Genomic DNA, 56,196 nt, shown 5'->3' with positions numbered 1-56,196 from the left:
GCAGCCCTCCCCGCAGGAGGGCGCCTCCCCCATCCCGCTCGTGAGGAGGCGCAGGCGCGCCACCCCGACCGCCTCGCCACTGCCGGGGTCGGTCTCCTCCCCCAGCGCGACGATGAGCTCGAGGCCGGAGCCCGGCTCGGGCGCGGGCTCGTAGCGCACGGGCTCGCCGGGGCCATCGGGGCGGACCAGGATGGCGGCGTCGAGCTCGGCCTCATCGACCAGGGCGACGGCGGTATGGGCGCAGCGCATCGCCGGCATGGTGACGCTCAGGCCCGCGCGGGGCCCGTCGATACCGGGGATGAGGACGGAGGTGTCCCAGCCCTGCCAGTCGGAGCCGCCCGGCTCCCCGTCGTCCTCGGGACGCGCGGGCAGGAGCACGGTCCCCATGTCCACGGTCCACAAGTCGCCGGTCCTGGTGACGGCGCGGGCGCCGGCGCGGGTCCCGATGGTCACGGACGCGCCCTCGGGGATCTCGGCGAGGGACTCGGCGAGGAGCACCTGCGCGAAGAGGCGGGCGGCGTCGCCGAGCTCCTCGGCGACGGAGCCATCGGCGTTGTAGTGATCCATGAACCACTCGGCCTCGGGGACCGCCTCGGCGAAACGCTCCGCGCCGGGCAGGCTCTTGGTGCGCGCGACGCGCACGAGGCCGTCCGCGCCGATGCCGGTGCGGCGATCGCAGGCGGCGGCGATGGCCCCGGCGCTCAGGGGGAACTGGCAGTCGGGGTCGATGAGCATGAGGAAGTCACGGGCCGCGGCATGCCCTTTGATGAGCTCACGACCCGTCAGGCCGGTGCCCGTCGAGCTTGTCATAGTGCCACCCTATGCGAGGCGCCCGGGTGCACAGGAATCTGTCCATTCTGGGGACCGCGCTGGCACGGGGGGTCACCCGCGGGCCCCGGTGGCGCCTGGGAGGAGGGAGAGGGCGATGTCGAGCACCCGGCCCCGCTCGCCGTCGGGCGGCGTCCCATCGGGGGCCAGGCGCATGTCGATCCAGTGGATGCGGGGGTCGCGGCGGAACCACTTGAGCTGGCGGCTCGCGAGCTGGCGGGTGGCGGCGGCGGTGGCGTCGATGGCCTCGTCGATGGCCATCGCGCCGTCGATGACGGCCAGGGCCTGGGCGTAGCCGATGGCGCGGCTCGCCGTCGGGCCCTCGCGCAGCCCGGCGCCGATGAGCCCCTGGGTCTCCTCGATGAGGCCCGGCCCGGACGCGGGGCGGAACATGGCGGCGGCGCGGGCGTTGATGCGCGCGTTGAGGGCCTCGCGCGGGGGGCGCAGGGCGAGGTGGATGGTGGGCGCGAGGTCCTCGTAGCGGGGCAGCGTGGCGGAGAAGGGGCGCCCGGTGACGGCGAGGACCTCCAGGGCTCGCACGATCCGGCGGGTGTCGCTCTCGCCGATGCGCTGGGCGGACAGGGGGTCGACGGCGGCCATCTCCTCCCACAGGGCGCGGGTCCCCTCGGCGCGGGCGCGCTCCTCCAGGCCTGCGCGCACGGCCGGGTCGGTGCCGGGGAAGTCGAGGGCATCGGTGACGGCGCGGACGTAGAGGCCCGAGCCGCCGACGATGAGGGCGCGCCGCCCGCGGGCCTCGATGGCGGCGAGGTCGGCGCGGGCGTGGCGCTGGTAGGCGGCGACGGAGGCCTCCTGGGTGACGTCGAGGACGTCGATCTGGTGGTGGGGGTATCCGCGGCGCTCGTCGAGGGGGAGCTTGGCGGTGCCCACGTCCATGCCCCGGTAGAGCTGGGAGGCGTCGGCCCCGACGATCTCGCTGCTGGCGGGCCCATCGCCGAGGGCGTCGGCGAGGTCGAGGGCGAGCTCGGACTTGCCGGTGGCCGTCGGGCCGACGACGGCGATGCGCGTGGGCGGCACGGCGGGCCTCACAGCTCGGGCAGGAGCGGGCCGACGGTGCGCAGCGCCTGGGTGCAGGAGGCCAGGGCGGTGTCGAGGTGGAGGCGCAGCTGGTCGTCGGTGATGCCCGCGCGCAGGTCGGTGATGTAGATGGCGCGGATGAAGGGGCCCTCGGGGCTGTCGACGATGGCGACGGTGGGGAAGAAGCGGTCGCGGTTCCAGTCGTTGACGGCCAAGGCGAGCTCGTCGCGCTGGCCCTCGGAGCCGGGCTCGGCCCAGTCCCCGGAGACGAGGAGCCACCCGTCGTGCTCGGCGGGGATCTCGATGATGAAGGGGAAGCCGTCCCAGTTGCCCATGAGGGAGGCGTGGCCCTCGTCCTCCTCGCGGCGGATCCGGTAGGACATCTCCGAGGCGAGCATGGACTCGACGCGCTCGAGGGTGAGGCGCGAGGTGACCTGCTCGCGCGGGCGCTGGGCGGGGCCCCGCGAGCCCCGGGCACCGCTGCGGGTGCGGGTCGCGCCGCCGCGGCCCGTGGAGACGTTCTCCGCCCCCTGGCGCCGGGGGCTCCCAGTGGGGTGGGCTCGATCCGCTGGGTCGGCGGAGTTCGCCGAGCCGGCGGAGCCGGAGGAGGACGACGGCGCCGAGCCCGCGGAGGCCGGAGAGGCCCCCGTGGAGGGCGAGGGGCCTGGGGCGGTCCGGGCGGCGCCGTCGGCGCGCTGGTCCCAGCCCTTGCCCATGGAACGGGCGATGAGGTCGGCGAGGCGCTCGAGGCGCGTGCGGCGCCGGGGGGCCTCGCTCACGGCTCGAGGCTCCCGCGCAGGGGGTCGGGGAAGAACTCCTCGGCCTCGCGCACGAGGGCGACGATGAGGCGGCACCCGGTGAAGACGAAGTCGTCGATCTGGGCGTCGGTCATGCCGGCGTCCAGCGGGTAGGTGATCTCCCCGTGGAGGCGGACGATCCCGCCGTCGCCGACGGTGAGGAAGGCCTTGGGGCCGATGCGGGTGGCGTTCCACTCCTCGACGAGGGAGCGCAGGGGCGACAGGTGCTCGGTGTCGGCGATGCGGTGCCAGGTGCCGCGCAGCTGGACGGCGCGCGTGTCCTGGAAGATGACGTGGACGACGACGCAGCGCCAGGGGATGCCGACGTCGCCCTCGTCGTCGACGAAGTACCTCAGGCCCAGCCGGTGGGTGGCCTCCAGGACGCGCTCGGCGGTCACCGGCGCAGGGGCTGCGACGACGGTGGTGTCCGTGCGGGGGTCCGAGTCAGAGGGCATGGGACCAGCCTAACCGCCCCACTGCGTCGCGGGGTAACCCGGTCGGCGGGCGATCCGCCCTCGGCGGACGGGAGGACTACCCGCGCCTGCTCAGCGATGGAGACGATCACGCTATCGACGGCGGGAGGGGGCCGCGGGGCCCGGCGCGCCCACGCGCAGGGTGGGCAGGCCCAGGCTCACCGGGGCCGTGTCCGCCTCGGGGGTGGCGCGGGCCTCGGCCTGGCGGCGCTCCCAGGCGTCGCCGGCGCGGGTGCGGCGCACCTCGAACAGGGCGGGGCCGTCGTCGTACCAGACGCGGTCCCCGGCGGCGCGAGCCTCGTTCTCGGCGCGCTCCTGACCGCTCACGGGCCGCCCGCACAGGGCGGAGTCGGCGATGAGGTTGTGGGGAGCTCCGTGGGTGACGCGAACGGTCACCATGTCCCCGGGCCGGGGAGCTCCCCCGGCGTAGTCGTCGGCGGCCAGCCCCGCGGGCAGGGCGGCGTGGACGAGGCGGTTGTCGGCGGCGCGCCCGGAGACGCGCGCGGTGACGGCGTCGCGCCGCCCCTCCCCCTCGGCCACGAGGATCTCGATCCTCCGGCCCTCCTGGGCCATGTTCTCCTCATGGGTGATGCGCCGCACGAGCTCGTCGAGGCGCCGGTAGCGGTTTTTGACCACCTCGGCGGGCACGGGCTCCAGGTCCGCGGCGGGGGTGCCGGGGCGCGGGGAGTACTCGAAGGTGAAGGCGGAGGCGAAGCGCGCCTTCTCGACGACGTCGAGCGTGGCCTGGAAGTCCTCCTCGGTCTCCCCGGGGAAGCCGACGATGATGTCGGTGGTGATGGCAGCCTCGGGCATGGCGGCGCGCACGCGCTGAAGGATCCCCAGGAACCGCTCGGAGCGGTAGGAGCGGCGCATGGCGCGCAGGATCCGGTCCGAGCCGGACTGCAGCGGCATGTGGAGGCTCGGCATGACCGCGGGCGTGGAGGCCATGGCCTCGATGACGTCGTCGGTGAAGGCCGCGGGGTGGGGGCTGGTGAAGCGGACCCGCTCGATGCCCTTGACTCCCCCGGCGGCGCGCAGGAGCTTCGCGAAGGCGCCGCGGTCCCCGAAGCCAACCCCGTAGGAGTTGACGTTCTGGCCCAGCAGGGTGACCTCGATGGCGCCCTGGTCCGCGACGGCCTGGATCTCGGCCAGGACCTCGCCCGGGCGGCGGTCCCGCTGCTTGCCGCGAAGCGAGGGCACGATGCAGAAGGTGCAGGTGTTGTTGCAGCCCACGGCGATGGACACCCAGGCGGCGTAGGCGGACTCGCGGCGCGTGGGCAGGGTGGAGGGGAAGACCTTGAGGGACTCCTCGATCTCGACGGCCGCCGCGGCGTTGTGGCGGGCGCGCTGAAGGAGGGCGGGCAGGACGTCGATGTTGTGGGTGCCGAAGACGACGTCGACCCACGGCGCCTTGTCCACGATGCCCTGACCCATCTGCTGGGCGAGGCACCCGGCGACGGCGATCTGCATGCCCGGGCGCTCGCGCTTGACGGCGGCCAGCTGCCCCAGGTTGCCGAAGAGGCGGGTGGCGGCGTTCTCGCGCACGGAGCAGGTGTTGACGATGACGACGTCCGCGCCGCCATCCCCGGCCTCGGTGGCGCGGGCGGCCGCCGCGGGGACGGCATCGGCGCTGACATAGCCGGCGGCCTCGAGGAGCCCGGCCATGCGCTCGGAGTCGTGGACGTTCATCTGGCAGCCGAGGGTGCGCACGTGGTAGGTGCGCGGGGCGCGAGCGTCAGCGGCGGCGCCCGCCCCGTCGGTGGCGGCACCGGTCACGCCCGCGGCGCTCATCGGATCGGTCGTCATGGCAGTCATCGCCAGGCAGTCTAGGCGCTCGCGCCCCGCAGGCCCGCCTCGACGGCGCGGGTCCAGGGCTCGATGGCAAGGGCGGCCGCGCCCCGTGCCCACTCGCTGAAGGAGAAGGCGCGGGTGACGATGCGCGGTGGCGGCGCGGACCAGTGCCGGGCGCGCTCGACGGCGGCGTCGAAGGCCTCCCGGTGCGCCTCGACGAGCCCCACGGACTCCCCCGAGACGACGACCACCTCGGGATCGATGAGGGCGACGATCGAGCCGACGATCCTCCCGGCGGCGTCGGCGGCGGCCTCGAGGACGCCGGCCAGGCGCTCATCGAGGGCGAGCTCCGTGAGCCCCTCGGGGCCGACGATCTCCTCAGGGGCGACCTCGCGCCCGAGCACCGCTGAGGCCTGGTGGGCCAGGCCGGGCGCGGCGGCGAGCGCCCGGGCGCAGCCCACATGCCCCATCTCGCAGGCGGGGCCCGTCTCGCGCAGGGGCAGGTGGCCGACGCTGCCGGCGGCGCCGTGGGCCCCGGCGATCGTGCGCCCGCCGACGACGAGCCCGCAGCCGATCCCGGCGCCGAGGGTGAGCAGGGCGAAGGGGTCGACGCCGTGGCCGAGCCCGAACCAGGCCTCGGCGTGGGTGAAGGCGCGCACGTCATTGGCCACGAGGACGTCGAGGCCCGTGGCCGAGCGCAGGCGGGCCCCGATGGGCTCGTCGCGCCAGCCGAGGAACGGCGCCACGGTGATCGTGCTGCGGCCCCGCACGCTGGCGCCCAGCGACAGCCCGATCCCGGACGGGGCCATGCCGGCCTCCGGCTCCAGGCGGCGGGCGAGCTCGGCGATCTGCGCGACGACGCCGTCGGGCTCGCGGGAGGCCAGGGGCTCGGAGCGCTCGGCCAGGACCGTGCCGAGCGGGTCGATGACGCTGGCGTAGAGGTGGTCATTGGTCAGCTTGACGCCCAGCAGCCCCGCGGCGCTCGGGGCGAGGCGCAGGCTGCGGGCCGGCCGCCCGGCCTCGGCCGGCGGCGACGGCTTGTCCTCCAGGACCAGTCCGTCCTCGATGAGGGGCCGCACGGCGCGGGTGAGCGTGGGGGCGGACAGGCCGAGGTGATCAGCCAGGTCCGTGCGGGTCTGGGCGCCGGCGGCCGCCAGGCGCAGGAGGACCCTCGACGCCGGTCCCGCGGCAGCGGTGGCCTCCATGCCCTCTCCTCTCCCGCGCGGCTCTCGTGTCGGACGGGAGGAATCCTGCCATATCGCCGCTGGCGCGAGCGGCCATCACTCGGCCGCGGGGTCTTGACACCTCGTCGCCACCGATTTATTTTCATCCTGAAAGGAATGGTTCGCGGCGCCGCGGACCACCAGGCGGCCCTCCTCGGGCCTGGAAGGACGACGATGACCCTCCATCTCCGCTCCGGCGGCACCTCCCTTGTCCTCGACACCCCCTCCGACCGCTTCCCCGTGGTGCGCCACTGGGGGGCCGACCTCGGCGATATCGACGGCGGCGCCCTGTCCGGCGCCGCCCGCGCCCAGGCCACCACCCTGGGCGAGAACTCCGCCTGGATGTGCAACGACCTGCCGATCCTCCCCCACGCGAGCCTGGGGTGGTCGGCCCGCCCCGCCATCGGCCTGCACCGGGTGGACGGCACCGCCTTCTCCTTCCACCCCAGCCGGGTCAGCCACGAGTGGGACTCCGCGGCCGCCCCCGCCGCTGACGGCGCGGGGCAGGAGGGCCAGGCCCTTGCCGTCGTGTCCACCGCCGTCGATGAGGCCCACGGCGTGACCATCGTCAGCGAGATCCGCCTGGAGCCCTCCGGGCTCGTCCGGGCGCGGGCCACGGTGACCAACGAGCCGGGCGGGCGCCCCGAGCTGGCCGGGGGCCTCGTCGTCGACGAGATCACCCTTATGCTGCCCCTGCCCCAGGGCGCCGACGAGATCCTGGACATGTCCGGCCACCACATCAACGAGCGGCGCCTCCAGCGCCACCGCCTCACCGCGGGCACGCACCTGCGCGAGTCCTGGGAGGGCCGTCCCGGCCATGACGCCACCACCTGGCTCGCCGCGGGCCGCTCGGGCTTCGGCTGGCGCTCCGGCACGGTCCATGGCGTCCACCTGGCGTGGTCGGGCTCGACCCGCTCCCTCATCGTCTCCCCCTCGCACGGGCGCTCCCTGCTGGGCGCGGGCGAGCTGCTGGCCCCCGGCGAGGTCCTCCTGGCCCCCGGCGAGTCCTACGCCTCGCCCTGGGCCGTGTTCTCCTGGGGCGAGGGGCTGGACTCGCTGGCGCACCGCTCCCACGCCTTCCTGCGCTCCCGGCCGGCCCACCCCGAGCGCCCGCGCCCGGTGCTGCTCAACACCTGGGAGGCCGTCTACTTCGACCACCGGCTCGACAAGCTCCTGGCCCTGGCCGAGCTCGCCGCGGGCGTGGGCATCGAGCGCTTCGTCCTCGACGACGGCTGGTTCGGCTCCCGCCGCGACGACACCTCGGGCCTGGGCGACTGGCAGGTCTCCGCCGAGGCCTGGCCGGACGGCCTGGGCCCGCTGGTGGAGCGGGTCCACGAGCTCGGCATGGAGTTCGGCCTGTGGTTCGAGCCGGAGATGATCAACGTGGACTCCGAGCTCGCCCGCGCCCACCCCGACTGGATCCTCTCCGACGGCGCTGGCGGCGCCCCCGAGCACCGCCACCAGCGGGTCCTCGACCTGTGCGCCCCCGGCGCCTGGGACTACCTGTATGAGTCGATCAGCGCCCTCGTGGAGCGCTACTCCATCGCCTACATCAAGTGGGACCACAACTCCCCGCTCGTGGCCACCGGCCACGAGGCCCCCTCCCCCACCGCCGGCCACCACGGCGGCGCGGCCGTCCACGACCAGACCCTCGCCCTCTACCGGCTCCTCGACGCCCTCCACGAGAGGTTCCCGGAGCTGGAGATCGAGTCCTGCGCCGGCGGCGGGGGCCGCATCGACATGGGCATCATGGAGCGCGCCCAGCGCGTGTGGGCCTCGGACTCCATCGACGCCCACGACCGCCAGGACATCCAGCGCGGCACCACCCTCCTCCTGCCCCCAGAGCTCGTCGGGACCCACGTGGGGGCGGGCCGCGCCCACACGACCCTGCGCGACCTCGACCTCGACTTCAGCGCCGGCACCGCCCTGTGGGGCCACATGGGCGTGGAGTGGGACCTCACCAGCGCCGACGACGCCGCCCGCGAGCGCCTCGCCTCGATCATCGCCCTGCACAAGGAGCTGCGCCCCCTGCTGCACTCGGGCCTGACCGTCCACGCGGACCTGCCCGAGGACGACTCGCTGCGCATCGAGGGCGTCGTGGCCGCCGACGGCTCCGAGGCGGTTTACGAGATCGCCTGCCTGGGGCAGACGATCTCCTGGCCCACTGACCCGCGCCCCCTGCCCGGCCTGGACGCGGGGCGCCGCTACCGGATCGAGCTCGCGGCGCCGTCGTACCCCGAGCTGCGGCTGCGCCCGGGATGGATGGACGAGCCCGTGACCCTGCCGGGCTCCTACCTGTCCACCACGGGCCTGGCCCTGCCGATCCTCCACCCCGACCACCTCGTGCTCGTGCGCGCCACCGCCGTCGATTGACCGCCCAGCGGCGGCAGGAGGGCCCGTGACCCGCGGACCGCTCGCCGTCGTCCCCAACCACCCTATCCGCCTCGACCATCCCCCTATCCGTTTCGACGATGATCTGGAAGGAACCATGACCACCATCGCCTCATCGGCCCCACGGCTGCGCAAGAAGCCGCGCAGCGACGCCCGCCTGGGCTGGGCCTTCATCGCCCCCGCGGGCATCGGGCTCCTCGCCTTCTACATCTGGCCGCTGCTGCGCGGCATCTGGTTGTCCTTCACCGAGTACAACCTGCTCACCCCGGCCTCCTTCAACGGGCTGGCCAACTACTCGCGCATGGTCCAGGACAAGATCTTCTGGAACGCGGTGTGGGTGACCCTGGAGTACGTGGTCATCAACATCGGCCTGCAGACCATCCTGGCGCTGGTCATCGCCGTGCTCATGCAGCGCCTGACCCAGTCGACGCTCGTGCGCTCCATCGTGCTGACCCCCTACCTCGTGTCCAACGTCGTGGCCGCCATGCTGTGGCTGTGGCTGCTGGACAACACTCTGGGCATCTCCAACCAGATCATCGAGGCCGTCGTCGGGGACCGGGTCGACTTCTTCTCCTCGTCGCTCGCGATCCCCACGATCGCGGTCATCAACGTGTGGCGCCACGTGGGCTACACGGCGCTGCTCATCTTCGCGGGCCTCCAGGCGATCCCCGGCGACGTCTACGAGGCGGGCAAGATGGACGGCGCGAGCGAGTGGACGATGTTCTGGCGCATCACCATGCCGCTGCTGCGCCCGATCCTGGCCCTCGTCCTCATCATGACGATGATCGGCTCCTTCCAGGTCTTCGACACGGTCTCCGTGACCACTGGCGGTGGCCCCGTCAACGCCACCCGCGTGCTGCAGTTCTACCTGTACGACATGGCCTTCGGCCGCTTCCAGTTCGGCTACGCCTCCGCGATGGCCGTCGGGCTGCTCCTCATCCTCGCGGCGATCACCGCCCTGCAGTACCGCATGACCCGTGCGGGCGAGACCGACCTGAACTGAGAGGGAACCGATCATGACCACCACTGTCACCACCCCCTCAGCCACCACCGCCAAGGCCGGGGCGGACAAGGCGCCCAAGAAGCGCGTCTCCGCCGGCCGCATCGCGGCCTGGGTCGCCATGGCCGTCATCATGGCCTTCACGCTCCTGCCCTTCTACTGGGTGCTGCGCACCGCGCTGTCCTCCAACGCCGGCATCTACGCCGACCCCTCCAGCCCGCTGCCCGTGGACCTCAACTTCCGCGGCTTCGCGCGCGTCTTCGGCATGCAGTCCACCGAGGAGGCGATCGCCGACGGCGGCTCCGGCGCGGCGATCAATTTCTGGCTCTACCTGCGCAACTCGATCATCGTGGCCACGCTGGTCACGGTGGGCCAGGTGTTCTTCTCCGCGATGGCCGCCTACTCCTTCTCGCGCCTGAGGTGGAAGGGCCGCGACGCCGTCTTCGCGCTCTTCCTGGCCTCGCTCATGGTCCCGGGCATCTTCACCCTCCTGCCCAACTTCGTCCTCATGAAGCAGCTCCACCTCATCGACTCGCTCCTTGGCGTGGCGCTGCCGACGATGCTCATGACGCCCTTCGCGGTGTTCTTCCTGCGCCAGTTCTTCATGAACATCCCCCGGGAGCTGGAGGAGGCGGCGCTGCTCGACGGCGCCTCGAAGGTCCGGGTGTTCTTCACCCTCATCCTGCCCATGGCCCAGGCGCCCATCACGACGCTGGCGATCCTGACCTACATCGCCGCGTGGAACGACTACTTCTGGCCGTTGCTGGTCTCCTACTCGGACTCCTCCCGGGTGCTCACCGTGGCACTGGCGGTCTTCAAGTCCCAGGCGCCCCAGACCGGCCCGGACTGGTCCGGCCTCATGGCGGCCACGCTCGTGGCGGCCCTCCCGATGCTCCTGCTCTTCATGGCCTTCGCCCGGCGCATCGTCAACTCCATCGGCTTTACCGGCATCAAGTGAGGCACCAGATGACGACCTCTTCACTTCCCCTCCTGCGCTCATCGCTCACGCGGCGCTCCCTCCTGTGCGGCCTGGCCTCCGGCGCCGCCGCCATGACCCTGGCCGCCTGCTCCGGCTCGAAGAAGGGCGATCCCAGCACGGTGGAGTACTGGCTGTGGGACGCCTCGCAGTTGCCCGCCTACCAGGCCTGCGCCGAGGCCTTCAAGGCCAAGACGGGCATCACCGTCAACATTACCCAGATCGGCTGGGGCGACTACTGGACGAAGCTCACCGCGGGCTTCATCGCCGACACCGCCCCGGACGTCTTCACCGACCACATCGCCAAGTTCGCCCAGTTCGTGGACCTGGACGTCCTCCTGCCCCTCGACGAGCAGGCGGCATGGGCGGATGTGGACACCAGCGTCTTCCAGGACGGCCTCATCGACCTGTGGAAGGGCGACGACGGACACCAGTACGGCTGCCCCAAGGACTGGGACACCGAGGCGGTCTTCTACAACAAGACCATGCTCGCCGACGCCGGCCTGAGCGAGAAGGACCTGGAGAACTGGGACTGGAACCTTCAGGACGGCGGAAGCTTCGAGAAGGTCCTGGCGCGCCTGAGCATCGACAAGAACGGCGTGCGCGGCGACGAGCCGGGCTTCGACCCGACGAATGTGGCCGTCTACGGCACGAGCGTCGCCGACGAGGGCTCCTCCGATGGCCAGACCCAGTGGAGCCCCTTCACGGGGAGCGTGGGCGACTGGCACTACACGGACAAGGAGACGTGGGGCACCCACTACCGCTACGACGAGAAGCAGTTCCAGGACACCCTCGACTGGTACTTCGGGCTCATCGACAAGGGCTACATGGCGCCGTCGGGCACCTTCGCCAAGGGCAACGGCACCGACGTGCAGCTCTCCAGCGGCAAGATCGCCCTGTGCATCAACGGCGCCTGGATGTTCAACACCTTCGCCAAGATGGACATCGAGGTCGGCATCGCCGCCCACCCGGTGGGCCCCAATGGCAAGTCCGTCTCCCTCATGAACGGGTTGGGCGACTCGATCGTCAAGAGCTCGAAGAACATCGAGGGCGCCTCGAAGTGGGTGGCCTTCCTGGGCACCCAGGAGGCGCAGGACATCGTGGCCTCCTTCGGCATCGTCTTCCCGGCGATCACGTCCTCCACGAAGAAGGCCATCGAGGTCTTCGAGAAGACGGGCCTGTCCACGAAGCCCTTCACCAGCTACCTGGAGGCGGACAACGGCGGCACGTTCTACTTCCCGCTGACCTACTTCGGCGCGGATGTCAACGCGATCATCAAGCCCGGAGTCGCGGACGTGTACGTCAACCGGGTGCCGGCCTCCACGCTCACGGAGTACAACGAGCAGGTGAACCTCCTGTTCAAGACCTCGAAGAAGAGCTGAGCGGGAAGCGCCCGCGGTTCGTCCCCGATGGCGGTGGCCCCGCCCGCCCGGCTCCCCTGCCGGCGGGCGGGGCCACGATCGTCGTGGTGCCCACTACGATGGGACCAGGCACCCGCGGAGGAGAGCAGCGATGGCACGAGGCACCTGTCTTCATGGCGTTCACGAGGCGCTCGGCGCCTCCTTCACCGTCCGCGACGGCTGGGAGCTCCCGCTGCGCTATGGCTCTGGCTCCACAGAGCTGGGGGCGCTGCGGAGCGCGGCCGGCATCCTCGACCTCTCCCATCTGACGACCCTCAAGGCGCAGGGCCCACTGGCGAGCGCCGCGCTCGACGCCGCGCTCGCCGGCCCCGCCTCTGCCGACCCGGCTGCCACGGGCACTGCCGTCATGGGCCCCGCCTCCCCCCTCCCCGTCGGCCTGGCCATGCGGGCCCGCCTCGCGCCAGGCGGCGGCGACGCCCCCGCCGTCACCGTCCACCGCCTGGGCGACGAGGAGTTCCTCGTGGTCGCGGACGCCGCCGACCGCCACCGCTGCGCCGCTGAGCTGACCCGTCGCGCCCGCCCCCAGCGTGCTGCCATCATCGACGCGACGGAGGCGATCGCCCTCATCGCCGTGGCCGGGCCCCGGGCGGAGGAGGTCCTGCGCGGCGTCATCGAGTCCGGCGCGGGCATGCCCGCGGCCCTCCTCCCCGAGGGCGGCGCTCCTGCCCCCGAGGACTGCGGGCCCGATGTTCTCTGCGGTCCCGGGCTCCTGAGGCGCCTGCGCGATGGGGCGGCGGTGCGGGCCACCGCTTGCGGCCACACGGTGATTGTGGCGCGCGAGAGCGTGGGGGGCCTGAGCGATGTGGACTGCCTGAGGGTGTTCTGCGGGGCCGAGGACGCCGTCGACCTGTGGGAGATGATCGTCGAGCGCGCCGCCTGCCTCGAGCCGGGCGGGGGCAGCAAGCACGCTGACAACCCTGAGAGCGCTGAGAATGCTGCGCGCGCTGAGAGCTCAGGGGGCGCGTTGCCCGTGCTCACGGCCTGCGGCCTGGCCGCCTGGGAGGCCCTGGGCGCCTGATCCCGTGCCGGCGCGGGCTTGTCCGCGCCAGCCTCATCGCAGGCCCAGGATCTCCCCCGTGGCGGTGTCGACGTCGATGCGCTCGGCGGCGGGGCTCTCGGGAAGCCCGGGCATGGTGGGGATCGCGCCGGTGAGCGCGTAGACGTATCCAGCCCCGGCGGCCAGGCGCGCCTCGCGCACGGGCAGGCGCCAGCCGGTGGGGGCTCCGGTGAGCGCGGGGTCGGCGCTGAGCGACAGGGGCGTCTTGGCCACGACGACGGCGAGTCCCCCATAGCCGGCCCCCTGGTAGTCATCGAGGAGCCGGGCGGCGGGGCGCGCGTAGTCGACGCCGTCGGCCCCGTAGAGGGCGGCGACCTTGTCGATCTTGGCGCGCAGGTCGTCGTCGGGGTCGTAGACGGGGGCGAGCGGCGCGGGGCTGGCCTCCGCCTTCTCGCAGGCGGCCGCGACGGCGTCGGCGAGCTCCAGGCAGCCCTCGCCTCCCTCCGTGACGGGGCGCACGGCAGCGGCGGTGGCCCCGGCCTCGGCGGCGATGCGCCGGATCTCCTCGATCTCGCTGGGGTGGTCGGTGGGGAAGACGTGGATGGCGATGATGGGCGCCAGGCCCATGGAGCGCACGATGCGCAGGTGCGCGAGGAGGTTGGGGGCGCCGGCGCGCACGTCGTCGGGGCTCTCGGCGGCCATCTCCTCGGGCAGCTCCTTGCCGCTGGTGAGGCGGTAGCGCCCGGAGTGGGCTTTGAGGGCTCGCGCGGTGGCCACGAGGACGGCGGCTCGCGGCGCCATCCCGGTCACCGCGCATTTGAGGTCGACGAAGCGCTCCAGGCCCATGTCGGAGCCGAAGCCGGCCTCGGTGACGATGTAGCCGCCGCCCGCCATGCCGCGCGCCGCGACGAGGTCGGCGATGACGGAGGAGCAGCCGGTGGCGATGTTGCCGAAGGGGCCGGTGTGGATGAGCGCGGGGACGCCCTCGCCGGTGCGCAGGAGGTTGGGGGCCAGGGCGTCACGCAGGATGGCGGCCATGGCGCCAGCGGCGCCGAGGTCCTCGGCGGTCACCCAGCCGCCGTCGAGGTCGCGGCCGACGACGATCCTGCCGAGCCGCTCGCGCAGGTCGGCGAGCGATGTGGCGAGCGAGAGGATGACCATGACCTCGCTGGCGGGGGTGATGTCGAAGGAGGACTGGCGGGTGACGCCGTCGACGCGGCTCCCGAGCCCGGTGACGATGTGGCGCAGGGCGCGGTCGTTGACGTCGAGGACGCGGGGCCAGGTGAGGGAGCGCTCGTCGATGCGCAGGGCGTTGCCCTGGTGGAGGTGGTTGTCGATGAGGGCGGCGAGGAGGTTGTGGGCGGCGGTCACGGCGTGGAAGTCGCCGGTGAGGTGGAGGTTCATGCGGTCGGCGGGGTGGATGCGCGCCCCGCCCGCGCCGCCGGCCCCGCCCTTGATGCCGAAGGTGGGGCCCATGGCGGACTGGCGCAGGGTGAGCACGGCGCGGCGCTGGCGGCGCGCGAGGGCCTGGGCCAGGCCGATGGCGACGGTCGATTTCCCCTCGCCGAAGGGGGGTGGGGCTCATCGCGGTGACGACGACGCAATGGGCGCCTTTGGCGGGAGCGCTCGGCTCGCCGGGGGTGCGAGGGTCGCCGAGGGCCGTCGGGGCGCCGACAGTAGCGAGGGCGCTGAGCTCGATCTTGGCGACGTCGCGCCCATAGGGGACAGCGTGCTCGGGGGCGATGCCCGCCCGCGCGGCGAGGGCCTCGAGCTCGGCCACCGTCGCGGCCATGCTCGTCCGTCCCGCAGCGCCCGCCGTGAGGGCCTCCTCGCCCCGCGTCTCATCCATGGGCCAAGGGTACCGACGGCGTCCACGCTCCCCGGGAGCCGACCGGACGAGCCTCCCCGTGCGGCTCGACCACGAGCGTCAATTCTGCTGCCGTCGACGTCCTAACCGCCCGAGGCGGCGGCCAGGATCGTTGGAATCCCAACGATCATCGACAGCGCTCCTCAAGCGGCCCCCATCGACGGCAGCAGAATTGACTCCCAGGCCCCCTGCCCCAGGACCGGATCGAGCGCCACTCCACTGCCCCGGGGCAGAAATGCCCCACACCCACAGCATTTTCACAGGATTTCGCATACCCGAAATCTTGTCTATGATGGCGCCGACCCCGGCCGCAGCACCCTGCGCCCCTGCGGCTGTCACCCTCCGACGATTGGAGTTCACATGTCGCATTCATCTGAGGTCCTTGCCCGAGCAGGAGTGTCCAACCCACACGTCCACGAGTTCGTCGCCGAGTGGGCTCGCATCCTGGAGCCGGACCGCATCGAGGTTGTCGACGCCGACGCCGACGAGCGGCTTCTCGCCGAGGCACTGGAGGCGGGTGAGCTCATCGAGGCCGGGAGCGGCCGCTACCTCGCGCACTCCCACCCCAAGGACACCGCGCGCTCCGAGGAGCGCACAGTGGTGGCCACCCACAACCCACCGGACAAAGGCCTGTACAACAACTGGCGAGACGCCAGCGAGACACGCGCTGCGCAGATCGGCCGCATGAGAGGGGCGATGAGGGGCAAGACCATGTACGTGGTCCCCTACCTCATGGCGCCGCCCGGATCCCCTCTTTCCCGCTGGGCCGTTGGGGTGCAGCTCTCCGACAACCGCGTCGTCGTCCTGCAGATGCTGCGCATGGCCCGCGTCGGCGCTGACTACCTCAACAGCCTCCCAGCCCCCGAGTTCTTCGTCCGGGCGGTGCACGCCACGGGCGACCTGGACAGTCTCGGCCAGGGCACGAGCGAGGACAAGAGACTCTTCGCGACGATCGCCGACGATCGCATGATCCTCCACTTCGGATCGGCCTACGGGGGCAACGCCCTCCTGGGCAAGATCGCCCACGGCCTGCGGCAGGGCTCCTACGACGGCTGGGCATCCAAGAGGTTCATGGGCGAGCAGTTCATGCTCATCGGCATTCGGGACAAGAAGACCGGCCGCGCCTACCACATCTGCGGGGGCATGCCCTCGGCCTCCGGCAAGACGAACCTGGCCATGATGCTCCCGCCTGACGCGCTCGGTGAGCGCTACGAGGTCGAGTTCTATGGCGACGACATCGTCTGGCTGCGCGTGGGCGACGATGGCCGCGTCTACGGCATGAACCCCGAGTACGGCACCTTCGGGGTCGCCAAGGACACGAACTGGGAGTCGAACCCGAACGCCATGAAGGCGGTGGCGGAGGGCACTGGCACCATCTTCGTCAACGTCGCCCACCACGAGGGCACCAAGGAGCTGTGGTGGGAGGGCAAGACACCCGACTACCCGGAGGACGTCGCCGGTTGGCGCGACTGGAGGAACGAGCTCATCTCGGATCGCCCGGTGGAGCATCAGCGCTCAGGGGAGGACACCGACCTGTGGTCCCAGAAGAACTCGCGTTTCACGGCCCGCTTGTCCGTGGTTCCCAATATCGCGAAAGACTACGAGCGCGCCGACGGCGTGCCGATCGACGCCATCATCTTCGGCGGGCGCTGCCGCGACCGCGAGCCGCTCATCCGGGCCATCACGGACCTGGCGGAGGGCGTCTACGACGGGCTCACCCTGGGCGCCGAGGCGACTTTCGCCGCAGAGGGAACCGAGGGGCACCTTCGCTACGACCCCATGTCCATGCGCCCCTTCATGTCCTTCCCCGAAGGGGAATACGCGCGCCACTGGCTTGACATCCTGGGCTCAGCCGAGGACAAGCCGATCTTCGCGCATGTCAACTGGTTCCAGAGGGATCCTGAGAATGGCCGCTTCCTGTGGCCGGGCTACGGGGAGAACCTTCGGGCGCTGCTGTGGCTCATCGATGTCAAGGAGGGTCGCGCCGAGGGCACGCGCACCCCGGTCGGCCTGGTGCCTCGCATCGAGGAGCTCAACCTCGACGGCTTCAAGGGCGACCGCGCCGACCTGGAGCGGGTGCTGCGCATCGACACCGAGCGCTGGCGCCAGGAGATGCGCCTGCGCGAGGAGCACCTGTCCCAGTTCGAGGACCTGCCCGAGGAGATCTGGGAGGCCCACCGCCGGGTGAGCGCCGCCTTGGAGGAATCCGCAGGAGATTGAGAGGGGCAGCTTCCCTCCCGCCTCTGAAGCGCGAGAGCCGCGCGCCGTCGATTCGCCCAGTCATTCGAGACCGGTGCGATCGACGGAACGTCCGGCTATTCGGTCAGGCCTCCCGGGACTCCTCGGCGAGGGCGCGCTCGATGGCGCTGAAGGCCACGCCCTGGGAGTGGCCCTTGCGGCCCAGCGCCGCCAGGGCGCGCCGCTTGCGGACCACAGGATCGAGCCCGCGCGTGGCCCGCAACTTCTTGCGCGCCAGGACGAGCGCCGCGCCGGCCTCGTCGTCGCCGCTGATCTGGGCCAGGGCGGCGCTGATGGCCCTCTCCCCCAGGCCCTTGCGCCGCAGCTCGTCGGCGATAGCGCGGCGGGCCGCCCCCTTCTCATGGAAGCGCGTGCGGGCCAAGGTCGCGGCGTAAGAGGCGTCGTCGATGAGGCCCGCGGCCTCGAGGCGGTCGAGCACCTCCTCCGCCACCCGGGGGTCGGTCTCCTTGCGCTCCAGCAGCTCGGCGAGGGCCGCGCGCGGCGCGGGGGCGCGGTCGAGGCGGCGCAGGACGGTCTCCCGCGCCGCCTCGACCTCCTCCTGATGCGTGTCAGGGGTGAGCCAGGGCATCAGAAGCCGCCGGCGTCCTCACCGAAAGCGGCGTCGATGTCCAGGGCCGAGGACTTCTTCGCGCCGCTCTTGGCGCCGCCCTTCCCCGAGCCCTTGCCCGAGCCGCGCCCCGAACTCTTGGCTGGGGCCTTCGTCTCCGCGGCGGCCTGGAGGGCTGCCTCGGCAGCGGCTGCCGCAGCGTCCGCCTCCGCGGCGGCAGCAGCGGCCGCGGCCTCCTCCTGGGCCTTGCGCCCGGCCTCCCCAATGCCCAGGGCGGCGAGGATCTTCTGCTCGATCTCATCGGCGAGGGCGGGGTTGTCCACAAGGAAGGCGCGGGCGTTCTCCTTGCCCTGGCCGAGCTGGTCCGTGCCGTAGGTGAACCAGGCGCCGGACTTGCGCACGATGCCGTTCTCCACGCCCAGGTCCAGCAGGCCGCCCTCGCGGGAGATGCCGCGGCCGTAGAGGATGTCGAACTCGGCCTGCTTGAACGGCGGGGCCATCTTGTTCTTCACCACCTTGGCGCGGGTGCGGTTGCCCACCGGCTGGTCCCCGTCCTTGAGGGTCTGGATGCGGCGGACGTCGATGCGCACGGAGGCGTAGAACTTGAGGGCCTTGCCACCGGTGGTGGTCTCCGGGCTGCCGAAGAAGACGCCGATCTTCTCGCGCAGCTGGTTGATGAAGATGGCCGTGGTGCCCGTGGCGGACAGGGCGCCGGTGATCTTGCGCAGCGCCTGGCTCATGAGGCGGGCCTGGAGGCCAACGTGCGAGTCCCCCATCTCCCCCTCGATCTCCGCCTTGGGAACCAGCGCGGCCACGGAGTCGATGACGATGATGTCCAGCCCGCCGGAGCGGATGAGCATGTCCGCGATCTCGAGGGCCTGCTCACCGGTGTCCGGCTGGGAGACGAGCAGGTTGTCCGTGTCCACCCCCAGGGCCTTGGCGTAGACAGGGTCGAGGGCGTGCTCGGCGTCGATGAAGGCGGCGTTCCCGCCGGCCTTCTGGGCGCTGGCGACGGCGTGGAGGGCGACGGTGGTCTTACCGGAGGACTCGGGGCCGTAGATCTCGATGATGCGCCCGCGGGGCAGGCCGCCGATACCGAGCGCGACGTCGAGCGCGGTGGAGCCGGTGGGGATGACGGCCACGGGCGGGCGGCTGTCATCGCCCAGGCGCATGACGGAGCCCTTGCCGAAGGACTTGTCGATCTGGGCGAGAGCGGTGGCCAGGGCCTTGGACCGATCCTGGTTCTGGGTTGCTGCGGGCATGGTGTCTTCTCCGGCTCGGGCGGCGGTGGGCCGCGGTGGTCAGGGCTGGTCCTTGAGGACGAGATCCCCTCTCCGGGGCTCGTGGACGACGGTATGCCGGACCACTGACATGTATCCGCGCTCCTCCACAGAACGGGGCCTGTGCGGGCTCGCGGCGCGTCCGTGGTGAACTCTAGCCGAACACGTGTTCGAATCCGCAACCGGCGCGTCGGCGTGTCACGATGCCGGCCCGGCGCGCCCCGACGGCGCGCTCGGAGCCCCCGCCCACGTTCTGGCGCCCTACCGCTTGCGGGCGCGCGGATCGTCGCGGTAGACCCAGCGCTCCGCCTCGCTGCGCTCGGTCTCATCGCACAGGGCGTCCCAGACCCGCCGGGGCGACTCACCGGCGTCGAGGGCCTGCAGGGCGGTCATCGACCAGGGCTGCAGGACGAGGTCCTGGGCGAGCGAGCGCCCGTAGGCGGAGCCGAAGACCTCGTCGAGGGCCCGCCAGAACTCGGAGTGCTTCATGAGGGCTCCTGGTCAGGGGAACGGATGCGTTGGGTGGGAGGAGATGTGCGGCGAGGGCGCGAGGCGGGCAGATAGGAAGAGCCCCGGGCGGTCTCGCGGCCCCCGGGGATCGGGTTCGGACGGGCTGGGCCCGCCGGCGTCAGCGCGCGATGGCGCCCTGCTGGCGGATGAGCTCGTCCGGGACGGTGTCGGGCACGACGACGCCCTCGGCCAGGGCGATGCGCTCGGAGACCTCGCGCAGCACGGCGGACAGGGGCGCGTCGAGCGCCTGGCAGATCGAGGCGAGCAGTTCGGAGGAGGCCTCCTTCTGACCGCGCTCGACCTCGGAGAGGTAGCCCAGGGAGACGCGGGCCTGCGAGGAGACCTCGCGCAGCGTGCGACCCTGGTGCTGGCGGACGGAGCGGAGGACCTCGCCGATCTCGCGGCGCAGGAGGACGTTCTCGTGCTTGGTGGTGTCCACGGCAGAACCGTACCCCGTCGAGAGCGCTGGGCGCATCGCCGCGCAGTGCGCCAGTCGGGACGGGCGGGCGGAGCGGGGGCGAGTCATCTCATTCATCACGTGGCACAACCATTCACTGCGGGGGTTCATTCCCGGCGCGGATCGCGGATTCATCACCCGCCTCCCGGCCGTTGCCATGAAGCATGTCGTCGGTGCCTGAGAGGACCCTTGGCGGCGCTCATGAGCGGGCCATGATTGCGCGCGGATCCCGCACAGATCTCGCACAGCACCCCTGCCGGTCCCCGATCCTCCAGGCGCCCGGGCCCGTGGGCGGCGCCGCCTCAGAGCTCCCCGCGCGCGGCGCGCGCGCCCAGGCGCAGGACCTCCAGGGTGGTCGCGGCGCGGATCTCGTCGCGCCCGCCGACCAGGCACAGCTGGCGCTCCACGCTCCCCCAGGGGCCGACTGCGGCGATGTGGACCGTCCCGGCCGGGTGCCCGTCGGCGGGGCCGGGCCCGGCCACACCGGTGGTGGCCAGTCCCACATCCACCCCGAGGAGGCGGGCGGCGCCCCGCGCCATCTGCTGGGCGACGACGCTATCCACCGGCCCTGTGCGGGCGAGGCGGTCGGCGTCGACCTCCAGGAGCTCGGCCTTGATCCTCGTGGCGTAGGAGACGACGGCGCCCACGAGGACGGTGGAGGCCCCGGGCACCCCTCCCAGGGTGGAGGAGACCATGCCAGCGGTCAGCGACTCGGCGACGCCGAGGGTGAGCCCGCGCTCGCCGAGGGCATTCAGGAGGTCGCCCGCCGCCTGGCGCCCCGCGGGCCAGGCGGGGGCTGCGCCGGTCTCCTCACCCATGGCGGGAGCCAGCGCTCGCCGCGCCTCCCGCCCGGCCGGCGGTGGACTGCCCGCGCGAGATGCGGATGGCCTGGAGGACATAGTCGATGCCGGTGACCACGGTGACGACGAGGGCGGCGGCGACCAGCGCGTAGGAGAGCCACAGCAGGCCGGTGGCCAGGGCCGCGGGGAGCACGGCGTGCCAGGGCAGGAGGAGGCCGACGAGCGCGAGGATCTGCAGGACCGTCTTGATCTTGCCGCCCCGCGAGGCGGCCATGACGGCACGCCGGAGCATGGCGAAGCGCATGACGGTGATGCCGAGCTCGCGCACGATGATGAGGATCGTCACCCACCACCACAGGCGCCCGGCGACGCTGAGGAGGATGAAGGCGGACAGGGTGAGGGCCTTGTCCGCGATGGGGTCGGCGATCTTGCCGAAGCTGGTGATGAGGTTGCGCGAGCGCGCGAGCTGCCCGTCGAGCCGGTCGGTCGCGGCGGCAACCATGAAGACGACGGCGGCGGCCAGGCGCATCCCATCGCCCGGCTGGAGCATGAGCCAGACGAAGACCGGCACGAGGATGATGCGCAGGACGGTCAGGGCGTTGGCGATGTTGAGCAGGGGCGCCTCTCCCACGGGGGCGCCCTGGCCACCGGCCTGGGTGGGCGCGGAGGGACCCGGTGGGGATGGGGGCGGGGTGGCGTTCATCGTCCCCAGCCTAGAGGAATCGGGGGAATCCGGTTGGCCCATGGCCTGACAGGAAGGCCTATGGATTCTTATCCTGAATCTATGGACCTGGACTCCCTGAACAGATCCTCCGCGAGCGGCCCTGATCGTCCTGCCCGCCCCGGCGCCGCCCACGGCGGACACCGCGCGAGCCGTCCGGCGCGTCCGGCGCGCGCGGCGCTGCTCCTCGCCGTCGCCGTCGTCGTCGCCCTGGGACTCGCCCTCCTGGGCGCGCGGGGCCTTGGACTCCTCGGCGCCCACGATGCCCCGGAGGGGGCCGCGCCGCCCGCACCCGTCCCCTCCCCCGCCTCGCCCTCGCCCGCCGGGCCGCGGGAGGCGCATGTGACGATCGGCTACGCCGGCGACGTCCTGCCCCATATGCCCGTCATGGACGACACGGCGGGAGGCGGGGGCGATATCGAGCCGCTCATCGCCGCGGCCGCGCCATGGTCGAGCGGGGTGGACCTCGCCCTGTGCGGGATGGAGGTCCCCGTCTCGCCCGACGGCGTCCCCTCGGGCTACCCGGTGTTCGGGACGACCCCGACCCTCGTCCAGGCCCTGGCGCGCTCCGGCTGGGACGGCTGCGCGACGGCGTCGAACCACGCCTGGGACAAGGGCTTCGAGGGCGTGACCACCACGGCCGATGCCCTGGCGGCCTCCGGCATGGGCTACTCGGGCACGAACCGCACCGAGGCGGAGTCGGCCACCCCCTATCAGCTCTACGACCTCACTCGCGACGGCATGACGATCACCGTCGCGCAGCTGTCCTCCACCTACGGGCTCAACGGGTTCAGCGCCGACCCCACCTGGGCGGTCAACCTCAACGATGTCGCCTGGGTGGAGTCCCAGGCGCGGGCGGCGCGCCAGGCCGGGGCCGACGTCGTCGTCCTGCACGCCCAGCTCGGCGAGGAGTACTCCGCCGAGCCCGTGGCGGAGCAGCGGGAATTCGCCCAGGCGGTAGCCGCGACCGGCCAGGTCGATGTCCTCTTCGGGGCGCACCCGCATGTGCCCGAGACCAATGAGCTCGTCCCCGGCGGCCCCGGGGGCCGGGGCATGTGGGCGTCCTACTCCGCGGGGAACTTCATCTCCAACCAGTCCGAGGAGCTGGGGAGCGTGCTCACCGCGATCGGGCTGTTCGTGTGGGTGGATGTGACCGTCACCGAGGATGCCGAGGGGAGGCAAGAGGCGCGCGTGGACGCCCTCCACTGGCACCCCTTCACGGTGGACACCTTCGGCGGGCACGAGCTCATCGACCTGGGGGCCGCGGCCGGCGGCGAGGTGCCGGAGGGCTCGTCACTGGGCGCCGATGAGCTCACCCGCAGGTTCCAGGAGGTGAGCGCCGTCGTCAACGCGCAGACCTACTCGGAGGAGCCACCGGCACCGGCCGCGGGGGCCACGGCGCCGGTGGTGCGGCCGCGAGGCTAGGGGCCCGCGCCTACCAGGACTGGCCGCGACCGGTGAGGCTCCAGGCGTCCTCGGAGTCCTCGGAGGCGGACTCGTCATCCCAGGACTCGCTCACGGGGGCGTCGTCGCCGGCCTCGAGGGGGTCGACGGCGTAGCGGTCGGTCGGCAGGCCCACCTCGCGCGGGGTGCCTGGCTGGAGGCCGGAGGGCACGCGCGCGGCGGTGGCGTCCGAGGCGCCGGGGTCGTCGATCTGCGGGGCCTCGCCCTCGCCTTTGATCCAGGCGAGGGTCTCCTCGAGCTGCTCGGGCTGGACCAGCACGTCGCGGGCCTTGGAGCCCTCGGAGGGGCCGACGACCTCGCGCGACTCCAGCAGGTCCATGAGGCGCCCGGCCTTGGCGAAGCCGACGCGCAGCTTGCGCTGGAGCATGGAGGTCGAGCCGAACTGGCTGGTGATGATGAGCTCGGCGGCCTGCAGGAGCAGGTCCATGTCGTCGCCGATCTCCTCGTCGATCTGCTTCTTGACCTCGGGGACGATGACGTCCTCGCGGTACTCGGGCGTGAGCTGGCCCTTGACGTGCTCGACGACGGCGCGGATCTCGGACTCGGTCACCCACGAGCCCTGCACGCGGATGGGGGTGGAGGCGCCGGGGCCGAGGTAGAGGGCGTCGCCCTGACCGGTGAGGGTCTCGGCGCCGTTCTGGTCGAGGATGACGCGCGAGTCGAGCTGGGAGGCGGTGGCGAAGGCCAGGCGCGAGGGCACGTTGGACTTGATGAGGCCCGTGACGACCTGCGCGACGGGCCTCTGGGTGGCCAGCACGAGGTGGATGCCGGCGGCGCGCGCCAGCTGGGTGATGCGCTGGATGGAGGCCTCGACGTCCTTGGGGGCGGTCATCATGAGGTCGGCGAGCTCGTCGACGACGACGAGGAGGTAGGGGTAGGGGCTGAGGATGCGCTGGCTGCCGGGCAGGGGCTGGACCTCGCCGGCGCGGATCGCCTTGTTGAAGTCGTCGATGTGCTTGAAGCCGAAGGAGGCGAGGTCGTCGTAGCGGGCGTCCATCTCGCGCACCACCCACTCCAGGGCCTCGGCGGCCTTCTTCGGGGAGGTGATGATGGGGGTGATGAGGTGCGGGATGCCCTCGTAGATGGTCAGCTCCACGCGCTTGGGGTCCACGAGCACCATGCGGACCTCCTCGGGGGTGGCGCGCATCATGATCGAGGTGATCATGGAGTTGACGAAGGAGGACTTCCCGGAGCCGGTCTGCCCCGCGACGAGCATGTGCGGGGTCTTGGCGAGGTTGGTGACGATGTAGTCGCCCTCGACGTTCTTGCCCAGGCCCACGACGAGGGGGTGCGCCTGCTTCTTGGCGGCCCCCGAGCGCAGGACGTCCCCGAGCTTGACCATCTCGCGGTCGGAGTTGGGGATCTCGATGCCGATGGCGGACTTGCCGGGGATGGGGGTGAGGAGGCGGATCTCGTCGGAGGCCACCGCGTAGGCGATGTTCTTCTCCAGCCCGGTGATCTTGGAGACGTTGACGCCCCGGCCGCGGTGGACCTCGTAGCGGGTGACCTGGGGGCCGCGGGTGTAGCCCGAGACGGTGGCGTCGATGTTGAACTCGGTGAAGACGTTCTGGAGCGCCTCGACGACGGCGTCATTGGCCTCGGTGTGGGTGGCGTGCCCGGCGCCGGCCTCCAGGAGGGCGGAGTCGGGAAGCGAGTAGGTGGTGCCGTCGGGCAGGGCCATGGCGGCTCCGCCGGCCATCTCGATCTCGTCGGCGAGGTCCGGCTCGATCGCGGGGGTCTCGTCAGTGACGGCCTCGGGGTCCGCGGGCGGGACGGGCCGCTCCCCCGGCGCCGTGGCGGACACGCCGCGCGGGGTGAGGGAGGGCGGGCCCTGGGGGGCGTCGGGCTCGGCGATGATCTCGGTGGTGGGGTCGGCGCCCACGGGGATGTCGACGGCGCCAGCGCCGCTGGCGGCCCCCGTCCCGCGCCCGCGCGCTCCCCGCTGCTTCGGCGCGGCGGGGGAGTCGTCCTCCTCCGGGGTGATCCGGGGGCGCAGGCCGGAGCCGCGCTTGCGCGAGGATCCCTTGGTGGTCCTGGCGCCGCTGGCAGTGTCCTTCGAGGGATCGTCCTCCGTCTCGATGGCGGAGCGGAAGGGCTCATCGCCGTCGTAGGAGTCAAGCGCGGTGGTGGCCGTGAGGTCGGCGTCCGAGCCCTGGGGGCGCGGGCCGAGGGCTTGGCGGACCCTGCCGAGCGCGCGGGTGGACCAGCTGTCCGCCGGGGAGTCGGCGTCGGCCTCGGGTCGGCGGGCGGCGGCGATGTCGCGCAGCTCGGCGACGGTCTTGCCGGAGACCACGAGCGCGGAGAAGGCGATGAGCAGGAGCAGGAGGATGACGGCGCCGACGCCGCCGAAGAGCCCGGCAAGGGGCGCCCCGAAGAGCCAGCCGAGCAGGCCCCCGGCCCCTTCGACGCCGTCGATGCCCGCGGCGAGGACGGGCTGCCCGGAGGCGACGTGGATGATGCCAGTGAGCCCGACGAGGATGCCCAGGCCGCCGACGCTCACGCGGGCGTGGACGTTGGTGAGGCGGTGGACGCGCAGGATGGCGATCCCGAGGGCCGCCAGGAGGATCGGCACGATGATGCTGAGCACGCCGACGGGGCCGGCGGCCAAGTGGTGGAGGAAGCCGCCGGCGGCGCCGGACACACCGAACCACTCGCGCAGGCCGGTGACGGCGGCCAGGGCGAGGAGCCCGAAGGCCCAGGCGGTGCGGGAGTAGCCGTGGGACCCGCCGTACGGTGCGCCCGAGGCGGCAGCGGCGGGCATGGTGGTCGTCGCGCTGGCGCGGCCCGAGCCCTGCTGCGTGCGACGGCGGCGGCCCGAGCCGCGCTGGGGCGGATTCGGGCTCGATGAGGGCTTCGCGTTTCGCGTGGTGCTGCGGGTGGCCATGATGATCAACACGCTAGCGGCCGCGCCTGCCGCGCCGGGTCTGCCACGCCGCCCGGCGGGCGAAGAGTGCGCCACACCTCCCGGGGCGGGAGGGCTCAGGCCTCGCTCAGCAGGGCGTCGATCTCCTCGCGCAGGGGGCAGCGGGCCGGGCCCTGCCGGGAGACGGCCTCGGCGGCGGCCGCGTTGGCCCTCGTGGCGGCGGTGACCTCGTCGAGGCCGTCCATGAGACCGGCCACGAGCACCCCGGTGTGGGTGTCCCCCGCCCCGGTGGTGTCCACGACGTCGCGGGAGAAGCCGGCGACCTCGATGGGGGTACCGCCGGCGGGCCAGAGGACGCAGCCTTGGACGCCGGTGCGGCGCACGATGAGCGCCCCCGGGCAGGCCTCGCGCAGCGCCCCGGGGCTGCCGAGGCGGGCGCTCAGCTGGGTGATCTCCAGGTGGTTGCCGGTCAGCAGGGTGGCGCGGGCGAGCAGGCGGCCCAGCGTCGTCGCGCCGATCTCGGGCTCCACGGGCCCCAGGTCGATGACGAGGCCGACCCCGTCGGGCAGGTCGACGAGCCAGTCGGCCAGGACCCTGTGGCTCAGGGGGTGGACGATGTCGTAGCCGGTGGCGTGGACCCAGTCGCCGGGCAGGAGGTCGAGCTGGCGCAGGTCGTCGAGCTGGGGCTCGGCCTCGATGCCCTCGTTGGTGACGAAGGTGCGCCGCCCGGAGGGCTCGATGAGGGTGATGCACGTGCCGATATCGCCCACGAGCTCCTCGACGACGAGCTCGACGCCGTCGAGCATCATGGCCTCGCGCACGAGCGCGGAGTTGGGGCCGGTGCCCAGGGTGGCCGCGAGCGCGGCGGGCTTGCCCTGCCGGGCGACGGCGGAGACCACCGTGTACCCGCCTCCCACGACCGGCCCGGTGGAGCTGGCGGTGACCGCCCCGCCGGGCGCGGGGATCCTGTTGACCTGGAGGGGCAGGTCGATGAGGACGCTGCCGGTGGAGATGAAGCAGGCGGGCCTGCGGGCGCTCATGGGCCTCAGGCCTCGATGACGACGGGGACGATCATGGGGCGGCGGCGCAGGCGCCGGGCGACCCAGCGGCCCAGGGCCCGGCGCATGGCCTGCTGCAGGGAGTAGGCGTCGGCCCTGCCGCCGTCGAGCCCCTGCTGGAGGGCGGCGGTGACGTCGGGAAGGACCTCGTCGAAGACGGAGTCGTCCTCGGCCATGCCGCGGGCCTGGATGTCCGGGCCGGCCAGGATCGTGCCGGTGGAGGTCTCCACGACGGCGTAGACGGAGACGAAGCCCTCCTCGGCGAGGATGCGGCGGTCCTTGAGCTCGGCCTCGTCGATCTCGCCGACGGAGGCTCCGTCGACGAACACGTAGCCGCAGGGCACCTGGCCGGCGATCCGCGCCTGGCCGTCGAGGAGGTCGACGACGACGCCGTCCTCGCACAGCATGACGTTCTTGGGCGGCACGCCGGTCTTGACGGCCAGGGCGCCGTTGGCCACGAGGTGGCGGATCTCGCCGTGGATGGGCATGACGTTGCGGGGCGCCACGATGTTGTAGACGTGCAGGAGCTCCTCGGAGGAGGCGTGCCCCGAGACGTGGACGCGGGCGTTGTCGCGGTGGACGACGCGGGCGCCGAGCCGCATGAGCTGGTTGATGACCCGGTAGACGGAGTTCTCGTTGCCGGGGATGAGGGAGGAGGCCAGGATGACGGTGTCCCCCGGCTCCACGGTGACGGAGCGGTGCTCCCCGTGGGCCATGCGGCTGAGCGCCGCCATGGGCTCGCCCTGGGAACCGGTGACCATGAGGACCCGCTCGTCGGCCGGCAGGCTGGTGATGTCGCGGGCGTCGATGAGGACGCCGTCGGGGACCTTGAGGAAGCCGCGCTCGGCGGCGATACCCATGTTGCGCACCATGGAGCGCCCGATGAGGGCCACGCGGCGCCCGTGGAGGGCGGCGGCGTCGAGGACCTGCTGGACGCGGTGGACGTGGCTGGAGAAGGAGGCGACGATGATCTGCCCGTCGGACTCGCCGAAGACGGAGTCGAGCACGGGGCCGATCTGGTTCTCGTGGGCGACCATGCCGGGGACCTCGGCGTTGGTGGAGTCCACGCAGAACAGGTCGACGCCCTCGTCTGCGAAGCGGGCGAAGGCGCGCAGGTCGGTGATGCGCCCGTCGATGGGCAGGGAGTCGATCTTGAAGTCGCCGGTGCCCAGGACGGTCCCCGCGTCGGTGCGGATCATGACGGCCATGGCGTCGGGGATGGAGTGGTTGACGGCCACGAACTCCATCTCGAAGGGGCCGTAGGCCACGCGCTCGTGCTCGTGGACCTCGCGCAGGACGGGGCGGATGCGGTGCTCCTTGAGCTTGGCCTCGATGAAGGCCAGGGTGAGCTCGGAGCCCACCAGCGGGATGTCGTCGCGCAGGCGCAGCAGGTAGGGGACACCGCCGATGTGGTCCTCGTGCCCGTGGGTGAGGACGAGGGCGACGACGTCGTCGAGGCGGTCCTCGATGTAGGAGAAGTCGGGCAGGATGAGGTCGACGCCGGGCTGGTCGTCCTCGGGGAAGAGGACGCCGCAGTCGACGATGAGGAGCTTGCCGTCCACCTCGTAGACGGTCATGTTGCGCCCGATCTCGCCGAGGCCTCCCAGTGGCACGATCCTCATCGCGTCCTCCGGGATCGGGCCTGGGGCGCCAAGAGAGGGGAAGTTCGTCACGGCGGCAGTCTAGAGCACCGGTCCGAGCAGCGGCGGGCACCGGCGGGCGGGCGTCAGTGGATGCCGCGGGCCTCCAGGTAGGCGACGATGGCGCGCTTCATCTCGATGAGGTCGGTCCCAGGGTCGCCTGTGAGGGTCGCGCGCGTGACGATGGCGGAGAACATGCCCTCGACGATGCTCGTGGCGGTGGAGATCTCGCGGCGGCCCATCTGCGGGTTGCGCGTGGCCAGGATGGCGACGAGCCGCTCGTGGAGCTGGTCGTCCGCTTGGTCGACGAGGCCGGGGTCCGCCGCGGAGACGCGCGCGTAGAGCTCGGCGAAGACCCGGTCGGAGGTCTTCAGGGCGTGCAGGGGCGTGACGACGCGGTCGACGACCTCGCCGAGGGAGGTCCCGGGCAAGGTCAGCGCGTCGTCGTCGACGTCGGACTGGGCTGCATGGGCATGAGCCTGGTCTACGGGCGCCCGGACACCGATTCGTCCCGGCAGGCCATCGCCCGCGCGATCGACCTGGGCATCACCCTGATCGACACGGCGGAGATGTATGGCCGGGGCTCCAGCGAGCGGCTGGTCGGCCAGGCCCTGGGCGAGCGCCGCGACGCCGTCCTCCTGGCCACGAAGACCGGCATCCGCACCATGCCGGGGCTCGGGCTGCCGATCGGCCTGGATGGCCGGCCCGAGTCGATCAGGCGCGCCATCGACGGATCGCTGGAGCGCCTGGGAACCGACCGCATCGACCTCTACTACCTGCACCGCGTCGATCCGAGGGTGCCGGTCGAGGAGTCCATCGGCGCGATGGCGGAGGCGGTGGCCGCCGGGAAGATCCTCCACCTGGGGGTCAGCGAGGCGACGAGCGAGCAGATCCGGCGGGCCCATGCGACGCATCCGCTCGCCGCCATCCAGATGGAGTGGTCGCTGTTCAGCCGTGAGATCGAGGAGAGGGCCCTCGACACGGCCAGGGAGCTGGGCATCGGCGTCGTCTGCTACAGCCCGCTCGGGCGGGGCATGCTCACCGGGTCGCCGTCGGCGACGACGAATCTCCCCCTCCTGGATTTCCGCCGCTTCCTGCCCAGGTGGCGGCGCCGGAATCTCGCGGAGAACCTGCGCCAGGTGGAGGTGGTGCGCCAGGTCGCCCGCGAGGCGGGGGCGAGCCCGGCCCAGGTGGCCCTCGCCTGGCTCCTGGCCAAGGGCGACGACGTGGTCCCCATCCCCGGGACGACCAGTCCGAACCACCTCGCCTCCAACCTCGCGGCGACCAGGCTCTCGCTCACCGGGGCTCAGATCGCCCGCCTCGATCGGATCACCGCCGCGGGCGAGCGGAATCCCAGGTGGGGGCAGAGAGCGGGCATGGGTCAGGAGTCCGGGAAGAAGGCTGTGTGACAACCGGGGGGCCGGTTCGCGCCTCCCGCCCGGCGGCGCGAATCCCCGCCATGCGGCGGCTCGGCGTAGCCTCAGCCCCATGACCCCCCCGTCCTCGCCCTCACCGGACTCAGCCGACCGCGCGCTGGAGGACGCCGGGACCAGCGAGTCAGGGGCTGGGGCGCGCCCGGTCGCGCGAGCCTCCACGGCGGATCATGACGGAGCCCCCGCGCGCTCCTCGCGCCGTCGGGCCCTGGCAGTGGCGGGCGCGCTCGCCGCGGGCACCATCGGAGCCGCGGCGGGAGCCGGGGCCACCCACTGGTACGACGGGCGCCGCTCCCCCACGTTCCGCGTCGCCCCGCTGCCGAGCGAAGCCTCGGGCCGCAGGGATGCCATGACGACCTTCCGGGCAGCACCGGGCAAGGGGGCGGTGGCCCTCACCTTCGACGACGGCCCCGACCCCCGCTGGACGCCCGTCGTGCTCGACATGCTCTCCCGACTGGGGGCGAAGGCGACGTTCTTCGTTCTGGGCGAGGCGGCACAGGCCCATCCCGAGCTCATCGCCCGCGAGGTGGCCGAGGGGCACGAGGTCGCCGTTCACAACTGGGTCCACACGGATGTCTACGGAGCCTCGCCGGACGAGCTCGGAGCCGGCCTCGATCGCACGATCGACGCGATCACCTCCGCCGGGGCGCCAACGCCGTCGCTCTGGCGCCCGCCGTACGGGCGCGTGGACGCCGTCGCCCTGGCCGCCGCGGCGGACCGGGACCTGGACCTGGTGCTGTGGAGCCTGCACACGCCGGGGGCGGCCGCGGCCAAGGAGGTGGGAGAGTCCGCGCAGGACGGGGCGATCATCCTGTGCCATGACGGCCGGAGCCAGCCGTACACCGAGCTCATGGAGGAAGTGGGCCGCTCGGTGGAGCGCATCCAGTCCCGCGGCCTGCGCGTCGTCAGCGCCGGCCAGCTGCTCGGGACTTGACGACGCTTATAGGACACTTTGTGTTGGTTTGAGGCCTGGTTTTCGTTGGAATCGCGGGGTTTCCTCGGGGCTCGAGTCGGTTCGTCCCCAGTTCATCCCCGGACATTCCGTGTTGGTCGGACACGAGGTTTCCGTTGCAATGGCAGGGCAAACCCGCGTCTTGACTCACTGATCGGGCAGCGGGGACCCCGGACACATCGTGTTGGCCGGACGGCGGGTTTCCGTTGCGATAACGCCAGTATCGGCGTGATGAAGTCAGGGGCCATATGAGCCCCACCCACGCCTCCCGATCCCACCCGCGCCGCCCTCGGGGCGAGGCTCCCCGGCGTCGCGATCGTCGGCGCGCGGGACTCGCCTTGTTGCGGACGTGTCTGAGGGTTGTGGACGTGCCTTGGGGTTGCCGACGCGCCCCGGGGGCACGTCCGCAACCCTGGCGCGCGTCCGCACGTGCGGGGGCGGGGTGTCACCCGTGTGAGCCCAGGTGAAGCCTCCTCCGATAGGCGGCCGTCGTGGCCCTCTGGACGGGGGTTCGGCGCTCTGTCCGGGGTCTTCCCCCACTGGACGGGGGTAGCGACCCCGTCCTGTGCCCCGAACCCCCGTCCTGTGCCCCGAACCCGCGTACAGACAGTCCGCACGGAGCGGGGCGTGGGCGTCGTCGGCCAGCGCCTGGAGTCCGCCGCGGGGTGCCTCCTGCACCGGTGGTTGCCCCCAGCACCGTGGGGTGCGGTGGGAACGCAGCCGAAGGTGCTCGGCGCAACCACCGGGGCTCAGCGCAGCCGCCGGTGCTCCGCGCACCCGCCGAGACCGCCGACCGGGCCATCGACCCCAGCGCCAGGAGAAACCAGGACCAACAGAAAACGTCCTATAAGCCCTTGACGACGAAGGCCCGACCGCCAGTGGCGATCGGGCCTCATGAGCTCATTCGGAGTACCCCGTACCGGATTTGAACCGGTGCTGCCGCCGTGAGAGGGCGGTGTCCTGGGCCGCTAGACGAACGGGGCGTGAGGACGGGCGGCCAGAGGTGGCTGCCTGAGTACCCCGTACCGGATTTGAACCGGTGCTGCCGCCGTGAGAGGGCGGTGTCCTGGGCCGCTAGACGAACGGGGCATGTGGACGGGCGGCCAGAGGTGGCTGCCTGAGTACCCCGTACCGGATTTGAACCGGTGCTGCCGCCGTGAGAGGGCGGTGTCCTGGGCCGCTAGACGAACGGGGCGCAGTTCTTCAACTGTGTGGTGAGCTCGCGCTCTCCGCTGGGGTACCAGGACTCGAACCTAGAATGGATGAACCAGAATCACCTGTGTTGCCAATTACACCATACCCCAAAGCAGGTGACCCCAGACCGGCGAGCCGATCGGGGCAGCGGGAAGAAATCTACACGGGCTCCTCCATCCTGTCGAATCGTGGGCGCGTGAACGCCACCACAGGGCTCGCACGGGAGCGCTGGCGGCGACTCGGAGCCGGGCAGCCCTCACCATCGCGCACGGCGCCTTCCCCGTGCGCGATTCCTTAGAATCGAAGGGATCCTTCCCCCTCGGTCCCGGAGGTACCGATGACTCCCCACACGTCCCCCACCCGCGGCCCCGGCGGCAAGCCACTCCTGGCCCGGGCCATCGTCGCCGCCGCGTGCCTGAGCCTGCCGCTCGCCCTCGCCTCATGCTCCGACTCCGGGAAGAGCTCCCAGGCCGGCCCCGCCCAGGAGCCGACGACGTCGGAGACGCCCGCCGCCCGGCCGACGCTCGCCGAAGTGGATCCTCCCCAGATCCACTCCCAGGAGACGCCTGGAGACCGCCCCACCCTCAACCCGGGCTCCAACCCCGACGCCACATGGACGCCTCCAGCGCTGAAGTTCTACAACGACGACTACTCCGTCTGGTACCAGGACGACTCCATCACCAAGCAGGACAGCGTCTCCGACCAGGGCAACCTCGAGGGCTACCGCACCTATGACGGCTACTGCTCGGGCTACGTCAACAGGGATATCAGCGGCACTTACCACAACGCCCAGTTCGACGACGACACCTACAGCTACAACCGGGCGAGCCGCGCCGAGCCCATCGTCTACAACTTCGAGAGCGACAAGCCGGAGCAGGTCGAGCTGGTCAAGGACGACGGCGGCATCATGGCCGGCTACTCGGCGCATTGGACGGGCACTACCGACTCCACGGTGTGGAGCCAGCGCGAACTCACCGGCTACCACTTCTCACGGGTCGTGGGCGGGGCAGGCCTGCGCTTCGATGTGTGGATCGGCTGCGAGTCGGGCCATGAGATCTCCGTCGACCAGTGGCACACGATCCTGGGCGGCATCCGCATCGAGGGGATGGACTCCCCCGACCTGTGAGGGCCCGCGGCGCCCGGGGCGGCGATGACAACCGCGCCGCCATCCCCTGCGGCGACAGGGGGCGGCGGCGCGGCCGTTCACGGCACTGAGTTCTCCACGTTCTCTGCGCCGTTGCCAGCGCGCTCAGCGCCTCAGGCGAGGCGCGCCCTCAGGGCGCGCAGGCGGGTGAGGGAGGAGTCGGCGCCGAGGATCTCCATGGACTCGAACAGCGGCGGGGAGACCTGGCGGCCGGTGGCGGCCACCCGCAGCGGCCCGAAGGCGAGGCGCGGCTTGATGCCCATGCCATCGACGATGGCGGCGCGCAGCACCTCCTCGAGGCGCGGCGTCGTCCACTCCTCGGGGCCGAGGGCCTCCAGCGCGGCGATGGCGGCGTCGAGCACGGCGGGGGCGGAGTCCTTGAGCTTGGCCACGGCCTTGTCGTCGACGGCGAGGGCGTCGTCGTCCACGAAGAGGAAGCCGAGCATGTCGCGGCTCTCCCGCAGCAGCTGGATGCGGGTCTGGATGAGGGGGGCGGCCGCGGTGAGGATCTCCTGCTCGCGCTCGCCCAGCTCGCCGAAGGAGGGGGCGGACACGAGAGGGCGGGCCTGCCAGGCCGGGTCGGCGGGATCCGGGTAGACGTCGCGCAGGTAGGGCACGAGGCGGTCGCGGAAGTCGGAGGCCTCCAGGCGCCGCACGTGCTCGGCGTTGATCGCCTCGCACTTCTTGGGGTCGAAGCGGGCGGGGTTGGGGTTGACGTCGTGGATGTCGAAGTGCTCGACGAGCTGGGCGGGGGTGAAGACGTCCTCGTCCTTGCTCAGGGACCATCCGAGCAGCGCGAGGTAGTTGAGCAGGCCCTCGGGGATCATGCCGCGGTGGCGGTGGATGAGGAGGTTGGACTCGGGGTCCCGCTTGGAGAGCTTCTTGTTGCCCTCCCCCATGACGTAGGGCAGGTGGCCGAACTCCGGCACGGACTGCGCGCGGCCGATCGCGATGAGGGCCCGGTACAGGACGATCTGGCGGGGCGTGGAGGACAGCAGGTCCTCGCCGCGCAGCACATGGGTGATGCCCATGGCGGCGTCGTCGACGGGGTTGACGAGCGTGTAGAGCGGGTCCCCTCCGGCGCGCACGACGACGTAGTCGGGCACGGACCCGGCCTTGAAGGTGATGGGGCCGCGCACGAGGTCGGTGAAGGTCACGTCCTCGTCGGGCATGCGCATGCGCAGCACGGGCTTGCGGCCCTCGGCGCGGAAGGCGGCCCGCGCCTCCTCGGTCAGGTCCCGGTCGAAGCCGTCGTAGCCGAGCTTGGGGTCGCGCCCAGCGGCGCGATGGCGGGCCTCGATCTCCTCGGGGGTGGAGTAGGACTCGTAGAGGTAGCCGGCCTCGAGCAGCTCGGCGGCCACCTGGCGGTAGAGGTCCATGCGCTGGGACTGCCGGTAGGGCTCGTGGGGGCCGCCCTTGCCCACGCCCTCGTCCCAGTCGAGGCCCAGCCAGGTCAGCGAGTCGAGGATGGCGTTGAAGGACTCCTCGGAGTCGCGCGCGGCGTCGGTGTCCTCGATGCGGAAGACGAAGGTGCCGCCGGTGTGGCGGGCATGAGCCCAGTTGAACAGGCAGGTGCGGACCATGCCGACGTGGGGCGTGCCCGTGGGGGACGGGCAGAAGCGGACGCGGATGGGGCAGGGCGTGGCGGTGTCAGTCATGATGGGCCAAGCCTAGCCCGCGAGCGCCTACAGCGACTCCGAGCGCGACGAGCTCATAGGGGCGACCTGGCTGGGTCGCTCGGGCCCCGCCAGCATGGATGACACTGGCTCTCAGAGCGGCACCACCCCGGCGGCCGGCGGAGCGGGCTGAGGGCGGCCGGGGCGCATCCGCCGCGGCACCGGGAGCCGGCGCGCCCTCCATATGATTCGCTCCATGACTCAGCCATCTTCTCTCCCCTCCCCCGTCCCGTCCTCCACGGACCTCTTCGCCGCCTTCGACGCCCTGACACCGCAGCAGGTGCGCGCCAAGGGCTCGATGAAGTGGACGAGGAGGCCCGGGCCGGCGATCTCGGCGTGGGTGGCGGAGATGGACCTGGGCACCGCCCCGGCGGTGACGGAGGCCCTGCACCGCGCCGTCGACGACGCCCGTTTCGGCTACATGCCCCCGCCCGCCTGGGAGGCCTGCCGCGCGGCGGTCATCGACTTCCACCGCGACGCCTTCGGCTGGGACATCCCGGAGGGTGACATGAGCCTGCTGCCGGACGTGCTCTCCTCGCTGAAGGTGGTCATCGGGCGCCTGACCCGCCCGGGCTCGCCGGTCATCGTCCCCACCCCGGCCTATATTCCGTTCCTCACGATCCCGGGGCTCCTGGACCGCGAGGCCATCGAGGTGCCCGCGATCCGGGGCGACGGCGTCTCGTCCCCCGCCTGGTCCCTGGACCTCGACGGCATCGAGGCCGCGATGGCGGCCGGGGCCGGCCTGCTCATCCTGTGCAACCCGTGGAACCCGGTGGGCCGGGTGCTGAGCGCCGACGAGCTCGACGCCATCGCGGCGCTGTCGAGCAAGTACGGCGTCATCGTCTTCTCCGACGAGATCCACTCCCCGCTCGTACTGCCCGGCGGGGCCCGGCACACCGCCTACGCCTCGCGCCCGGGGGCCGAGGCCGCCCTCACCTTCACGGCGACGGCGGCCTCGAAGGGCTGGAACATCCCGGGCCTGCGCTGCGCCCAGCTCATCGCCTCCGGCGAGGCCCGCGCGCGCTTCGACGCCGACCCGGTCTGCTCCGGCCTGCCCGAGGGCGCCTCGATCCTGGGGGTGCTCGCCACGACGGCGGCCGTCTCGGAGGGTCGGGAGTGGAACGCTGCGGTGCGCGAGTACCTGCGCGGCACGCTGGAGGCCGTCACGGGCCGCCTGAACGGGATCGAGGGCGTGTCGGTCGTCATGCCGGAGGCCACCTACCTGGCATGGGTGGACTTCTCGGGGGCTGTGGCCGATGGCCGGATCACCGGCGCGCCCTTCGACTTCCTCGCGCGCGAGGCGGGTGTGGATATGAACGACGGCGCGACCTTCGGCGCCGACTACGCCGCGTTCTGCCGCCTCAACCTGGCCACCGGCCGCGGCATCGCCGACGAGATCGCCGATCGCATCACCGCCGCCCTCGCCTGACCCGTCGGCCTCGTCGGCCAGGGGGCGGCGGCCTCAGCGGCGCACGACGGGGTTGGTGAAGCCGCCGATGCCCTCGACCTCGACGCCCACGCGCTGGCCGGCGCGGATCTCGCCGACGCCGGCGGGCGTGCCGGTGAGGATGACGTCGCCGGGCAGGAGGGTGAAGATCGTCGAGGCGTAGGCGACGAGCTCCTCGATCCCCAGGATCATGTCCGCCGTGCTGCCCTCCTGGACAGTCTCGCCGTCGAGCCTGGCGCGCACGGTGGCATGCGAGGGGTCGAAGGCGCGCTCGTCGCCGGGCTCGGGGATCTCGAGCCAGGGGCCCAGCGGGCAGGAGGTGTCGAAGGCCTTGGCGCGCACCCACTGCGGCTCGGCGCGCTGGCGGTCCCGGGCGGAGACGTCGTTGGCGACCGTGTATCCCAGGATCACGCGGTGGGCGTCCTGCGGGGAGAGGTCCTTGGCGATGCGCTTGATGACGACGGCGAGCTCGGCCTCGTAGTGAACCTCCTCGCTCCATGCTGGCAGGACGATGGGGGCGTCCGGGCCGATGACGGCCGTGTTCGGCTTGAGGAAGATGATCGGGGTCTCCGGGACGGCGCCGTCCATGCCGCCGACCATCTCGGCGGCATGGGCGGCGTAGTTCTTGCCGATCGCCACCACCTTGGAGCGGGGGATGACGGGGGCGAGGAGCCGTGCCTCGCCGAGCTCAACGACCTCGCCGGTGGCCTCGGGCACGGAGAAGAGGGGGTCGCCCTTGAGGACGAGCAGGTGGCCCTCGGACTCGCCCGTGGGCACGGCCTCGGCGTCGTCCAGGCCCTGGACGATGCCGTAGCGGGGCTCATCACCGGTGGAGAATCGCGCGATCTTCATGCGCCCAGACTACCGGCGGGGGCCGGGGCGCGATCACGGTTCCCCGTGCCGCTCCCCCGGCCCCCGCTCGGCGAGTCCGCGGCTCAGGCCCGCGTGGCGGGCTCCTCCTCGCGCGGGGCCCAGACCTCACCGGGCAGGTCGCCGGGCAGGTAGGGGTTGTTCTCGCCGACGAAGCGGATCTCATCGCGCTGCCCCGCCCGCAGCTCGCGGTTCTGGGCCTCCCAGTCGCGCAGGGCGCCGAAGGCCCATTTGCCGAGCAGGGTGATAGCGACGATGTTGATGACTGCCATCGCGCCCATAGCGAGATCGGACAGGTTCCACACGAAGTCGAGGGAGGCGACGGCCCCGACGAACGTGGCCACGAGGATCATGAGGCGCAGCCAGGTGTGGTTGGAGCGCGAGCCGCGAAGGAAGTCGACGTTGATCTCCGCGTAGGTGTAGTTGCCCAGGAGTGAGGAGTAGGCGAACACGAAGATGATGACGACCATGAGGTACTGGCTCCAGTCACCCAGGACGTGGGCGACGGAGTCGGAGGTGAGGGTCTTCTTCGCGGCGTCGGCGGCTTCGACGGCCTCCGGGCTGGCCAGGTTGGCGGCGGAGTCGTAGAGGCCGGAGAGCATGACGATGAGCGCGGTCGCGGTGCACACGATGATGGTGTCGACGAAGACGCCCATGGACTGGATGAAGCCCTGCTTGACGGGGTGGGAGGTGGTGGCCGTCGCCGCGGCGTTCGGCACGGAGCCCTCACCGGCCTCGTTGGAGAACAGGCCCCGCTTGATGCCGTTGATGGCCGCCGCGTAGAGCCCGCCACTGATGCCGGCGAAGGTGGCGTTGAGGCCGAAGGCGCCCTCGAAGATCGCCTTGAAGGTGCCGGGGATGGCGGTCGCGTGCAGGACGAGGATGACGATGGCCAGCAGCGCGTAGATGAGCGCCATGATCGGCGCCATCCACTCGGCCACGTGGGCCACGCGCTTAATCCCCTTGAAGACGATGGGGGCGGTGAGGGCGACGAGCACCGCGCCGATGATCCAGGGCTCCACCGAGTGCCCGCGGGACTCCAGCAGACCGCCGATCTGGCCGGCGATCGTGTTGGCCTGGGTGGCCTCGTAGGCGAAGCCGAAGACGAAGGTGATGACGACGGCGAAGACGCTGCCCCAGGCGCGCGAGCCGAGGCCGCGGGTGATGTAGTAGGCGGGGCCTCCTCGGAAGGTGCCGTCGGCGGCGGGGACCTTGAACATCTGGGCGAGGGTGGACTCGATGAAGCCGGTGGCCATGCCGACCAGCGCCACCACCCACATCCAGAAAATCGCGCCCGGCCCGCCCAGCGTGATGGCGATGGCGACGCCGACGATGTTGCCGGTGCCCACGCGGCTGGCCAGGCCGATGGTGAAGGCCTGGAAGGAGGAGATACCGCCCTCGGCGTTGCCCCGCGATCCGAAGACTGTGCGAACCATCTCGGGGAAGAGCCTGAACTGCACCGCGCGGCTGCGGATGGTGAAGTAGAGGCCGACGGCGATGAGCGCCCAGGCGAGGAAGCCGGCGTAGAACTGGTCGGAGATGTCTCCGAGGGTCTTGGTGGCGTCGTCGAGCGCGCCCGTGGGCAGCACCGCCGTCAACGCGGGGACAGGGTGGGTCAAGGGAATAACCTCCAGAAGCCGGGGGTGGGACTCGAGGAGCCTAGGCCCGGCGTGTTACCCGGCTGTGTCATGGCTGGGCCGTCGGGGCGGCCTCCCAGACTCCGTCGTTGGTGTCCCCGGGCAGGAGCGGGTTGCCGTGGCCGATGAACACGGGATCGACGCCCTGGCGGCGCTGGGCCTCCCAGTCGCGCAGGGCGCCGAGCACCCAGCGGATGAGCAGCACGAGCGCCACGAGGTTGATGATGGCCCCGAGGCCCAGCAGGATGTCGGCCAGCGTCCATACCGTGGTCAGGGCCTGGAAGGCTCCGAGGGCGGCGCAGGCGACGGCGGCGCACTGGAGGGCCTTGGACACCCACCGGTTCTCGGTGAGGTAGTCGAGGCAGACCTGGGCGTAGGAGAAGGCCCCGATGATCGTCGTGTAGGCCAGGACGACGATGAGGATCGCCATGGGCCAGCGCGTCCACTCCCCCACGAGGAGCGCGATGGCGTCCTGGGTGAGCGAGCCGGCCACGTCCTTGCCGGTGAGGCCGGGGGCGTAGACGGCGTCGCCGGCGATGAGGATCGCCAGGGCGGTGGCCGTGCACACGAAGATCGTGTCGATGACGACGCCGAGCGCCTGGATAAGGCCCTGCTGGACGGGGTGGCGCACGGCGGCGGAGCCGGAGGCGCAGGCGGCGCCTCCCAGGCCGGCCTCGTTGGAGAACAGGCCGCGGCGCACGCCGTTGAGGATCGCCTGGGTGACCCCGCCGGCGAGGCCCGCGAGCCCGGCCCGCAGGCCGAAGGCGCCCTCGATGATCTCCACGAGGGCGTGGCCGGAGGCCGCCGGGTGGGTCACGACGATGCCGAGGACGGCCAGCAGGTAGGCGGCGGCCATGAGCGGGGCGAGGATCTCGGCGACGCGGCCGATGGCCTTGAGGCCGCCGAGCAGCACCGGGGCGGTGAGCGCGACGACGATGAGGGCGCTGCCCCACACGGGGACGTCACCCGCCGCGGCGAGCGCGCCAGCCACCGCGTTGGACTGGACCAGGGGCATCGACAGCCCGTTGGCGGCCAGGAAGAAGACGGCGAAGATCGCGCCGAGCCAGGGCAGGCGCAGTCCCTTGGCGATGTAGTAGGGCGGCCCGCCCCTGAAGCTGCCGTCGTGGTGGCGGATCTTGAGGACCTGCGCGAGGGTGGACTCGGTGAAGGCCGTGGCCGTGCCGAGCAGGGCCACCACCCACATCCAGAAGATAGCGCCCGGGCCCCCGAGGATGAGGGCCAGGGCGACGCCGACGATGTTGCCAGTGCCCACGCGGCAGGCCAGCCCGACGGCGAAGGCCTGGAAGGAGGACAGGGAGCGCCCCCCGCTCGCCCGGGAGCCGATCATGGAGCGGGCGATCGGGACGCTGTGGCGCAGCTGCACGCCGCGGGTGCGGATCGTGAAGTAGAGCCCCGCCCCGATGAGGAGCCAGACGAGGAAGGTGGAGTAGAGGAAGTCGGAGACCTGGCCGAGGATGGTGTTGAGGGTGGTCATGGTGGCTCCTCTCAGCGCCGACCAGCGGCGGGCGCGCCGGGCGTGGGGATTTCAGCGGCAGGGGCGCCGGGCGCCGTCGTGTCCCCATCCCAGACGCCCGCGGGAAGATCGCCGGGCAGGTGGGGGTTGGCGCGGCCGACGAACACCGGGGCGCGGCCCTCGCGCAGTTGGGCGTCGAAGTCCCTCAGGGCTCCCAGGGCCCAGGGGGCGAGGCGGACGATGACCGCGAGGTTGAGCAGGCCGAGCAGCCCGAGGGCGATGTCGGCCAGGGCCCACACCACGGGCAGGTCCAGGATGGTGCCGGCGAAGGCGGCGGCGGTGAGGGTGAGGCCGAAGACCTGCTCGGCGCGGTGCTGCCCACCCAGGTAGTTGACGTTGACCTGCGAGTAGGAGTAGCAGCCGAGCACCGTGGAGAAGACGAGGACGAAGATGAGGACGACCATCGGCCAGGTGGTCCAGGCCCCCAGGTGCTCGGCGACGGCCTCCTGGGTGAGGACGGCCCCGATGCCCTTGGCGTTGTCCGCCGTGTAGGTGCCGGGGGCGTAGGTGTCGGTGGCCAGCAGGATGAGCAGGCCGGTGGCGGTGCACACGAGGATCGTGTCGATGAAGACGCCGAAAGACTGGATGAGGCCCTGGCGCACCGGGTGGGTGGTGGTGGCGGTGCCCGCGGCGTTGGGCACGGTCCCCAGGCCCGCCTCGTTGGAGAACAGGCCTCGGCGCACACCGTTGAGGACCGCGGCGACGATCCCGCCGGCCACGCCGTACAGGGCCTGGTCGGCGCCGAAGGCCCCCCAGACGATGGAGCGCAGGACGCCGGGGATCTCGGTGATGTTCATCGCCAGGACGACGATGGTCGTGAGCACGTAGATGAGCGCCATGACGGGCGCCATCCACTCGGTGATCCGGGCGACGGACTTCAGGCCGCCCAGGACGACGGGCCCGGTGAGCATGATGAGGAAGACGCCGACCATCCAGGGCGCCACGGACGGGACGGTGGCGTTGATGACGCCGGCCAGGGAGTTGGTCTGCACCATGACGACGGTGATGCCCACGGAGATGATGCACAGGATGGCGAAGACACCGCCCCAGGCCCGCGAGCCCAGGCCGTTCTTGATGTAGTAGGCGGGCCCTCCGCGGAAGGTGAAGTCGCGGCCGCGCTCCTTGAAGATCTGCGCGAGGGTCGACTCGATGAAGGCGGTGGCCATGCCGATGAGCGCGACGACCCACATCCACAGCAGCGCCCCGGGCCCGCCCATGAGGACGGCGATGGCGACTCCGGCGATGTTGCCGATGCCCACGCGCGCGGCCAGGCCGACGGCGAAGGCCTGGAAGGAGGAGATCCCGCCCTCGGCGTCGCCGCGCGAGCGGGTGAGCGCGCGCACCATGGTCCCGAAGTGCCGGGCCTGCACGGCACGGGTCCGGATCGTCAGGTACAGGCCGACGGCGATGAGCAGCGCGGCGAGCACATAGGTGTAGAGGAAGTCGTCGACCTGGCCGAGCTGCTCGGCGAGCGTGGCCGCGGGCAGGGCTGTCGGTGCGGTGAGCGGGACGGGGGTCATCATGATTCCTCTTCGCTGGTCAGGAACAGTGCTCGGCGCCTGTGGAGGCGGCAGGCTGGGTCGTTCGGGGGTCGTGGGGGGCGGCGTCGTCGGGAGAGGCCCACACGTCGCCGGGGACATCCCCGGGCAGGTGGGGGTTGGCGCGGCCCACGAAGACAGGCTCGGCGACGCCCGCGCGGATCTGGGCCTCGTAGTCGCGCAGGGCTCCCGTGCCCCAGCGGATGAGCCAGAGCAGGGCCACGAGGTTGGTGAGGGTCATGACCGCCATGGCGATGTCGACGGCGTTCCACACGACGTCGAGGGTGAGGATGGCGCCGGCGGAGGCGGAGACCACGGAGAGCACGCGCACCGTCCAGCTCGCCCAGCGCCGGGGCCCCACGAGGTACTCCATGTTGACATCGGAGTAGACGTAGGCGGCGATGATGGAGGAGTAGGCGAGCACGAAGATGAGCACCGCCATGGGCGCCACGGTCCAGCCGCCCAGCTCGTGCGCGATGGCCAGGGTGGTCAGGGTCGCGGGGTTGGCGTCCGGGGAGGACCAGACCTCGGGCCCGGCGATGAGGATGACGAAGGCCGTGGCCGTGCAGACGATGATCGTGTCCACGAAAACGCCGAGGGACTGGATGAGCCCCTGCTGGACGGGGTGGGCGACGGTGGCGGTCGCGGCGGCGTTGGGGGCGGTTCCCTGGCCGGCCTCGTTGGAGAACAGGCCGCGCTTGGTGCCGTTGACGACGGCGGCGAGGATGCCGCCTCCCAGTCCACCGGCGATGGGCTCGGGGGCGAAGGCCGCGCGCACGATCTGGCCGAGGACATCCACGAACTCGTGGATGTTCGTCAGGCAGATGAAGGCCACGAGGATGATGTAGATGAGGGCCATGATCGGCGCCATCCACTCGGTCACGCGCGCCACGGCCCGCACCCCGCCGAAGACGACCATCGCGGTGAAGACGAAGATGAGGGCGGCGACGACGAGCGGCGCGGAGGTCAGGCCCCCGGCGCCGGGAAGCGGGGCGGCGTCGTCGGCGCCGAATGCGGCGAGCAGGGTGCCTGCCACGGAGTTGGACTGCACCGACGTGATGATGAACCCGCAGGTGACCAGCGAGATGACGGAGAAGACGACGGCGAGTGGCCGGCTGCGCATGCCCCGCGTCATGTAGAAGGCGGGGCCGCCGCGGAAGGCGCCGTCGGCGGAGCGGACCTTGAAGATCTGGGCGAGGGTGGCCTCGAAGAAGGCGGTGGCCATGCCGACCAGCGCCACCACCCACATCCAGAAGATCGCGCCGGGCCCGCCCATGAGGAGGGCGGCGGCGACGCCGAAGACGTTGCCGATGCCCACGCGCGCGGCCAGCGAGATCGCGAAGGCCTGGAAGGAGGAGATACCGCCCTCGGCGCCGCTGCGCGCGCCGCGTACCTGCCGGACCATGGAGCCCAGGTGGCGGACCTGGACGCCCCGGGTGGCGATAGTCAGGGCAAGACCCGTGCCGACCAGCACCCACATGGTGATGTGGGCGGTGATCCAATCGGCGATCTGCTGGAGGTTCGCCGCGAATGCGTCCATGCTGCGCCTTCCGCTGTGTATGGGAACGCCGGGCATGCTCTCATGAAGAGGCCCCTGCGCGAAGCGCCATGCCGGATCCTGGGCCGCGGGCGCCCTGATTCCCATGTGGGACGATGGCGCCATGTCGACCGGCCCAGCTCCCCAGGCCCCCGCGCTCAACGCGATGCTCGATGCCCTCATCCCCGCTGATGACCCGCAGCGCGTGCCCGAGCCCGAGGAGGTCTACCTCGCCTTCACCGAGTGGGCCGAGTCCACGGGCCGCACCCTCTACCCGCACCAGGACGAGGCCCTGGGCGAGATCCTTGAGGGCCGTCACGTCATCGCCGCGACCCCCACGGGCTCGGGCAAGTCGATGATCGCGCTGGCCGCCCACACGGCCTCGCTCGCCCGGGGCGGGCGCTCCTACTACACGGCGCCCCTCAAGGCCCTCGTGAGTGAGAAGTTCTTCGAGCTCGTGCGCCTGTTCGGCGCCGACAACGTCGGCATGGTCACCGGGGACACGTCGATCAACGCCGCCGCCCCCATCATCTGCTGCACGGCGGAGATCCTGGCCAACCAGTCGCTGCGCGAGGGCGAGGAGCTGGACACGGACTGCGTCGTCATGGACGAGTTCCACTACTACGCCGACCCGCAGCGCGGCTGGGCCTGGCAGGTGCCGCTCCTCGAGCTCCCCCAGGCCCAGATGGTGCTGCTGTCGGCCACGCTCGGGGACGTGTCCTACTTCGTGGAGGACATGGAGGCGCGCACGGGCCGGGAGGTCGCCGTCGTCGACGACGCGGTTCGGCCGGTCCCCCTGGAGCTGGAGTACTCGGTGGAGTCCATCGAGGAGCTGCTCACCCGGCTCGTCGGGCAGGACAAGGCGCCCGTGTACGTCGTCCACTTCTCCCAGAAGGAGGCCGTCGAGCGCGCCACCTCCCTGCTCAGCGTCGACCTGGGCCTGACCAAGGCCCGCAAGGCCGAGGTGGTCGAGGCCATCGGCGACTTCCGCTTCGGCCCGGGATTCGGGGCGACCCTGTCCAAGCTGCTGCGATCGGGCATCGGCGTCCACCACGCCGGGATGCTGCCGCGCTACCGCAGGCTCGTGGAGCGGCTCGCGCGCGCCGGGCTGCTCAGTGTCATCTCGGGCACGGACACCCTGGGGGTGGGTATCAACGTGCCGATCCGCTCGGTCGTCATGACCTCCCTGGTGAAGTTCGACGGCGCGAAGGAGCGCCACCTCACCGCCCGCGAGTTCCACCAGGTGGCGGGGCGCGCCGGGCGGGCTGGCTTCGACACGCGCGGCTATGTGACGGTCCAGGCGCCCGAGCACGTCATCCTCAACGCCAAGGCCCTGGCCAAGGCGGGCGACGACGAGCGCAAGCGCCGCAAGATCGTGCGCAAGAAGGCCCCCGAGGGCCGGGTCAACTGGACGGACAAGACCTTCGAGCGCCTGCGCGACGCCGCCCCGGAGACCCTCACCAGCCAGTTCCAGGTGACGACCACCATGATCCTCAACCTCATGGAGCGCCCGGGGGACCCGGTGGCGCATATGGCCCGCCTCCTGGAGCGCGTGCAGTCGAGTGCCACCGAGCATCGGGCCCATGTTCGCCGGGCCCTGGACATCTACCGCTCACTGCGCACGGCGGGCGTGGTGGAGCATGTGCCGAGCGCCGTGGCCGCCGCCGATGGGCGCCCCCGCCTGCGCCTGGCGGTGGACCTTCCCGGGGACTTCGCCCTCAACCAGCCGCTCGCGCCCTTCGCCCTGGCCGCCATGGATCTGCTCAACCCCGAGTCGCCGGAGCACGCGCTGGACGTCGTCAGCGTCGTCGAGGCGACCCTCGACGATCCCCGCCCGCTCCTGTACGCCCAGCAGCGGGCGGCCCGTGGCGAGGCGATCGCGGCGATGAAGGCCGAGGGCATGGACTACGAGGAGCGGATGGCCGCTATCGAGGAGATCACCTGGCCCCAGCCTCTCATCGACCTGCTCGCCCCGGCCCTGGAGATGTACAAGCAGGCCAACCCGTGGACGGCCGAGCACGAACTGCGCCCCAAGTCCGTGGTGCGCGAGATGGTGGAGAACGCGATGACCTTCTCCGACCTCGTCTCCCGCTACGAGCTCGGGCGCAGCGAGGGCGTCCTCCTGCGCTACCTCACGGACGCCTACCGGGCGCTGCGCCAGGTGGTCCCCGAGGAGCACCGCACGGAGCAGGTCGAGGAGGTCGTCGACTGGCTCGGCGGCCTCGTGCGCGCCGTCGACTCCTCCCTGCTCGACGAGTGGGAGGCGCTGGGGGCGGCGGAGCGCGGCGAGCTGCCGGGGGCAGGGACTGTTCCCGGGGACCGCGCCGGGGCGGATGACTCGTCCGGGGTGGAGCGGGCCTTCGGCGCGGGCGAGGACGGGACGGTGGCCTTCACTCGCAACCGTCATGCCTTCCGGGTGGCGGTGCGCCGCGAGATGTTCCGGCGCGTCGAGCTCATGGCACGCGACGACGTCGAGGGCCTGGCCCGCCTGGACGCCGCCTCGGGCTGGGGCGAGGACCGCTGGGATGAGGCGCTGGGCCGCTACTGGGACGAGTACGACTGGATCGGCACCGACACCGCGGCGCGCGCCATCGCCCTGGCGCCGCTCGATGAGTCGCCCGATGCGACGGCCCTGGTGAGGGCGGGCGTGTCGGAGCGGCTGGCTGAGGCCATCGAGTCGGCCGGTCGGCGCGTGTGGCTGGCCGCCCAGGTCATCGAGGACCCCGAGTCCGACCATGACTGGCGGCTGACCGCGCTGGTGGACCTCGACGCCTCAGACACGGCGGGCAGCGCGGTCGTGCGCCTGCTGGGCGTGGGGCCGCAGCAGGGTTAGCCCGCCTCGTTGGCCTCCGCGACGGACCTGACCGGCTGGCGCAGGACGGTCTTCATCCTCTCCGGTGCCACGCGCCTGGGGTCGCTGAGGTAGATCTCGTGGTGGGGCCCGTTCCAGGTGAGGCCGAGGCCCGGCATGACCTCGTCGTGCAGGCGCGCCAGGGTGGGGGCCTCGTCGTTGTAGGTGCCCACGTGGAGGATCTGCAGCGACCTGCCCTCATTCAGGGGGAGCTCCTTGAGGGCGGAGACAGGAAGGTCGGGCTTCTTGCGCGCCGCTTGCGCCAGCCCCTCGGTGATGTCCTGCGAGGAGACCGCCTCAGGCAGGGGGATCATCATGGTCCAGTCCCACTCCCCCTTGTCACCGGCAACGAAGGCCGCATTGTCTGCGCTCATCCACAGCCCCTCCAGGGGGCCGACGACGAAGTCGTCGCCGGTTCGTTTCTTCAGCACGGCGCGGATCGCGTAGGCGCCCGCGTAGAGCGCCTGGATCGCGGTGGCGTAGGCCGGTGAGGTGTTGGGGTCGCCGTGGCCGTCGATGGCCAGGTAGGTCATGGCCGGTACGTCCACCTCCGTGAAATCGGCCTTTCCCGGCAGGTACAGGTCCTTGCGGTCCTTCTTGATGTCAGTCCTCATCACTGTCTGCTTTCTTGAGAAGGGTTCGGGTCCAGGCGAGATCCGCTTCCTGGCGCAGGATCTCGTAGTCGAAGATGGCCAGGGCGTGCTCCTCGTCGACCTGGGCGCGCAGAGCGCGCAGCTCGTCGAGCCTGACCATGAGAGCCTCGGCGCGTTGGGCGAGGAGGTCCGTGAGCGCGGGATCGTCGAGCCGGGGGTAGGCGTTGAGCGCCGGGAGCACTCCGGCGCTGGGTGGGGCCGGGGTGAGGACACGTTCACCGGCGGCCTTGCTCAGCTCACGGTGCCCGGCCTCGGTCACGCGGAAGACGGTGCGCCGCCCCTGGGAGCCTTCGTCGGGCTCGAGGAGTCCTCGTTCTGACAGGCGCTTGAGGAGGTAGTAGACGGAGGAGAAGGCCAGGGAGGTCCACTGGCGGTAGCCGCGCTGCTCGATGACCCGGTCAAGGTCGTAGCCATGGCGCGGCTGCTCGGCAAGGAGCGAGAGGAGAACGATGTCGGCGTCGGAGGACATGCCATTACTCTAGCACTAGAGTAATGGTGAGCAAGCCAGTCACGGAGTTGCTTCACCAGGACGGCGAGGTCGGAGGGCCGCGCTGCTACAGGCTGACCGCGCGAGCAAGCTCGCGGATTTGGGCCGGACGGGTGCGACAGCAACCGCCGACGAGCCGCGCCCCGGCGTCGATCCAGGAGGGAGCCTGCGCCGGGATCCCAGCCCCTTCGCCCGTGGACTGCCAGGTCTTGGTCGCCGGGTCGTAGAGATCGCCCACATTGGGGTAGGCCACCAGCGGTTTGTCGGTCGCCGCACGCAGCACCGGCAGCGCTCGGCCGACGACGCCCGGGGCCACGCAGTTGACGCCGACCGCGACGACCATCTCCTCCTGCGCAGCCCAGGCCGCCGCCTCGGCCAATGGCGTACCGTCAGCAAGAGTGACGCCGTCGAGGCGCACCTGGAAGGAGACCCAGCACTCGGCCTGAGGAGCGAGGCCCTTCACCATGGCGACGAGTGCCTGCGCCTCGTCCAGGCGCGGAAGCGTCTCCAGGGCGAACAGGTCGACCCCCTCCCCCACCAGGACCTCGATGCGAGGCAGATGCACCTCCCGGAAACCGGGATCCTCGGGGACATCAATGCCGTAGGCGCCGGTGTACTCACTGCCATCAGCCAGATAGGCCCCATAAGGTCCAAGCCCGCCGGCGACGAGCACCGGCTCCTCGGGGTGCTCCTTGGCGAACTGACGCGCTGCCTCCTTGGCCAGACGGGCGCCGGCTGCGATGACCTCCCTCGCACCGGCAGCATCCTGCCCGGAGCGGATCAGCGCCGGGAGCGTGGCCTGGTACGTGTTGGTGGTGATGACGCGAGCCCCCGCATCCAGGTAGTCGGAGTGCACCTCGCGCACGACGTCGGGCGCCGTGGTGAGCGCCAGCGCCGACCACAGCGCGTTGCGGGTGTCGACCCCGCGGGCGTCGAGCTCGGTCCCCATCGCCCCGTCGAGGACGACCGGACCTCGGTCCAGCAGATCAGACAACCGAGCCGGTTCACGCCCGAAGGACGTGGCGGATACCGAGAGCGTTCGCATTGCGACACGGTATCGAATGGCTCGAGACGGCACCGGTAGCGTCTCAGGCATGGACCCGGTTGCACATCACCGCGAGCCCGCCGCGTCAGCCTGTGAGATCCGCTGGCGGTCCGGCGCCCGAGGGACCTTAGCGGGTCTCGATGATCCGCTTGCCGAAGGGGAAGCAGGTAACGGGGATGAGCTTGATGTTGGCCACGGCCAGCGGGATCCCGATGATGGTGACGGCCTGCGCCGCGGCGGTGGTGACGTGACCGATGGCCAGCCAGAGCCCGGCGACGAGGAACCAGATGATGTTGCTGATCCCGCTCATGGCGCCGGCCCCGGGGGCCGGGACCACCTCACGCCCGAAGGGCCACAGGACGTACCCGGCGATGCGGAAGCAGGCCACCCCGGCGGGGATGGTGATGATGAAGATGCACGCGACGATGCCAGCGAGGAGGTAGCCGAGCCAGAGCCAGAAGCCGGCGAAGACGACCCAGATGACGTTGAGCAGCGTGCGCATAGCACAGTCCTATCAGGCTGGCCCCACACCGGTCACCAGAAGACGCGCTGGGCGATGGCGTCGGCGAAGTTGTTGAGGGCGTCAGGGGCCGAGCCCAAGTAGAGGCCGGCGTCGATGAGCGAGACCTCCATGAGGTAGAAGCCGCCCTGGCCGTCCTCGACGACGTCGACCCGGTTGAACAGCAGCTGGATGTCGCGCCCGGAGCGCTCCTTGATGTGCTGGTGGATGGCCTTGCGCACCCGCTCGCCCCACAGCCACTCCTGCTCGCTGGGCTCGCGGGCGGTGACGATCTCCTCATGGACCTCGTCGGTGGAGCGGAAGGAGGGATGCAGCATGGGGGCCTTCTCGACGGCGTGAGAGAGCACGCCGTTGAAGTAGACCAGTGAGAGCTCGCCCCTGCGGTCCACCTCCTCGAGGTAGCGCTGCACCATGACGGTGCGGCCCCGCGAGATGTGGTGCATGGCGTCGTTGATCGCCTCGGAGCGCGATCCGGCGTCGATCGCCGTGTAGCGGCCCGTGCCACGGCCTCCCGAGGAGATCGCCGGCTTGACCACGAAGTCGCCGAAGGCCGGGAAACGGCAGTGCACCTGGTGCTTGGACAACCCGGCGTCGGGCTCCAGCCACAGGGTTGGGATCATGGGCGCGCCGAGCTCGCTGAGGCGGCGCAGGTAGTGCTTGTCCGCGTTCCAGGCGACGACGTCGGGGTGGTTGGCCAGGCGCGGGACGGAGCGCGTCCACGCCATGAAGTCCTCGTAGCGGTCGCTCTTGGCGTAGTCGCGCACCGACCGCAGGACCACCATGTCCGATTCGCCCCAGTCGATACCCGGCTCGTTCCACACGGCGATGCGCGGCTCGATGCCACGCTCGCGCAGCGCGTCGGGCAGGGCGCGGTCGTCCTCGTCGAGGCCCGGGAAGTCGGTGGAGGTCACGAGGGTCACAATCGGCATGCTCACGGTCCCACCGTACCGCGCGCACGGCCCTAGGTCCCGCGTCCCGTGTTGTGAGAACCAGCAGGCCTGCGGGGGCGCCTCTCAGCAATGGCACAATGCCGGCATGAGCGCCCCCGAGCAGACCCTGCCCCTCCCGACCGATTCCCCCTCCTCCACCAGCGCCTCGCCGTCGTCGGCGCTGCGCGGCTTCTACCCGGAGATCGAGCCCTACGCCACCGGCATGCTCGAGGTGGGCGACGGCCAGAGCATCTACTACGAGGAGTGCGGGAACCCGGAGGGCATCCCGGCGGTCTTCGTCCACGGCGGTCCCGGCGGCGGCTGCGCCCCCGCGCACCGCCGCTGCTTCGACCCGGCGAAGTACCGGATCATCCTCTTCGACCAGCGCGGCTGCGGGCGCTCCCTGCCCCACGCCTGGGAGCCGGAGGCGGACCTCACGGCGAACACCACCTGGCACCTCGTGAAGGACATGGAGCGCCTGCGCGCCCACCTGGGCATCGAGTCATGGCTCATCTTCGGGGGCTCCTGGGGCTCCACGCTCGCCCTGGCCTACGCCGTCACGCACCCCGAGCGCGCGGCCGCCCTCGTCCTGCGGGGTATCTTCACCCTGCGCCAGCGCGAGCTCGACTGGTACTACGAGGCGGGCGGCGCGGACATGGTCTGGCCCGACGAGTGGGAGGCGTACACGGCGGCGGCGGGCGACGGCGTCGGCCCGGGAGGCTACATCGAGCGCTACCACGAGCTCCTGACCAGCACGGACCCCGCGATCCATGGCCCGGCGGCGATCGCGTGGACCACCTGGGAGGCCGCGACCTCCACCCTCCTGCGCGACCAGGAGCACATCGACGAGGTGCAGGACCCGGCCTTCGCCCTCACCTTCGCGCGCATCGAGAACCACTACTTCGTCAACCACGGGTGGATGGACGACGGCGAGCTGCTCACCCGCGCCCGGACCCTCGCCGACCACGGCATCCCCGGGGTGATCGTCCAGGGCCGCTACGACATGTGCTGCCCCATCGGCACCGCCTGGGCGCTGCACCGCGCCTGGCCGGAGGCCGAGATGCGCATCAGCCCGACCGCGGGCCACGCCTTCAACGAGCCCGAGACGCTCGACTCCCTCATCAGGGCCACCGACCGCTTCGCCACCGAACTGGCTGGGCTGGCCGGGTGATCCGGGCTCGCCGGGCTGTCAGAACAGGCTCGGCAGGGAGAAGCGACCCCTCTGGAAGCCTGAGATCTCAGGCACATCGGGGCCCGCAGGCCCCTCCTGGCTGGACTCGCGGCGCGGCCCGGAGGTACAGTCTGTCTCCGTTGCCAAGCGCTCGCGCCTAGCGATCATGACAATCCAATGCCTCCTTAGCTCAGTTGGTTAGAGCACCTGACTCTTAATCAGGGTGTCCAGGGTTCGAGTCCCTGAGGGGGTACGACGCCTCCCGGTCCTTCCGGGAGCCGCCCACAAAAAGCCTCCTTAGCTCAGTTGGTTAGAGCACCTGACTCTTAATCAGGGTGTCCAGGGTTCGAGTCCCTGAGGGGGTACGACGCCTTCCGGCAACGCCGGGAGCCGTCGGCCACGCGAGTGGCCGATCACCGCTAGCTCAATTGGTAGAGCAGCTGACTCTTAATCAGCGGGTTCAAGGTTCGAGTCCTTGGCGGTGTACCACGTTTGGATCGGCGCGATGCCGCTGCGGGAATGAATCCCGAGCGCACGCCGCCGTGCCGCGATCGCGCAGGCGCCCTCCCCCATGGAGAACACCTCCGGGAGCCCTGTGCCTTTCGCGCCCACCGTGACCATCCGCCGGAGCGCGGCAGCGCCATCGAGCAGGTCCCTGCCATCCCTGCCCGCGCCCCGGCATTCAGGAGCCCTTATCGAAGGGCTGAGATGAGAAGAAGGAGAGAGCAATGACGAACATCATCAGCATCACCGCGTCCCGCGAGGACGCCGAGCGCGAGCTCGCCGCCGCCCGCACCGAGGTCGACTCCTTGGTCGCCAGCGCGTCCCCGTCCCGCCTCGAGCGGGCCCTGGAGCGCCTCCAGGCCGCCGAGGAGGCCATGGACCTGGCCGCCTGAGGCCACGATTCCGTGACGACGCCCAAGAAGATGAGGACAGGGAACGAATCATGAGCACCCTCGCCGTCGGGGACACCGCCCCGGACTTCACGCTGACCGACGCCTCTGGAGGAGAGCTCGGCCTGGCCGAGCTGCGCCAGCGGGCGAGCGTGGGCGTCGTCGTCTACTTCTACCCCCGCGCGTCGACGCCGGGCTGCACCAAGGAGGCCTGCGACTTCCGCGACTCCCTGGCGGCCTGGCGGGCCGCCGGCTACGAGGTGGTCGGGATCTCCCCCGACTCCCCCGCCGCCCTGAGCCGCTTCGCCGAGAAGCAGTCCCTGCCCTTCCCGCTGTTGTCCGACCCCGAGCACGCCGTCATGGAGGCCTGGGGCGCCTGGGGCGAGAAGAAGAACTACGGGCGCGTCGTCACCGGCGTCATCCGCTCGACCGTCGTCGTGGACACCGCTGGGAAGGTCCTGCTGGCAAAGCACAACGTCAAGGCCACCGGGCACGTCGGCCGCCTGCGCGCCGAGCTCGGCATCGACTGACCCGAGGGCCCGGACGGCCCACTGGTCCGACCGGCCCGGCGCGCGCCGTCGGGCCGCGGCGAGCCCGCTCGAGCGGGTAGGCTCGCCCCTGAGCGCGAGTGGCGGAATTGGTAGACGCCCCAGGTTTAGGTCCTGGTGCCTTCGGGCGTGAGGGTTCGAGTCCCTTCTCGCGTACCAACAAGCTCTTACCCGAACCCACCCCAGTCGAAAGCGTCTGGGATGCGGTTCCGGATGATGAACAACGCTCACCCACCAGGGTGAGCGTTGTTCGTGTTGTGGAGCTCGTGGGCGCGGCGTCAGCGGTGGGCGGTGTGGTCGGCTTGTCGGGCTGACCCAGGTGCTGCAGGTAGTGCGTGTGAGCGGCGGCGTGCAGGCCGGGGCTGGCCAGCTGGTCGAAGGGTGGGGTGAGCAGAGCGCTGAGGCGAGTGCCGGAGCCGGTGTCGGCGAGGTTGACGGGATGCGGAGTGACTCCTCCCCCGCTGGCATCGCCGGTTCCTTCTTCTCCGGCACTGTCCTGTCCATCGTGTGCGCCCGCGTCCTTGCCCGGCTGCTTGCCGCTGTCGGTCGTTCCTTCGCCTGGCAAGATGACCCGTCCCTCCTCATCGACTAGCGGGTTGACCAGCACCCGCTGGAAGAAGACTTGGTTGAGCAGCTTCTTCAGGTGGGCGGGCGCAGCGCTGTAGAGGCGGTGGCAGTCTTCGAGAAGGTCAAGGGCTTGGGTGAGGTGCTGGCGGACTTCGGCGGCGTCGGCCTGGTAGGCGGCTAGCTGGCGCTCGATCTGGTTCAGCTCGGTGGACAGCTCGGCCTGTTCCTCCTTGAGCAGGTCAAGGGGGACGGCCCCTTCGTAGTGGGCATGGAGGAGACGGCGTCGTCTGTCCTCGATGTTGGTGCGCCGCGTCGTCAGGGAGCGCACTGCCTTGGCCTTGTCCCCTTCGATCTGTGCCAGCTCGTCATGGAGGTAGCGCTCGATCTGCGTTCTGTCCTCCGCGCTAAGCTCAATGGCCCGGTAGAGCTCAACCATCCGGTCTTCGACGACGTCGATGAGCACGGCGGTGAAGGCGCAGTCGTGTAGGCGGCAGCGGCGGGCGCAGACGAAGTAGGGGTAGATGGTGCCCTTGCTGTTCTTGGCGTTCTGGACGGACAGGCGCGTCCCACACTGGCCGCAGACGACGGTGCTCTTGAGGAAGTGGTTGTGGATGCGCTGGCGCTCCCCATAGCGGCGTGAGGCCAGGATGGTCTGCACGGTCTGCCAGGTCTGGCTATCTACCAGCGGCTCGTGCTTGCCCGCATACTCCACACCCTGGAAGGTGACGATGCCCTTGTAGTAGGGGTGGCGCAGGATCTCGTGCAGGCGCGTTGCCGTGATGGGCTTGGCGCAGCGCCGTGGCGTAGGTGGGATGTTCAGGCCGAGGGTGTTGAGGTGGTCGGCCAGCTGCCGCACCGTCCAGTTACCGGTCGCGTACTCCGTAAACGCCAGCCGCACCAGCGGTGCCCGCTCCTCATCCAGGGCCACAGTCCGGATCTCCCGTCCGTTCTCGTCCCTGGCGCGCACGTTGATGTACCCCAGCGGCGCCTTACCCAGCGTCCCGCCGTTTCTGGCTTTCTCTCCCATCCCCTTGATGACCTCATTAGCCAGGTTGCGGCTGTAGAACTCGGCGATGCTGCTCATGATGCCGTGGAGCAGCATGCCGCCAGGTGTCTGGTCGATGTTCTCGCTGGTGGAGACCAGCCGGACGCCGGCTTCCTCGAACGCCCGGTTGATCTCCACGTCATCGGCGCGGTTCCGTGCTAACCGGTCAAGCTTGTGGACGATGACGTAGTCAATCCCACCGTCTTCTTTGAGGTAGGCCAGCATCTTCTGCAGCTCGGGCCGGTTAGCCGAGCGGGCGGACTCGCCGCGGTCGGCGAACTCCTTGACCACCAGCGCCCCCATCGACTGGGCCTTGCGCTTGTTGGCCTCACGCTGAGCCGGCAGGGAGAAGCCCTCCTCCGAGCCGCCGCGCTGGGCCTGCTCGCGGGTGGAGACGCGGATGTAGGAGACGGCCCGCTTGGGGGTGAGCTGGGCCGCCATGGCGGTGAAGGAATCGGGGGCGAGTGCGTCAGGCATGGTGCACCTCCTCATGCTGTTCATTGGCTTGACTGGTCGTGCTGGTTACGCTGGCGTCGCCGGCTTTGCTCGTCTCGCGGGCATCTGTGCCGCCATCTACTTCACCGGCCTGGTTGACGTCGCTGGGCTGGCCGGGCTCTCCGACCTGATCTACTTCATCGACTCCACCGGTTTCACCAGGCTGGCTGGACTGGCTGTCCCGCTGGCGCTGTCTGCGCTCTTCCTCCCTCATCGCGTCGAGCTGGCGCATCCACGCACCTTCCTCGTCGTTCCACCAGGCTGGTGGGGTGCCGTCGCCGGGGTGCCAGGTGTTGAGGCAGACTAGGTGGGTGCCGGCTTGTGCGAGCTGGTCGACGACCTTGTCTGCTTCGGTGGTGGTGAGGTTGGGGGTGGGCCAGCCCGCCGTGATGACGTATTCGACCCCACCGCGCTGGCAAGCATCGAGCAGCATCTTCAGGCCGTACTGGCGCCCCTCTCGGTCGTGGAACTCGGTGACCAGGTTGAGGCCCATCGCGTCGGCATAGTCCTCCACCAGCTCCCGTTGCCGGGCCAGCTCGAAGGGGTAGCGGGCCGCGCCGTAGAAGATGGCGATCGGCCCAGCAGCCGTCTGGCCGTCCAGCGCGGCGGTTGGCACGGCGGAGTGCACCGCCGGGTGCTGCTCCTGTGCGTTCGTTGTTGTCTGCTTTGTCATCTGCATCCTCCTCTCGTCATACATATTGCTATTTCACTGGTTTAGTGTTCCTCCTCTTTCTATTGACGCTCAGATGGACGGAAAAGTCCAGTCGGATTTCGTATTGCCGAGAATCCCGCCCGCCATTCCCGCAATGATCGGTTTGCCGCATCGTTGCGCCATTTCGTCTCCTCACAGATACCACCCACCTCTTTCTGCCGTGACGTTCTCTGTGCGGAGAAAGCAGCGCACTGAGAAGGTCAGGGCGGGTGGAGTGTTTTCGCTGCGTCATGGCCCGCGCTGGATCAGGGCGGCGAGCTGTTCGGGGGCGGCGGTGATCTTGAACAGCCCCGGGGTCAGCGTCTGGTCGGCAGCGATCTGCTCAGTCAGGCGGCCTGCCCGTGCTTGGTTGGTCAGCAGCCAGACCACCTGCGGGTAGTAGCCGTGCTGAGCCTGGAAGGTGCCGCTGGCCAGGTGAGCCTGGTAGTCGTGGCACTTGGCCAGCAGCCGTGCCGGATGCTCGGTATCCAGGTCGATCTCGAGCAGCCAGTGATCTTCTGCGCCGGTGTCCGTCGCCGTGATCGCTTCCAGATCCGGCTTGAGCCAGCCCAGCGCCCCACCGAGCCGCAGCCAGGAGCGCCAGCAGGCCGGCTCAGTACGCAGCCGGGCCAGGTGCCCACCGACGGCGTGAATCGCCTGCTCGATGACGACCCGTGCCTGCGTGATCGCCAGCGTATGAGCGAGGAACAAGGCCGACGGCTCCTGAACGCGCCGCCGCGCTCCGCGTCCTTGCCCCTCGCTCGTCAGGCGCTGCCCCGCCGCTGTCAGGTACCAGACGTACCCTGCTGAGCCGGCCCGCGTACCACCAATCCGCCGCGCCAGGTGAGCAACCAGCCCCAGCTCGTGCTGGCGTCGCAGCCGCCGACTGGTCTGGCGCAGCGCCGAACGGGCCGAACCGTACTGCCCCGACAGCTCGGTGA

47 protein-coding genes, 7 tRNA genes and 2 pseudogenes (2 of these 56 only partly in view) are annotated in these 56,196 nt (G+C 71.3%); 21 read left to right on the top strand and 35 right to left on the bottom strand.

Annotation, left to right across the window (positions count from 1 at the left end; all coding sequences use genetic code 11):
- The 6 genes from A1QA_RS0107500 to A1QA_RS0107475 all read right to left on the bottom strand — a co-directional run.
- Positions 1–810: the 5' portion of a diaminopimelate epimerase gene (locus tag A1QA_RS0107500; protein WP_017178291.1), read on the bottom strand. It extends 177 nt beyond the left edge of the window; the window shows 810 of its 987 coding nt (coding positions 1–810); its start codon is at positions 808–810; the stop codon falls past the left edge of the window.
- A gap of 72 nt (positions 811–882) precedes the next feature.
- Entirely contained in the window at positions 883–1,863 is a 981-nt protein-coding gene (gene miaA / locus A1QA_RS0107495; RefSeq protein WP_043508446.1) for a tRNA (adenosine(37)-N6)-dimethylallyltransferase MiaA, read from the bottom strand.
- 8 nt (positions 1,864–1,871) lie between these two features.
- A complete protein-coding gene (locus A1QA_RS0107490) occupies positions 1,872–2,642 on the bottom strand; it encodes a type III secretion system chaperone family protein (RefSeq protein WP_017178289.1) in 771 nt (256 codons plus the stop codon).
- Complete coding sequence (locus A1QA_RS0107485; RefSeq protein ID WP_017178288.1) at positions 2,639–3,115, bottom strand: YbjN domain-containing protein; 477 nt, start codon at positions 3,113–3,115, stop codon at positions 2,639–2,641. The genes A1QA_RS0107490 and A1QA_RS0107485 overlap by 4 nt, the downstream gene beginning before the upstream one ends.
- Positions 3,116–3,226: 111 nt before the next feature.
- Positions 3,227–4,924 (bottom strand): tRNA (N6-isopentenyl adenosine(37)-C2)-methylthiotransferase MiaB, encoded by a 1,698-nt coding sequence (gene miaB, locus A1QA_RS0107480; protein WP_051000601.1) that lies wholly within the window; start codon positions 4,922–4,924, stop codon positions 3,227–3,229.
- Between the two features lie 35 nt (positions 4,925–4,959).
- A complete protein-coding gene (locus A1QA_RS0107475; protein ID WP_017178286.1) occupies positions 4,960–6,129 on the bottom strand; it encodes an ROK family transcriptional regulator in 1,170 nt (389 codons plus the stop codon).
- Positions 6,130–6,321: 192 nt separating this feature from the next.
- Between A1QA_RS0107475 and A1QA_RS0107470 the strand changes: the two genes are divergently transcribed.
- The 5 genes from A1QA_RS0107470 to A1QA_RS14000 all read left to right on the top strand — a co-directional run bounded on the left by A1QA_RS0107470 (position 6,322) and on the right by A1QA_RS14000 (position 12,953).
- Positions 6,322–8,520: an alpha-galactosidase gene (locus tag A1QA_RS0107470; RefSeq protein ID WP_017178285.1), complete on the top strand. Its 2,199-nt coding sequence runs from the start codon at positions 6,322–6,324 to the stop codon at positions 8,518–8,520.
- A gap of 115 nt (positions 8,521–8,635) precedes the next feature.
- Complete coding sequence (locus A1QA_RS0107465) at positions 8,636–9,541, top strand: carbohydrate ABC transporter permease (RefSeq protein ID WP_026048784.1); 906 nt, start codon at positions 8,636–8,638, stop codon at positions 9,539–9,541.
- Between the two features lie 10 nt (positions 9,542–9,551).
- On the top strand, positions 9,552–10,496 hold the full coding sequence (locus A1QA_RS0107460; protein WP_026048783.1) for a carbohydrate ABC transporter permease: 945 nt from the start codon (positions 9,552–9,554) through the stop codon (positions 10,494–10,496).
- A gap of 8 nt (positions 10,497–10,504) precedes the next feature.
- Entirely contained in the window at positions 10,505–11,896 is a 1,392-nt protein-coding gene (locus A1QA_RS0107455; protein ID WP_017178282.1) for an ABC transporter substrate-binding protein, read from the top strand.
- Between the two features lie 130 nt (positions 11,897–12,026).
- Positions 12,027–12,953: a hypothetical protein gene (locus A1QA_RS14000; protein ID WP_017178281.1), complete on the top strand. Its 927-nt coding sequence runs from the start codon at positions 12,027–12,029 to the stop codon at positions 12,951–12,953.
- 33 nt (positions 12,954–12,986) lie between these two features.
- Here A1QA_RS14000 and A1QA_RS13995 read toward each other — a convergent pair.
- Positions 12,987–14,724 (bottom strand): annotated as a pseudogene (locus A1QA_RS13995) (formate--tetrahydrofolate ligase).
- Between the two features lie 435 nt (positions 14,725–15,159).
- Here A1QA_RS13995 and A1QA_RS0107440 point away from each other — a divergent pair.
- Positions 15,160–17,019: a phosphoenolpyruvate carboxykinase (GTP) gene (locus A1QA_RS0107440; protein WP_026048782.1), complete on the top strand. Its 1,860-nt coding sequence runs from the start codon at positions 15,160–15,162 to the stop codon at positions 17,017–17,019.
- Positions 17,020–17,122: 103 nt separating this feature from the next.
- Here A1QA_RS0107440 and A1QA_RS0107435 read toward each other — a convergent pair whose 3' ends face one another.
- The 6 genes from A1QA_RS0107435 to pgsA form a co-directional block, all read right to left on the bottom strand.
- Complete coding sequence (locus A1QA_RS0107435; protein ID WP_017178278.1) at positions 17,123–17,626, bottom strand: regulatory protein RecX; 504 nt, start codon at positions 17,624–17,626, stop codon at positions 17,123–17,125.
- Positions 17,626–18,867, bottom strand: a complete 1,242-nt coding sequence (recA, locus tag A1QA_RS0107430; protein WP_017178277.1) for a recombinase RecA — start codon at positions 18,865–18,867, stop codon at positions 17,626–17,628. Before recA ends, A1QA_RS0107435 begins: the two co-directional genes overlap by 1 nt.
- Positions 18,868–19,146: 279 nt before the next feature.
- A complete protein-coding gene (locus A1QA_RS0107425; protein ID WP_017178276.1) occupies positions 19,147–19,374 on the bottom strand; it encodes a DUF3046 domain-containing protein in 228 nt (75 codons plus the stop codon).
- A 139-nt stretch (positions 19,375–19,513) separates the two neighbouring features.
- Positions 19,514–19,930, bottom strand: a complete 417-nt coding sequence (locus tag A1QA_RS0107420) for a helix-turn-helix domain-containing protein (RefSeq protein WP_026048781.1) — start codon at positions 19,928–19,930, stop codon at positions 19,514–19,516.
- A 224-nt stretch (positions 19,931–20,154) separates the two neighbouring features.
- Complete coding sequence (locus A1QA_RS0107415) at positions 20,155–20,670, bottom strand: CinA family protein (RefSeq protein WP_017178273.1); 516 nt, start codon at positions 20,668–20,670, stop codon at positions 20,155–20,157.
- Positions 20,663–21,355 (bottom strand): CDP-diacylglycerol--glycerol-3-phosphate 3-phosphatidyltransferase, encoded by a 693-nt coding sequence (pgsA, locus tag A1QA_RS13990; RefSeq protein WP_017178272.1) that lies wholly within the window; start codon positions 21,353–21,355, stop codon positions 20,663–20,665. The genes A1QA_RS0107415 and pgsA overlap by 8 nt, the downstream gene beginning before the upstream one ends.
- 81 nt (positions 21,356–21,436) lie before the next feature.
- Between pgsA and A1QA_RS0107405 the strand changes: the two genes are divergently transcribed.
- Positions 21,437–22,798, top strand: a complete 1,362-nt coding sequence (locus A1QA_RS0107405) for a CapA family protein (protein WP_017178271.1) — start codon at positions 21,437–21,439, stop codon at positions 22,796–22,798.
- Between the two features lie 10 nt (positions 22,799–22,808).
- On the opposite strand, the gene A1QA_RS0107400 is transcribed toward A1QA_RS0107405, so the two are convergent.
- From A1QA_RS0107400 to A1QA_RS15390, 4 genes are all read right to left on the bottom strand, one after another.
- Positions 22,809–25,721, bottom strand: a complete 2,913-nt coding sequence (locus A1QA_RS0107400; RefSeq protein ID WP_026048780.1) for an FtsK/SpoIIIE family DNA translocase — start codon at positions 25,719–25,721, stop codon at positions 22,809–22,811.
- Between the two features lie 95 nt (positions 25,722–25,816).
- Positions 25,817–26,740: a PfkB family carbohydrate kinase gene (locus A1QA_RS0107395; protein ID WP_017178269.1), complete on the bottom strand. Its 924-nt coding sequence runs from the start codon at positions 26,738–26,740 to the stop codon at positions 25,817–25,819.
- Between the two features lie 5 nt (positions 26,741–26,745).
- Complete coding sequence (locus A1QA_RS0107390) at positions 26,746–28,380, bottom strand: ribonuclease J (RefSeq protein ID WP_017178268.1); 1,635 nt, start codon at positions 28,378–28,380, stop codon at positions 26,746–26,748.
- Between the two features lie 104 nt (positions 28,381–28,484).
- Positions 28,485–28,829 carry a hypothetical protein gene (locus A1QA_RS15390; protein WP_017178267.1) on the bottom strand — a complete coding sequence of 115 codons (345 nt, stop codon included), beginning with the start codon at positions 28,827–28,829 and terminating at the stop codon, positions 28,485–28,487.
- Here A1QA_RS15390 and A1QA_RS0107380 point away from each other — a divergent pair.
- Complete coding sequence (locus A1QA_RS0107380) at positions 28,776–29,807, top strand: aldo/keto reductase (RefSeq protein WP_425265730.1); 1,032 nt, start codon at positions 28,776–28,778, stop codon at positions 29,805–29,807. The genes A1QA_RS15390 and A1QA_RS0107380 overlap by 54 nt on opposite strands.
- Before the next feature lie 79 nt (positions 29,808–29,886).
- Positions 29,887–30,765, top strand: coding sequence for a polysaccharide deacetylase family protein (locus A1QA_RS13985; RefSeq protein WP_017178265.1), 879 nt, complete (start codon positions 29,887–29,889; stop codon positions 30,763–30,765).
- A gap of 928 nt (positions 30,766–31,693) precedes the next feature.
- Here the strand turns inward: A1QA_RS13985 and A1QA_RS0107370 are convergent.
- The 4 genes from A1QA_RS0107370 to A1QA_RS0107355 all read right to left on the bottom strand — a co-directional run bounded on the left by A1QA_RS0107370 (position 31,694) and on the right by A1QA_RS0107355 (position 32,087).
- Positions 31,694–31,766, bottom strand: a tRNA-Glu gene (locus tag A1QA_RS0107370).
- Positions 31,767–31,799: 33 nt separating this feature from the next.
- A tRNA-Glu gene (locus A1QA_RS0107365) sits at positions 31,800–31,872 on the bottom strand.
- Between the two features lie 33 nt (positions 31,873–31,905).
- Positions 31,906–31,978: transfer RNA gene (locus A1QA_RS0107360), tRNA-Glu, on the bottom strand.
- 37 nt (positions 31,979–32,015) lie between these two features.
- Positions 32,016–32,087 (bottom strand) — tRNA-Gln (locus tag A1QA_RS0107355).
- Between the two features lie 227 nt (positions 32,088–32,314).
- On the opposite strand from A1QA_RS0107355, the gene A1QA_RS0107350 reads away from it, so the two are divergent.
- The gene (locus A1QA_RS0107350; RefSeq protein WP_017178264.1) at positions 32,315–33,103 is read left to right on the top strand and encodes a hypothetical protein; all 789 of its coding nucleotides are present in this window, start codon (positions 32,315–32,317) and stop codon (positions 33,101–33,103) included.
- A 131-nt stretch (positions 33,104–33,234) separates the two neighbouring features.
- Here A1QA_RS0107350 and gltX read toward each other — a convergent pair whose 3' ends face one another.
- Positions 33,235–34,779 (bottom strand): glutamate--tRNA ligase, encoded by a 1,545-nt coding sequence (gene gltX / locus A1QA_RS0107345; RefSeq protein WP_017178263.1) that lies wholly within the window; start codon positions 34,777–34,779, stop codon positions 33,235–33,237.
- A 214-nt stretch (positions 34,780–34,993) separates the two neighbouring features.
- On the opposite strand from gltX, the gene A1QA_RS0107340 reads away from it, so the two are divergent.
- Positions 34,994–36,226 carry a MalY/PatB family protein gene (locus A1QA_RS0107340; protein ID WP_017178262.1) on the top strand — a complete coding sequence of 411 codons (1,233 nt, stop codon included), beginning with the start codon at positions 34,994–34,996 and terminating at the stop codon, positions 36,224–36,226.
- A 33-nt stretch (positions 36,227–36,259) separates the two neighbouring features.
- Here A1QA_RS0107340 and A1QA_RS0107335 read toward each other — a convergent pair whose 3' ends face one another.
- From A1QA_RS0107335 to A1QA_RS0107315, 5 genes are all read right to left on the bottom strand, one after another.
- The gene (locus A1QA_RS0107335; protein ID WP_017178261.1) at positions 36,260–37,096 is read right to left on the bottom strand and encodes a fumarylacetoacetate hydrolase family protein; all 837 of its coding nucleotides are present in this window, start codon (positions 37,094–37,096) and stop codon (positions 36,260–36,262) included.
- 83 nt (positions 37,097–37,179) lie between these two features.
- Positions 37,180–38,733 carry an alanine/glycine:cation symporter family protein gene (locus A1QA_RS13980; RefSeq protein ID WP_425265729.1) on the bottom strand — a complete coding sequence of 518 codons (1,554 nt, stop codon included), beginning with the start codon at positions 38,731–38,733 and terminating at the stop codon, positions 37,180–37,182.
- A 67-nt stretch (positions 38,734–38,800) separates the two neighbouring features.
- Entirely contained in the window at positions 38,801–40,246 is a 1,446-nt protein-coding gene (locus A1QA_RS13975) for an alanine/glycine:cation symporter family protein (protein ID WP_017178259.1), read from the bottom strand.
- 11 nt (positions 40,247–40,257) lie between these two features.
- Positions 40,258–41,805 carry an alanine/glycine:cation symporter family protein gene (locus A1QA_RS13970; protein WP_017178258.1) on the bottom strand — a complete coding sequence of 516 codons (1,548 nt, stop codon included), beginning with the start codon at positions 41,803–41,805 and terminating at the stop codon, positions 40,258–40,260.
- A gap of 19 nt (positions 41,806–41,824) precedes the next feature.
- Positions 41,825–43,363: an alanine/glycine:cation symporter family protein gene (locus A1QA_RS0107315; RefSeq protein ID WP_017178257.1), complete on the bottom strand. Its 1,539-nt coding sequence runs from the start codon at positions 43,361–43,363 to the stop codon at positions 41,825–41,827.
- A gap of 121 nt (positions 43,364–43,484) precedes the next feature.
- Between A1QA_RS0107315 and A1QA_RS0107310 the strand changes: the two genes are divergently transcribed.
- Positions 43,485–46,193, top strand: a complete 2,709-nt coding sequence (locus A1QA_RS0107310; protein ID WP_026048777.1) for a DEAD/DEAH box helicase — start codon at positions 43,485–43,487, stop codon at positions 46,191–46,193.
- On the opposite strand, the gene A1QA_RS0107305 is transcribed toward A1QA_RS0107310, so the two are convergent.
- The 5 genes from A1QA_RS0107305 to A1QA_RS0107285 all read right to left on the bottom strand — a co-directional run bounded on the left by A1QA_RS0107305 (position 46,190) and on the right by A1QA_RS0107285 (position 49,851).
- Positions 46,190–46,825, bottom strand: a complete 636-nt coding sequence (locus tag A1QA_RS0107305) for a GyrI-like domain-containing protein (protein ID WP_017178255.1) — start codon at positions 46,823–46,825, stop codon at positions 46,190–46,192. The genes A1QA_RS0107310 and A1QA_RS0107305 overlap by 4 nt on opposite strands.
- The gene (locus A1QA_RS0107300) at positions 46,815–47,333 is read right to left on the bottom strand and encodes a PadR family transcriptional regulator (protein WP_017178254.1); all 519 of its coding nucleotides are present in this window, start codon (positions 47,331–47,333) and stop codon (positions 46,815–46,817) included. The genes A1QA_RS0107305 and A1QA_RS0107300 overlap by 11 nt, the downstream gene beginning before the upstream one ends.
- Before the next feature lie 85 nt (positions 47,334–47,418).
- On the bottom strand, positions 47,419–48,396 hold the full coding sequence (gene mmuM, locus A1QA_RS0107295; protein ID WP_043508378.1) for a homocysteine S-methyltransferase: 978 nt from the start codon (positions 48,394–48,396) through the stop codon (positions 47,419–47,421).
- A gap of 127 nt (positions 48,397–48,523) precedes the next feature.
- Entirely contained in the window at positions 48,524–48,898 is a 375-nt protein-coding gene (locus A1QA_RS0107290) for a YccF domain-containing protein (protein ID WP_017178252.1), read from the bottom strand.
- Positions 48,899–48,930: 32 nt separating this feature from the next.
- Positions 48,931–49,851 carry an ATP-grasp domain-containing protein gene (locus A1QA_RS0107285; protein WP_026048775.1) on the bottom strand — a complete coding sequence of 307 codons (921 nt, stop codon included), beginning with the start codon at positions 49,849–49,851 and terminating at the stop codon, positions 48,931–48,933.
- Positions 49,852–49,951: 100 nt separating this feature from the next.
- Here A1QA_RS0107285 and pip point away from each other — a divergent pair, with 100 nt between their 5' ends.
- The 9 genes from pip to A1QA_RS16755 all read left to right on the top strand — a co-directional run bounded on the left by pip (position 49,952) and on the right by A1QA_RS16755 (position 53,511).
- Complete coding sequence (pip, locus tag A1QA_RS0107280; RefSeq protein WP_017178250.1) at positions 49,952–51,016, top strand: prolyl aminopeptidase; 1,065 nt, start codon at positions 49,952–49,954, stop codon at positions 51,014–51,016.
- 179 nt (positions 51,017–51,195) lie between these two features.
- Positions 51,196–51,269, top strand: a tRNA-Lys gene (locus A1QA_RS0107270).
- A 38-nt stretch (positions 51,270–51,307) separates the two neighbouring features.
- Positions 51,308–51,381, top strand: a tRNA-Lys gene (locus A1QA_RS0107265).
- A 363-nt stretch (positions 51,382–51,744) separates the two neighbouring features.
- On the top strand, positions 51,745–51,912 hold the full coding sequence (locus A1QA_RS16180) for a hypothetical protein (RefSeq protein WP_017178248.1): 168 nt from the start codon (positions 51,745–51,747) through the stop codon (positions 51,910–51,912).
- A 50-nt stretch (positions 51,913–51,962) separates the two neighbouring features.
- Positions 51,963–52,439, top strand: coding sequence for a thioredoxin-dependent thiol peroxidase (gene bcp, locus A1QA_RS0107250; RefSeq protein ID WP_017178247.1), 477 nt, complete (start codon positions 51,963–51,965; stop codon positions 52,437–52,439).
- Positions 52,440–52,531: 92 nt separating this feature from the next.
- Positions 52,532–52,616, top strand: a tRNA-Leu gene (locus A1QA_RS0107245).
- A 280-nt stretch (positions 52,617–52,896) separates the two neighbouring features.
- Complete coding sequence (locus tag A1QA_RS16765; protein ID WP_341858225.1) at positions 52,897–53,049, top strand: hypothetical protein; 153 nt, start codon at positions 52,897–52,899, stop codon at positions 53,047–53,049.
- A gap of 30 nt (positions 53,050–53,079) precedes the next feature.
- Positions 53,080–53,205, top strand: a complete 126-nt coding sequence (locus A1QA_RS16760; protein WP_341858224.1) for a hypothetical protein — start codon at positions 53,080–53,082, stop codon at positions 53,203–53,205.
- Positions 53,206–53,292: 87 nt separating this feature from the next.
- Positions 53,293–53,511 carry a hypothetical protein gene (locus A1QA_RS16755; protein ID WP_026048772.1) on the top strand — a complete coding sequence of 73 codons (219 nt, stop codon included), beginning with the start codon at positions 53,293–53,295 and terminating at the stop codon, positions 53,509–53,511.
- A 159-nt stretch (positions 53,512–53,670) separates the two neighbouring features.
- On the opposite strand, the pseudogene A1QA_RS16750 reads toward A1QA_RS16755, so the two are convergent.
- The 3 genes and pseudogenes from A1QA_RS16750 to A1QA_RS0107205 all read right to left on the bottom strand — a co-directional run.
- Positions 53,671–54,510 (bottom strand): annotated as a pseudogene (locus tag A1QA_RS16750) (recombinase family protein); the annotation flags it as partial.
- A 28-nt stretch (positions 54,511–54,538) separates the two neighbouring features.
- Positions 54,539–55,237: a recombinase family protein gene (locus A1QA_RS13965; protein WP_244266114.1), complete on the bottom strand. Its 699-nt coding sequence runs from the start codon at positions 55,235–55,237 to the stop codon at positions 54,539–54,541.
- 267 nt (positions 55,238–55,504) lie between these two features.
- Positions 55,505–56,196 carry the 3' portion of a replication-relaxation family protein gene (locus A1QA_RS0107205; RefSeq protein WP_154652322.1) on the bottom strand. 286 nt of this gene lie beyond the right edge of the window, so only the last 692 of its 978 coding nucleotides appear in the window; the start codon falls outside the window, past its right edge; it ends in the stop codon at positions 55,505–55,507.

This window comes from Actinomyces timonensis DSM 23838 (assembly GCF_000295095.1).
Lineage (GTDB): Bacteria > Actinomycetota > Actinomycetes > Actinomycetales > Actinomycetaceae > Actinomyces > Actinomyces timonensis.
Note: the sequence above shows the minus strand (reverse complement) of the source record. Positions and strands in the feature narration are given on the sequence as shown.

Coding starts and splice junctions, on each gene's coding strand:
- A1QA_RS0107485 (WP_017178288.1), bottom strand. CDS start 3,115: ATGCCCTCTGACTCGGACCCCCGCACGGACACCACCGTCGTCGCAGCC.
- miaB (WP_051000601.1), bottom strand. CDS start 4,924: ATGAGCGCCGCGGGCGTGACCGGTGCCGCCACCGACGGGGCGGGCGCC.
- A1QA_RS0107475 (WP_017178286.1), bottom strand. CDS start 6,129: ATGGAGGCCACCGCTGCCGCGGGACCGGCGTCGAGGGTCCTCCTGCGC.
- A1QA_RS0107470 (WP_017178285.1), top strand. CDS start 6,322: ATGACCCTCCATCTCCGCTCCGGCGGCACCTCCCTTGTCCTCGACACC.
- A1QA_RS0107465 (WP_026048784.1), top strand. CDS start 8,636: ATGACCACCATCGCCTCATCGGCCCCACGGCTGCGCAAGAAGCCGCGC.
- A1QA_RS0107455 (WP_017178282.1), top strand. CDS start 10,505: ATGACGACCTCTTCACTTCCCCTCCTGCGCTCATCGCTCACGCGGCGC.
- A1QA_RS14000 (WP_017178281.1), top strand. CDS start 12,027: ATGGCACGAGGCACCTGTCTTCATGGCGTTCACGAGGCGCTCGGCGCC.
- A1QA_RS0107440 (WP_026048782.1), top strand. CDS start 15,160: ATGTCGCATTCATCTGAGGTCCTTGCCCGAGCAGGAGTGTCCAACCCA.
- A1QA_RS0107435 (WP_017178278.1), bottom strand. CDS start 17,626: ATGCCCTGGCTCACCCCTGACACGCATCAGGAGGAGGTCGAGGCGGCG.
- recA (WP_017178277.1), bottom strand. CDS start 18,867: ATGCCCGCAGCAACCCAGAACCAGGATCGGTCCAAGGCCCTGGCCACC.
- A1QA_RS0107425 (WP_017178276.1), bottom strand. CDS start 19,374: ATGAAGCACTCCGAGTTCTGGCGGGCCCTCGACGAGGTCTTCGGCTCC.
- A1QA_RS0107420 (WP_026048781.1), bottom strand. CDS start 19,930: ATGAATGAGATGACTCGCCCCCGCTCCGCCCGCCCGTCCCGACTGGCG.
- A1QA_RS0107415 (WP_017178273.1), bottom strand. CDS start 20,670: ATGGGTGAGGAGACCGGCGCAGCCCCCGCCTGGCCCGCGGGGCGCCAG.
- pgsA (WP_017178272.1), bottom strand. CDS start 21,355: ATGAACGCCACCCCGCCCCCATCCCCACCGGGTCCCTCCGCGCCCACC.
- A1QA_RS0107405 (WP_017178271.1), top strand. CDS start 21,437: ATGGACCTGGACTCCCTGAACAGATCCTCCGCGAGCGGCCCTGATCGT.
- A1QA_RS0107400 (WP_026048780.1), bottom strand. CDS start 25,721: ATGGCCACCCGCAGCACCACGCGAAACGCGAAGCCCTCATCGAGCCCG.
- A1QA_RS0107395 (WP_017178269.1), bottom strand. CDS start 26,740: ATGAGCGCCCGCAGGCCCGCCTGCTTCATCTCCACCGGCAGCGTCCTC.
- A1QA_RS0107390 (WP_017178268.1), bottom strand. CDS start 28,380: ATGAGGATCGTGCCACTGGGAGGCCTCGGCGAGATCGGGCGCAACATG.
- A1QA_RS13985 (WP_017178265.1), top strand. CDS start 29,887: ATGACCCCCCCGTCCTCGCCCTCACCGGACTCAGCCGACCGCGCGCTG.
- A1QA_RS0107350 (WP_017178264.1), top strand. CDS start 32,315: ATGACTCCCCACACGTCCCCCACCCGCGGCCCCGGCGGCAAGCCACTC.
- gltX (WP_017178263.1), bottom strand. CDS start 34,779: ATGACTGACACCGCCACGCCCTGCCCCATCCGCGTCCGCTTCTGCCCG.
- A1QA_RS0107340 (WP_017178262.1), top strand. CDS start 34,994: ATGACTCAGCCATCTTCTCTCCCCTCCCCCGTCCCGTCCTCCACGGAC.
- A1QA_RS0107335 (WP_017178261.1), bottom strand. CDS start 37,096: ATGAAGATCGCGCGATTCTCCACCGGTGATGAGCCCCGCTACGGCATC.
- A1QA_RS13975 (WP_017178259.1), bottom strand. CDS start 40,246: ATGACCACCCTCAACACCATCCTCGGCCAGGTCTCCGACTTCCTCTAC.
- A1QA_RS13970 (WP_017178258.1), bottom strand. CDS start 41,805: ATGACCCCCGTCCCGCTCACCGCACCGACAGCCCTGCCCGCGGCCACG.
- A1QA_RS0107315 (WP_017178257.1), bottom strand. CDS start 43,363: ATGGACGCATTCGCGGCGAACCTCCAGCAGATCGCCGATTGGATCACC.
- A1QA_RS0107310 (WP_026048777.1), top strand. CDS start 43,485: ATGTCGACCGGCCCAGCTCCCCAGGCCCCCGCGCTCAACGCGATGCTC.
- A1QA_RS0107305 (WP_017178255.1), bottom strand. CDS start 46,825: ATGAGGACTGACATCAAGAAGGACCGCAAGGACCTGTACCTGCCGGGA.
- A1QA_RS0107300 (WP_017178254.1), bottom strand. CDS start 47,333: ATGTCCTCCGACGCCGACATCGTTCTCCTCTCGCTCCTTGCCGAGCAG.
- mmuM (WP_043508378.1), bottom strand. CDS start 48,396: ATGCGAACGCTCTCGGTATCCGCCACGTCCTTCGGGCGTGAACCGGCT.
- A1QA_RS0107290 (WP_017178252.1), bottom strand. CDS start 48,898: ATGCGCACGCTGCTCAACGTCATCTGGGTCGTCTTCGCCGGCTTCTGG.
- pip (WP_017178250.1), top strand. CDS start 49,952: ATGAGCGCCCCCGAGCAGACCCTGCCCCTCCCGACCGATTCCCCCTCC.
- A1QA_RS16180 (WP_017178248.1), top strand. CDS start 51,745: ATGACGAACATCATCAGCATCACCGCGTCCCGCGAGGACGCCGAGCGC.
- bcp (WP_017178247.1), top strand. CDS start 51,963: ATGAGCACCCTCGCCGTCGGGGACACCGCCCCGGACTTCACGCTGACC.
- A1QA_RS16765 (WP_341858225.1), top strand. CDS start 52,897: ATGCGGAGTGACTCCTCCCCCGCTGGCATCGCCGGTTCCTTCTTCTCC.
- A1QA_RS16755 (WP_026048772.1), top strand. CDS start 53,293: ATGGAGGAGACGGCGTCGTCTGTCCTCGATGTTGGTGCGCCGCGTCGT.
- A1QA_RS13965 (WP_244266114.1), bottom strand. CDS start 55,237: ATGACAAAGCAGACAACAACGAACGCACAGGAGCAGCACCCGGCGGTG.